The following is a 57,671-nucleotide window of genomic DNA, read 5'->3' as shown; positions in this document are numbered from 1 at the left end:
CTGATATCCTATCCAGAAACGACTTCTCAGCTCGATCCCGCCCTCTGCTTCTCTTATCATATGTGTCATTACCGCAGCTACTCCCTGCCCTGGGACAGGACCGTGGCCATTTGCACACATCATTGATGCGCAGTATTCACTTCCAACTTTTTCTATGTCATATCCCATTTTGTCAGGATATTCGAAATTAAGTATAAGATCGTCAGCGCCTCCGCCGATATCTTCCAAAATAACATGCTGCGTCCCCCAGGTTCTTTCCCTCATAGGAAGCGATGAATCAAGAACTTTCTCTCTGTTTTGATTTCTTGCATAGAAGTGATCTTCCGGGTCCCATATCCTGTATCTCAAATCTTCCATGGAGTGCCAAGCAAACCACCATTCAAACATTTCCTTCGTTACCCCAGGCATGAATGTATGATTAGCCAGATACCCGGTGCCATCTTCCATAATGCAGTACCCCGTTTCACACTCGAGATATCCAGGCTTGAAAAGATCATTTCTGTCTTCTATCTTTAATGCAAGGCCCGAATCTATGGGACCTTTTTCAAGTATGGCCAGCTTCTCTTCAGGAACTGGAGTCATTGCCAGATCATAATATTTAGAATAGCTCAGTATCTTTTCCACATCCGTTAATTCCGGTCTAAGTGACATTGTTTCTCTCCTTTATTTTCTTATTGTTTTGGTTTACTCAGCTCCGCCATACACATGTTTAGGCCAGTCTTTTCCAAGAATCATCGTACAGAAGAATCCACCTACAAGTACCAGCAGTACGCTCATTACAATCCCTGCAGTGAAAAATGCGAGCAGGTGCATCTGATTGATTACAGGTGCAAGGGAATGTCCTGATGTCATGAAGATAGTAAGGGCAAATCCCATAAACAGACTTGGTATATTCCCAACAATGCTGTCTCTCAGAAGATTTTCATGAACCGTAAGAATTGAGAAAACCATAAGTATTGTAAGCAGTATCCCTGAAACCCACATCGGCGCTCCACTTAAAGCTCCCATTAAAATTCCGTTCAGCGCGGCCCACGCTAATCCACATGCAAACGATAAGATAATTGAAGGTATCTTTTTGAAATCTGCACCAGTAGCAAAGAACAGGATAAGTGCAGTAAACAGTATCCAGACATAACTGCCATACCCCATGATGAAGACCGGCTGCATTGCCAGTGCCAGCACAACAGATCCACCTGCCGCCTGAATTAATAAAGCTTTTCTTTTAATTGACATGATTTTTTCTCCTTTTATGTATTAGATATCGCAGATCAATATCTTGTTTACATTTTATCAAACATTCCGATTTATTAGAAATATCCAGAAGGAATATCAGTTATTCTAAAAAGGAATAACGTTTGCCTGACCCGGTGAGCGCTCATATATCTTTTCGCACAAAAAAAAGCGGCTCTTTTTTAAGAGTGCCGCTCTAATATCAAAATATCAGTTTTATTGATTTTGTATATTTATTTATGAATTTTCAATCTCCCTGCTGAGCACGCTGTTTGTAAACAGCGAAACAGAAGGATTAACATTGTCTTTCTTCCAGGCCATGACGACGTCGACCTGGTCATTTTCGATTTCAAAATGCTTTAAGCTCGAATTATGCCTTCTTATGTTAGAATCCAGTATGGAAATCCCAATTCCAGATTCTACGCATAAAAGCAGAGATCCAATATTTGGCAGCTGCCTGACTATATTAGGGGCAAACCCATGTTCTCTGCAAAGGGAAATCACTCCATCAAATCCCCTGGGAGATTCATCTCTTGATATGAATACGAAATCTTCATTTCTTATATCCTTAAAAGTCAGGTTTTCTTTATCTGACAGAGGATTTGTTGTTGACATCACTATGCTGGTGCGCGATTTGAAAATAGTGTCATAAACTATATCAAGCGAATCATCAATTTCAAAGGAAAGAGTAAATATGACATCAAGGCTTCCGCTCATGAGCTTTTCTCTCAATGCCTTAAAGCTGTGTCTTTCAAAAACCATGCTGATTCCCCTGTGATTTTCCTTGAATGATTTTATAAAAGGAGGAAGAAAATTGTCTGTATCCATTGTGTCAAGGCATCCGATTGTTATGGAACCCTGTTCTCCCAGATTCTTCTGTGATGATTTTTCTATAGCCTCATGAATCGTTTCAAGTACATTTCCCATTTCTTTGTATAATACTGCGCCTGCAGGAGTAAGCCGCACCCCTCTGGTGGATCTGTTAAAAAGCTGAACGCCGATTTCTTTTTCAAGCAGGGCGATTTGCTTGCTCAGTGAAGGCTGCGCGACGTACATGCTTTTAGCAGCATCTGTAAAATTAAGACTCCTTGCCACTGCAATAAAATATTCAATCTGAAGAAGAGTTATCCCTTTATTCAATATTCCATCCCCCATAATATCTCTAATAATATAAGTTTAATTATTATCAATAATACGGGTAATCTGAAAAGTTGTCAACATTAACCAATCTGAAGCAGTTCTTTTAACAAATCTAAAGCAGTTCTTTCCCACAGGCCGATCTTGCAGCTACACGTCCAAAGTGAAGCGCATGGCCGAGACTGTATCCACATGAAGGAACTCCATGTCCGAAATTCCCTGTATTCGCTACCTCTCCAGAAGCGAATAGCCCCGGGATAACTCTTCCATCTCTATCAAGAACCTTTGCTGCAATATCTATCTCAAGTCCACCAAAAGTAATAGATGCAGCTGGTTTTAAAAATACAGCGTAATATTCAGGTCCTTTTAATGCATGAAGTTCACTAGATGGTTTTTCGAAATCTTCATCAAATCCAGTTTCACATAAATAATTGTAGCGATCTACAGTTGAATTTAAGATTTCCGGGGCAACATCCATTTTTTCAGCCAGTTCTTCTATGTTTCCAGCTTTTGGTGTATCTGACAATGTCAAAGCATAATTTAAAAGCGGATATGGTTCTTCCCCGCATGTAATATACCATGCGCCAGGGCTTCCGGTTTTTGCAAGTTCTGCACCAACCAGGCTGTGGAACTGATATTCATTGCAGAAACGCTTTCCGTCACGGGTAACTATAAGTCCAGATTCTTCATTTACACCTGCGCCACTTCGATCATGCAGAAGCATAGTCTGAAGATAAGGATGATGATAGTTGCGTGCACCTATTGCTTCTGCTGCTAGTGCTCCGTCTCCCTGGCTTGATTCAGGACAGTTGTAGTAATAATTTTTCATCCAGGGATATCGCGCTTCTACAACTTCCCTGTTGGCAGCAAAGCCGCCAGTACATAAAATAACCCCTTTACGCGCCATTATTTTTACCGTGCTTCCATCTAGTGTGTCCACAGCTGTTGCCCCGGACACTCTGCCTTCTTTCACTATCAGTTCTGTAAGCGATGTGTCAAGCAGGACAGTCCCGCCTCTTTCCTTAAACAAATTGTTAAGCGGAACGATAAAACTGCCGCCCCATCCCATGGTCTGTCCTTCGCCACCAATACTGTTGTGAATTCTCCATGGAAGCTGAGACGAATGAGGAGCTTCTAAGTCTTGTATTTCAAAGCCCTGTTCTACCAGCCATTCCAAATTTTCTGCGGAATGATAACAGAAATAATTTATTTTGTCATCATCCAGAAAATTTCCAGCGGCGTTTTTTAAAAAGTTAAAAAGCATCTGAGGAGTATCTAATATACCCTGTTTCTTTTGTACTTCAGATCCCGCAGCAATAATTTTACCACCACAAATAGCAGAAGATCCTCCCACAATCCCCTGCTTTTCAACAAGTATTACATCAGCACCGCAGCATTGTGCCTCTAATGCGGCAGAAAATCCTGCGATTCCGCTTCCAAATATTACCACGTCCGTTTCAAGAATTCGGTCTTCCTTCTTTGACGCAATGGGAACCGATTTGTTCTTGAGTGCCTCCAAATCGCCTCCTGCTTCTTTAACGCAGGTACTAATGGCTTTTACAATGGCTTTACAAACTGTTTCTGCACCTACAACCATAGGAACCGCTAAAGACTGATATTGAATTATCTTTGGTATGTAATTTTCAAAAGGGGAGCTTTCAAGGCCGTATGCCTGACCAAAAATTTCTTTGTGTTTAATGATTTCTATGCCTGTAATTTCTGTTTCCGAGAAAGTAACTTCTATGATTATTTTACCGCGTACTCCGTAGCCTTTTCCAGTATATGTACCAGGATTAAATGTTGCCATCAAAATATCGACTCCTTTCAAAACAAGATAAATATATTATTTATCAAAAGTTATAAAAATGCCCCTTAAACAATTGAATAAGGGGCATGATCTTTTTTATTAAAATACTCTTACATCTTGTCGAATTCTTCAAAAAACTTATAGCATGGATCTTCATGGTTATCACGTTCACCATTATAATTTGGAAAATCACGACTTGGTACGATAATAAAAGTATTATCCCCACATACAACGCGTTCAACTATCAACCATTTGCCATCTCGGCATTCCCATTTATCAATGTCTCTGCATCTTGCCTCAACAGTAAAAGGTTTTTCTTTGCCTGGGAACTTGCAGGCTGCATACATGTAGGTTTCACTTACAGCCTTGTCACCTTTGACCTTGATGAGCATGTTGGTCATCATGTGATGGGTAGAAATCATTTGTCTGTGTTGATTCATCATATCGTCGAAAAACTCACGACCTGATCCCTTAAACGTACCATAGTCTACCTTGCTATCCTCGGCAAAAACGGAATAACCCAGTTTGTTGTCTATTCTGTCAAGAGCACGGCAATAGGTGTAGATTTGGTCCCTGATAGCTTCTTTAGCTAGTAAAGTTTTCAATTCTTCTGACATAAGTTACCACTCCTTTGAAATATATAATAATTATAATTAATTACCTTGTTATAATTTTAGCATTATAAACAATAGTTCAATGGATAAATTCTTTGAAGTTTATAACATTACATAGTTTCTTTTGAATGCAAAATATGTCTATATAGAGGACAAACCACGTTACAATACTATCAAACATTTCACTTTACTATTTAACAGGATATTTAAAGTAAATCTTTGATGCATTTTCAAGTATGAAATCCGAATCAATTGTAATATCATTTGTGCTTGTCTCTTCTTTTTCAGTCTTGTCTTCCCATACTGTTTTCAAATATTGCACTGCCGTTCCACTTGCCTGATTTACTGGATTTTCAAATTCAAGTATCACGCCCGTGGTTTCCAGATTATCAATCCCATTATCGTATACCACTACCCCTTTCGAACTATCTATTGCTTTGCTCGATGTATAAAGCGATACATTTCCAGTTGATGTAAAGTTGATAGTCCTTGTTAAAGTGCCCTCTGTCCGCGCTTTCTCGAATAAGGCCGGTACTTCCTGATTTCCAGTAGTCGTTGTCGTTATTGTTACCGTATAACTGTAAGTTCCTTTTCCATCAAGAAGCAGGGCTTTTTTGTCTGTTCCAATAACTGGAAGCTCGCTGTTTACTGTAAGCGGTATGTTAAGATTGAAATTTTTGACTTCATATTTGTATGCCGTGCTCCATTCTCCACCCAAATCATTTTTTCCACTTACAGTGTCTGTAGCCCAGTTACCACTTAGACTTACATCAATAATATTGTCCTCCGGTATTGATATCGGCTGTTGACTGAGCATACGCTCCATTGGCACTGGAAATAAGTTTTCGGTGTAATACGATTTATATTCATCTTCCACTAACAAACTCGAGATAATCTCATCAGCAGACCTCTGTGTAACAAGTGTTTTCAGCCTGCCCGCTTCTTCACTTATAACAATATCAATAGAAGGTGGAGTAACCTTGAAGTCAATGCTCTCTACTGGTTCGTCTCTGTCCATATCCGCATCAGGAGCGTAGATGTCAAGCGTTGAAGGTGAACCGGCATACATGTGTCCGTAGAGCGTAAAACTGGTGCTCAAACTACCATCATCCTTGAACTTGCCAGTCCAGTTTTCAAGCTCTGCCTTGTCGCTCAGCGTTGAGAACCTTGCCTTATGTTTGGCATAGGTCTTCTTTGGATCAGTTACGTTGAAGGAAATCACCGTATTCAAATAGTCCGAAAGCTCCTTGTACTCAGCTCTCAGCTTGTTCTCGTTCTCCATGTTTATTTTCAGTGCTATTTGCCTGAAAACTCCAGGCAGTACATCATTATAAAGTGCAGCTCTTCTTTCCTGGCTTATACTGTCTTGAAGGTCCTGATTCAGTCCCGCTCCACCTCCAGTCCATGCCATCTTTTCTCTGGCCTCGCTCACGTAGTAATCTACTCCAAGCTTATTTGCAACACTCCAGAACTCATTGCAGTGAGAAGTTACTATTTTATCTATTTCCACTTTTAAAGCTTCTTCTGTCATTTTTGGATCACTGAACATAGGATATAAAGTCCTGTACCAATGGTCTGAACCCTTAAAGCCATCTTCTCCCTTAAAATAATAAATTGAATAGGCGTCTCTATATATGTCAGCACGTCCCTCTATGGCTGTAGTTCCAAATTTATTGATTGCGTAGTCTACTATTGCAACCGAAGCCATGCTTGCCGATAAAACCGAATTACTGAGCTTGGATACAACCTTACCCATCATATATGTATATGACGTCTTGAGACTGCCAACCACAGCATCGTTTATTTTGCCGTTGTAGATATTGTTTCCTATTTGGACAACAGATAACAGTAACCCAACGCTTCCAAGATGGTCTCCAATGGTCGAAATTACATCATCCCCATATGCGAGATATCCTGCACTTTGAGCAATGTTCCCAAGAACATCTCCACCAAGCTGAAGTGCATCCCCAGCAGCTCCTGAACCTATTTCAAGGCATTGTGAAGCTGGAACTCCCCCCACGGAGTATTCCTCTATGGCGGAAAGAAAATCCTCATCTTTCGCATCGCCATGTAATCCAAGGAACTCTACTCTGGCACGCCTTCTGCCCTCACCAGATACCGAAAATACGCCATATTTTGACAAATGGTCCGTCAATATTACAACACTCGAAGAAGCTTCATCATACATGAAAGCAACTGGTTCCCACTTCATAGTCTCTTCATTAAGATAAGCCGCTCCTGGAGTCTCTCCATCTGCCAGCTCAACAGGAATCGCAAGTTGTATAACTCCGTCAACTTTAGAAACTCCATCAAGCTTGAAATCATAAACCTTAAGATTTATTTCATTTTCCTCATCCAGTGCCGGAGCATTGGAAACCTCGGAAATACTGGCATTCAAATCAGAAGAAATCATCACCGGATCAAGTCTCAGCTCAACGCCATCCTTCCCTAGCACAAGATTTTCTTCATTCAAAACAGCCTCCGCCACCAATTTCTCACTCATTGACGATCCGCCGCCACATCCTGTAATGGATAGTATCATTGAAACCACCAGAATCATTGATATTAATCTATTTCTCATCTTTCATCTCCCTTTAGCAGTCCGCCCTTAAAAAACTTATATCTCATTTTAAAATCCAATTTTACTTCAAGCCCTTTGTTTTTCTCAGGTGATGCCCCCAGCACTCAGTGATTATTCGCTGACCCGCATAGACTGAAGTCATTGAAGCATCAAGCGAAGGCGCTACTTCTACCACGTCAAATCCAATGATTGGAAGATCAAACAAACCTCTAAGCAGATCAAGAAGCTGCCTTGAAGTGAGTCCGCCAAACTTTGGAGTTCCAGTACCCGCTGAGTAAGCTGGATCTAGACAGTCAATATCTACTGTAAGATATATACTCTTTAAGTGAGACATCTTTTCTTTAACAGACTCAATTACCTTTTCTGTTCCCAGTCTTTCATACTCAGCAGCATTTATAACATTAACTTTATTTTCTCTTATGTAGATTAACTCATCAGGCTCAACAGAGCGTATTCCTATAAAAAATATATTCTCACTCTTGCCAACATTATCCATTTCAATGGCTCTTCTCTCTGTACATCCATGAGATAATTTACTCCCGCCAAGTTCATCACATAAATCAAAATGCGCATCAATATGAATGACTCCAAACTCATGATCAATAGCCTTGTTTATTCCACTTAGTACCGGTATAGTAACAGAATGGTCCCCGCCTATCATAGTAAAAAATTTACGATTTTTCACAAGCTCACTTACTTTTTTCTCTACATCAAGGTATACAGTTTCAAAATCTTCACTGTTGAAATCCCCAATATCAACAACCTTATTGCCTGACATATCTTCAAAATATTCAGTTGTGGCCGGTATAGGTATTGTAGATTCTCTGATTGCAGCCGGTGCATCTTTTGCCCCTTCTCTGTAACTCACATTTCCATCAAAAGGTATTCCAAATACTACGATGTCAGCTTCTTTTTCTTTTTCTTCACTGCTCATACCAGAGCAGAGTCCTCCCCAAAGGGTTTCATTTTTAATCATCTCGTCAGTTTTTCTCATATCATCCTCCATATTTTAAATATTCATACTATAAGAATAATGGCTAATTATATTTTCGTCAATAGAATGATTTGATTTATCCTATTTCGTGAATGGTATCTCCTATAAATATTTTGTCTGCTATTTTATCAAATACTGTTCCATATAATCGGCTGTATATAACTCCTATTATATTGCTAGATACCCTTATTATTATAGCCCCACTTAATCCGAATAACGGGACTACTGCTGCAAGTGCACCAAAGCTATTAAATGATGTTTGCCATGAATACTTTCCTGAGAATCCCACCATAATTCCGCCAAATAAACCAGCATATGTTCTATATTCTTGTGGTAAAATTAAATATACCGCCGCAAACATTAAACAACCTATGATTGAAAATATATATCTAATTTTTGAGCGATATTTAATTTTTTCTTTATCTGGTTGAAGTACCGACATGCATGCAAGTGCAATCCACATTACACGTGGCGAATTTAAAATTTCTCCCATTAAAATAACTGTAGTTACGCCTAAAACAAGTTTCAACTGCCATTTAGTACGTTCTGATTTGAAATTTATATCTTTAATTATATCACTAAAACTATTTTCAAATTCAATTTTTCTATGCTTGTAATAGAAAATTCCTGCAACTATTATTCCGCCAAGAACAAGTGCATATGACCTATTTGTGTACACATTTATATCATTAATCTTGTATCCATATAAAAGTAAATACGATAATAGCAAAGTTGATTGATTAGACAATGCTACGTTGTGACAAGATAAAACAACAATTACCATCATTGAAACAAAATTTATTATGCTGCCTGTAATCGGATTTACCATAGTCGCCAAACATGGAGAAATAATAAATATTGCAAATATGCACAACATGGCAATGGCTGATTGTCCCGTATTAAAATCAAAGTTTGAAAACCTAAATGTCATTAATATTATAACTGTTACCACACCTACAATGGCATTCTCAACGCCGAACATATTATTAAAAAAAGTTACCACGGCTATGCAAAACAAGATACATGCAAAGTTCTTAACTGTTAAAGCTTTTACATATTTTTTCTTCAGTTTTTCATCTTCAGCCGCTTTAATTAATGGTTTGAGATCGCATGTGCCTAATTGCATTGCTTCATAAAAATTCATTATTATATTTCCTCCTTGAGCTAATTTTTTTATATTAAATTCTTCTTAATATCCCACAAAAAAAAGTCCTTTTCTTCTAATTATGTTATAGAAACAAAATTAGAAGAAAAGGACTTTTACAGTTTTAAAAAATTTTAGACTATGACCGTAATTATAACAATTTAATCAATCCTTCAAGCTCATCAGAAAGCACTTTTGCAAGTTCAAAGTCATCGGCTTTTAAGGCGAATGCTATTTTTGTTTCAACTGATTTCTTCTTTTGTTCTATTTCTAAATAATCTTTGTCAAAATGATTCGAATAAATCATCTTTCTAAATTTCCTCATACTCATTTTCCTAATTTTCTTGTCCTCAATCATCAGAACATAATCCATACAATTGATGATTGAATAATAGTCATGAGAAATCATCAGTACTGCACCTTTATATTCTTTTAAGACACTTTCGAGTGCTATTTGAGAATAGGTATCCAAATGGCTTGTCGGCTCGTCAAGAAGAAGCATATTCGCTTTACCATATGAGACCTTAGCCAATTGAAGTATGTTCTTTTCTCCACCAGATAGTGACCCTATTTTTTGATTAATACCTTCTTCATTAAAACCGTAGTTTGAAAGATATGATTTAATCTCCTGCAGAGTATTAAAACCTAAATCAAAGAATTCACCAACTATCGTATTAGATTCATCCAGCATTTCTCCTTGATTTTGAGATAAATAAGCCATCTCAACATTAGCATTTATTTCAATGGACTCATTATTGTTTTTAAATATATCTCTGAGTAAAGTTGTTTTCCCGGTACCATTAGGCCCTATTAGAGCAACTTTATCGGTAGATTTAATTTCAAAGTTGACATTTTCTAAAAGTGTATCATCAAATGATACGCAATAATTATCAACTTTTATAGCAATACTATCTTCGATTTCTTTATCAAAATCTAAACTGATTTCTGGCTGCTTAATATCTACAAATGGGGCATTTATTCTATTTTGTACTAATCTCTCCTGAACCTTAACTCTAGCTTTTAGCGCTCTTCCGTTGGCAGAATCAGAGTTATCTGTTGATATTTTTCTTAATCTGTCAATTAGAATATCATTTCTCAAAACTTCTTCATCAGCCGCAAGCGACAGCTCTTGTTGTTCTATTTTTATTTGAAGCTGAGCAAAGTTGTAATCAACATATCTTCCATCAAACTCTTGAGTTACCATATTTTCAAGATGAACAATTTTGTTAAAGCAATGATCCAGCAGGTATCTGTTATGAGTAACAATTAACAAAGTTCCTTTATACGCATTAATTAATTTTCTTAGAGAATTAAGATTTTCAAAATCTAAAAACACATCCGGCTCATCCATAATTATCAAACTTGGACTGGTAAGCATCTCTTTCATGACTGTAACAAGTTTAAACTCTCCACCACTTAATTCGGATACATCCATATCCTTATGATTAATAAGGTTTGCAAGATTCAGTTTACTATTTATGTTTGTTTCAAAATCATCTCCACCAATCGCATCAAAAGCATCCAAAGCACACTGATATTTTTCTAATAAAGACTCTATATCTGAAGATGTTTCCATTTCGTTGCAGATAGAAGCTATTTCATTTTGCAGTTTAATAAATTCTTCACCTATAAACTCAAACACTGTGGTTTTTTTCGTTTTGTCGAATTGTGAAAATTGGGTTACATGACCAATTTTACGACTTGAATTCACTTCTAAATCACCGTCGAACATGTATTCTTCCGGATCCATAATTATATCTATGAGTGTACTTTTCCCGCTACCACTTGATCCTATAAATGCGCAATGCTGACCCTCTTTTAGTGTAAATGAAATCTTATTATATAAATCTTTTTGCGGATATGAATAAGATAAGTTATTAACTTTTATCATAATATTACCTTTCGTTCTAACTTAAAAAGAGCCTATATAAATAAGCTCTTCAATATAAATCTTTCCAATTGCAATAAAGCAATTGAATATCATTTAATTACGACATTATTTTTTATTCCTATCCTATATAATATCATTTTTTCTCACTATTTACAATTATTTTATGCCTGTTTATTCATAACGTTTAAAAAGAACACTGTTTTCTTTTGAAATATGAAGAAAAATATCATCCACTAGTTCATGCAGTTTCGCATAAGTTACCTTCATTGTAGGACAGGCATAATCCGGGAGTTTAAAATCTTCAGTTTCTTTTATAATCAATTTTATGATCCGACCTGCTACTTCGTGTTCTTCCTCAAGCACCTTTATCAAGGCTCTTATTGCGGCAACTTCTTCTTCAGTCTTTTCTATTTTACGCATTGCCGGAAATAGTTCTTTTTCTTCTTTAGCAAAATGTTCTTCCAACTCTGTTTTTAATTCGCTAAAATTTCTATGCAATTTTATGAGTAAATCTTTACCATGACTGTAATGCACAAGTAAAATTTTATTAATCAGCTGGTCCAGTTCTTTCCACAGAGCCCTCTCTGTTTCATGATGGATTTCCAAAATAAGATCAATAAGCTGGTTATCAGACAAATCACTTACGGGTTGCTCTCTATCTGGCCTGTTTAAAAAATCGTTATACGCAATTTGTATTTCATTTACGATGTTTTGTGATAATCCAGCTTCCTCTAATGCACTCTCAATTGAGCGGTCCCCCTTGCAACAGTAGTCTATATGTAACTCATTTAGACGCTCTGAAATAGAGGGGAAAAAAGTAACAAGTTCTCCAAGTCGCGTTTGTCCACTTATATCAATTCTATTAATCATAAAGCCTCCTTGAATGAAATGTTTTTAAAAAACCATTTCATTACTCATACCCTATTTCGAGGATTTTATTTTATTATCAGCTATATCTTTAAATATTATAAATTAGATGTAGCTTTAATAACTTGTTCCTTGATTCCATCACAGTCAGCCTTGTCCGGATGTGACGAAGCACGATCAAAATTATCAATCTGATCCTTGAATTTTAAATCTGCCTCATTTCCCGTCATCATATTTTCATATCTTTGACGGTCCTCCAAAGTAATCGCAATCTTGTTCAGGAAGTGCTTCTTTAATCGATTCTGCCAGTATTTTTGTGTTAACTGTGTGACTGCTATAAACTATTGAATGATTCATTATTTCTCCTCCTTATCATATATACAATGAACTCCTTGATGTTTCTGCATGCCACCAAGGCATTTGATATTGCAACGAATACAGTGTTTTATTGTGCTCTGATGCCCACCAGCTGTTTTGTTCACCCAATCAGGATCTGCAATAAGTTGGCGGCTCATAGCTGCACAATCTATACGACCACTTTTCAATTGAGTTTCAACAAAATCTGGAGTTGCTAATCCACCCACCCCACAAATTGGCAGTTTAGTGTATTTACGGGCCTCATCACTAAATTTTAAGAAGCAACCTTCCTCAGGAAAATATGGGTGTTTGGATGTAGGTATAGTGTCTTCAAGTTCAGAATGATTAGCCAGCGTAACATGGAAACTAGTAACCCCTGCCTTTTCCAATAAAGGAATAAAAATAGGGAGCTCCTCTACTAGTACTCCAGCATTGCCATAATGAGGATTTTCCTGCCTTACACTAAGATTGTAATCAATAGGCAAATCTGGCATTTTCTTTCGAATAGAAGCAACAGCTTCAATAGCAAAGCGTACACGTTTTTTGGAATTTCCGCCATATTTATCAGTACGGCAGTTGAAAATTTCCGAACTGAAAATTCCGCACATCCTGTCACCATGCACCCGGACCATGTCAAATCCAGCCATTTTGGCAAGAGCTGCTGCTTCACCAAAATCAGTAGTAATTTCTTTAACCTTTTTTTCAGGAATTGATGAAATATATTTCCCAACCTGATCATTTAACAGATTTCGAAGTTCTTCCATTGAAATCTTTTTGGTTAAAACTCCCGGAACATACTTGAGCATGGCTTTCATGTTGGCATCCGATTTAAATAATTGCGCGCATATTTTACACCCATGTAAATGTGCAATTTCAGCCAACTTTTTATAATGGGCAAATCCTTTTTTACTGTAAAGCGACCTTCCGAATAGAGTTTTTGATACCGTAATATCTCCAATTATAATCATGGCGCAGCCGCCCCTGGCAATTTGATCTATTTTTTTGTAATATTCATCTTTTGGAAGTCCCATTGTTGTAGGGGCAAAAATTATGCGATTTTTTAGTTGCATACCGCCTAAATTGAAAGGACTGTTAATTGTTTCATACATGTATAAAATCTCCTTTTGTTTTAACAAGTTTTTCTAATAGTGAAATTAGTTGCTGTCGATCCGCTGTGGAAATATCTTTAAATATTTTTTCGTCCCATTGCGAAAACATAAGATAACTGGACTCAAATACCTTGTTCCCGTTTTCTGTCAACTTGAGTATATATGCTCTTTTATCATTCTCGCTCTTTTTGCGTAGAACGAATCCAGTCTTGACTAATTTATCGATGGAGCGTGTGGTGTGTCCTGAATCAAAATGTAATTCCTGAGAAAGATTACTCGGTGAACAATTGGGATGCTTTCCTATATATAAAATAAAATAAAGCAAACCTTTGGTTATTACCAGATCTTGAAGTCTTTCATTACAAAATTCAGAAAAATCTTTCTGGAGACCCGCTACAAAGAAAGATAAAGTATGTTGCATTTTTCGTACCTCCTTTTACCTGACTAAGTCAATTACAATTCCTTTCTAAATATTATTGCATACAATAAAAAAGGCATTCGCATTATTGCCGAACACCTTTCAAAATTTTTATTTAAGACTTTTAATCGCTTTTTCTGCCCACTTAGAATCTTTGTATATAGGTCTGCCAACACCAATAAGATCTGCTTTCTCTTCAAAAATAAGTTTCTCCCCGGCATTTGCTTCAGTCAGTGGTGAAAAATAACCTTGGCTAATATCATCATGGACAATATTATCAGCTGCAACAGAAATCTGCCCTTCACTTGCCTTTCCACGTTGTGTAATAAAGCTATGCTCGGTTTTTCAGATTTAACTTGTCAATTTTTAAGATTTTTAGTAAATATGACATTTCTCCTCCTCTTGCTTATATTATTGCTATAACGCAGCGGTTACGGCCTTCTTGTTTTGCAGAATACAGCGCTTCATCAACTAATTTCAAAGCTTGCTCTGTCGATGTTAACTCAGCTGGGTAAACTGTGGCTATTCCGACACTCACAGTAACGCATTCGGAGATGTCAGATGCAATATGTGGAATTGCCAGTTCCTCAACAGATTTTCGGATTCTTTCTCCCAAAATTTTAGCCCCATTTTCATCTGTATCAGGCAGTACAGCAATAAATTCTTCTCCTCCGTATCTCGCAACAATATCAGGAGCTCGTCCTATAACAGTTTTTAAAGTAGTTGCGATTATTTTCAAACACTTATCTCCTTCTAAATGTCCGTAGTTATCATTGAATTTCTTAAAATAGTCAATATCCAGCATAATTAGTGATAATTTAGATTTAGAACAGGTTAGTCTGAAAAACTCAGTTTTAAGAATCTCATCTAAATGTCTCCTGTTAGCTAATCCTGTCAAACTGTCAGTAATCGAGTTTAAATTAGCTGTATTTCTCTCAATTTCAAGTTGCTTTACTAATTCTTGTATTTTTAGATCTATGAGCTTTCGTTCTGTAATATCTCGGATAATAAATACCATTCTAATAGGTATAGCATTTGCATTATAAACAAACCCACTGTTAACCTCAATGTCAAATATGCTTTTGTCCTGACGAACTCCACGATATTCATTTGGTCTTTGCTTGCTTCCCTCATACATTTTCACAATATTGAATTTTGCTCTTTCAACGTCTTCAGGTATAATAAAGTCCAGCAGCTTCATACCTATAAAGTTGTCAAAATCCAATTCATAACCAAACATTTCTTTGGCTGCTGGAGAGATTATTAAGATTCGACCCTCCAAGTCCGTGATTGTTATATCATCAGGAGAAGCATTAAGGATAGAACGATATTTTTCTTCACTTTCTATAAGCGCTTCCTCAAATTGTTTTCGCTCTGTTATATCACGAATAACACTGATAACATGGTCTTCAGAGTTAATTTTAATTATTCTTGATGAAATCATTCCGGCAAATTGACTTTTATCTTTTCGCTGAAAAACAAATTCCATATTTTCACAAATCCCTTTATTGTTAAGCTCTTTTATTAAAATTTGTCGATCCTCAAGATCATGCCAAATTTTAGTTTCTTGTATGAAAGTTCCAGTGATCTCCCCCTTAGGATAACCGCTTAACAAAGAGAATCCTTCATTTATGTCAACAATATAACCGTCACTTAGTTTAGTTATAAATTGTGCACTTAAATTCGTATTAAATATAGATTGAAATTTTTCTTTTTCTAATTGATTGTCAATATTCAGTCTCTGATTTACCATACTTATTAATCCAAAAGTCCATAAATTGCTAATTAAGATAGATATTACAAATGGAGTAATAAAAAGTAAGCCCTGACTACTATATGAATCTGCAGGAGGTGACATGAATGTTAAAAATGCGGATACCATATAATGACAACCGTAGACAAAAAAAACTAAAGCATTAAAACTTCTTGTTCCTGAGGTTAATATGTCTTTTTCCAATAAAAGCTCATAAACTATCATAAATGATACAATTGCAATAGTTACACTTATAAAAAAAGAACGCGTGGAAATACTATTATTAACATACATGTTATAATAGTAAAAAAAATTAAATACAATGAAAATTGAAACTGGTATCCATTTATTTAATTTTTTACCCAAATATTCTTTAATGCCTACGTAAAAAAATATGTAACCTAAAATTAGGAGTGGATTCCCAATTCTGGCAATAAGGTATAGATGTTTCGCTTTTATCAATGTCATAAAAGCAAAACCAAGTGACATTAGAATAGAACCCGTTAACCAATGTCCCATACCCTTGTACTCTTTGTTTACTCTATACTGTACAAAAAGAGCAATAACCTGGGTTGCCAGCGTTAAACTTAGTACCAAAATAAGAGCTCTAATGTTAATAACTATAGTATCTCCTCCCTTCAAATGTTATTTGTTTCTTAATTATTTTTTTATTCCATCAGGATCACAGATTCGCTGTACTCGCCCTACAATACCTCCTGCTAACATTACCTTAATTCCTCTGTGATGATTACTCGAATTTGTTAGCAGTCTCATTACAGTTCCCTCTGTTAATTTCCCTGTTCTTTGATCTTGTTTTTGTACTACCATAACTTTTGTACCTATTTTTATATTGCTTCTTACTGTCCCATCCATAATATCTCCAGTCTTTCTTTTCATTAACAATCATCCTGCGCAAATACAACTGTTGTTTTTCAAACTAATTGTTATCCGTGCATACTCACTTAAGTAAGTATATAGCATGAATAAGCATTTTTCAAGGTTTGCTTTTGAAAATCATAGAACAATTTATATCATCTATCAAATAATTAAGATATAATATTTTCTTCTTTTGTTCTCATAGCTTATAGTTTCTTGAACGTGATTTTATCATTCCTGATTTATTTTAAAATATTGTATTTTCCCTTCAGAGAAAGAATCCTCAAGACACTCTCATCAATTCGTGACTCACTTATTTCTCCTCTGTTTAGCGCTTCGTAAATGCTTTCAAATGCTTGTGTATAGTTTTGGGGCATGAGAACAATATCTGTCCCAGCTCTAATTGCAAGAACTGCCGCTTCACCAGATAAATATTGATTTGCAATTGCTCCCATGGACATAGAATCAGATATTATTATTCCCTTATAATCCATCTCTTTTCTAAGTTTTCCTTCTATCATCTCATAAGAAAGTGAACTTGGAAGCTTATCACTTGTTATGTTCTCAGCTGTTATATGAGAAATCATTATCATGTCCGTTTTCGCGTCAATACCTGCTTTAAAAGGAATTAATTCACACGCCTTGAGCTCTTCCCACGTTTTTTCTACGGATACAAATCCGCTATGGGTATCGTCTTTTGTATCTCCGTGTCCTGGAAAATGCTTTATGCAGCTCATTATACCGCTGCTGTGCAACCCTTCAACCCCAGCTGCTACCATATCTGCCACAAGCTCTGGGTCGTTTCCAAAAGACCTGTTTCCAATTACTATATTATCAGGATTTGTATTAACATCTGCAACTGGTGCAAAATTAAGGTTAAATCCATAATCTTTTAGGTATAAACCTATAGATACTCCTGCTTCTTTGGCCTTAAGCGGATCTGCGCTCTGACCTACTTCCTGCATGCTCTTATATTTTTTCACATCAAATCCAGGCGTATTTGCAATTCTTGCTACCATGCCGCCCTCTTCATCAATTCCCATAAACAAAGGAATCGTACTGCTTTGCTTAATGTCACTTACCAGTTCTGTCAATTGAGATGGAGACTTTATATTTCCTCCAAAAATAACAATACCTCCTGGAGGATATTTTTCAAGAACTTCAGCCATCTGATTACTGAATTCTATAACAGGATCTGCATTTGATTCAGCAATTTGTCCATTTTCAGACAAACTTAGCAGTGACTCTGGTTGAATAAACAGCATCTGTCCTATTTTCTCTCTTAAAGTCATTTGTTCAAGCAGTAACTCCGCTTTTGAAATAAACACTTCCTCCTTGTCAGAAGAGGCCTCGTCCAATTGTTCCAAGCCATTTTCATCTCCAGTATCAGCATTTTCCATAATCAATCCACACGCAGAAATCATAAATAAACTACCTATAATAAGAAATACTAAATATGTTTTTTTAATTTTCACTTTGCCTCCGGAAACAAGTCGCAAAACTCGTCCTCAATAATAAATTTTCCATTATGTTTTCCTCTTGGTTTAAAGTATACCATAGAATTTGAATATCTTTACAAGGTTATCTAGTTTCTGCATATTAGGATTTCATTTCTCTTAATACACTTTTAAACTGCATTGTAAATATTATGCTCGTTATTGTAACCGCTATGATATCCGCTACCGGCTCTGCTAAAAATACCGCAATCACCTTGTTTTCTGAAAATAAAGGCAATATATATATTAGAGGAATCAAAAGTATAATTTTACGCAAAACAGCTAAAAAAACTGATGTCTTTGCATTTCCCAGGGCTATAAAAGTCTGCTGACAACTGATTTGAATTCCAAATAGCAATGAAGCCGCCATATAAATTCTCATTGTTTTAATAGAAATACTAATTAGCTCAACATCTTTAGTAAAAATTCCAATAAATACTTGTGGAACTAACATTGCAACCAACCACAAACCCACTGAATAAATCAAGGATGCCTTAAGTAATAACAAAAATGCTTCTTTGACCCGCTTACCATTACCAGCGCCATAATTAAAACTTATAATAGGTGTAGCCCCCTGAGTAAGTCCGACTAATGGAAGCATGGAAAATTGCATAACACTTGAAAGTATAGTCATTGCACCAACCGCTAAATCTCCACCGTATTTAAGTAAGGAAGTGTTAAATGATATAACTAGAATACTTTCTGTAGATTGCATTATAAACGGTGCTAATCCAAGAACCATACAAGGTAATAAAATTTTAATATCTATTCTTAAATGTTTTTTTCTTATTTTTAATAAAGTCTTATCTCCTGTAAGGAACTTCATAACCCATACTGCAGAAACTCCCTGCGATATTATAGTAGCTAAAGCTGCACCTTTCACCCCCATATTTAACCCAAAAATTAAAACCGGATCCAAAACTATATTCAATATTGCCCCAATTAAAACTGTAATCATACTTATCTTAGCAAATCCCTGAGCAGTAATGAAAGCATTCATACCTAAAGAAATTTGTACAAATAATGTTCCAAAAGCATATATGTTCATATAATCCAGTGCATATTCTATGGTATTTCCACTGGCTCCAAATGACATTAACATTTTTTCACCAAATATAAGAACCAAAGCTGTTAATATTACCGAAATGATCACAAGTGCAGTCATACAGTTTCCCATCGTTTTTTCAGCAGTATCGTTATTTCCTTTTCCCATCATAATTGAAGATCGTGGCGCCCCGCCCATACTGACTAAAGAAGCAAAAGCAGATATAACCATAATTATTGGCATTGTAACACCTACCGCAGTCAAAGCAGTGGCTCCTACATCAGCAATGTGTCCAATATACATTCTGTCAACCAGATTGTATAAAAGATTTATAATCTGCGCTGTAATTGCAGGAACGGCCATGCCAAATATTAATTTGCCTATACTTTTCGTACCTAATTCGCTTTGATCTTTGTTTCTCATATCTTATATATCCCTCTCGTTTTTATGAAAAAAACACCCATCATTCGACGAGCGCTTATTTTTACTGATTTATTGACTTATTTAATTTTTATAAATGCTCCTTAGTTTTTACAAATATACGCGGCAGAACGTTTACCCGTATTTATAACTTGGAGATTTCCAAACTGCTCCATCAATTCATCCTTGTTTGTTAGTATAAAATTAAAATAGTCTCCACCTTCCAGCCATTCCACGATGTCACTAATTAATGAACGCTGTTCATTGTAGTCAATAAAAATAACAGTTTTCCTGGCAACTCGTTTCATCTCATTATAAAGTATCATTCTGTCTTTTGGCATAAGCCCATGAGCAACATAAGACGTTATAGCAATATCAAAACTTTTGTCTTTAAATGGGAGTCCATTAAGTACATCGCCACAAATAAAATTTATCTCCGTTTCATTTAATTTTGCTTTTCCAGCCTTTTTGGTGGCAACGCTCAACATAGCCTCAGCAGGATCAAGTCCAGTTACATTAAGACCGTATTCTTGAAGTACTTTGCCCAAGGCTCCGGTGCCGCAACCTATATCTACTACATTTTGAAAGGAGGAGATATCATATTCTGATTTTATATTTTCTAAAATGCGCCTGTAATTCCTCACTTGCCAATTATAAAACAGACTATAAAGACCAGCAATTTTATTGAATAAGAAGGGGTTTTTTCTCATATGCAGATCCTTTCCTTGTATTGTCATGTATTGTCAGTTATTATCTTTATTTTACATTAACTTATCAAAACTGTACAGTTAATTGTAGATAGGAAATTCTGATACCTTTAGCAAATTTGAAATCTCATGCTATATGCGTGGTCTAATGGTCCGCTTCCCTTACCTATATCGGCGTTTGCTCTTAATGCCCCTGTTAAATATATTTTTGCTTTTTCAATACTTTTTTCTAAATCCAATCCTGTTGCAAGATTACATGCTATAGCCGAAGATAAAGTGCAACCAGTACCATGTGTATTCAGATTCTCAATACGAATTTCATTAAACCAAGTACATCTTTCATCCTTGTATAAAAGATCGTTAGCTGTGTTTTTTAAATGGCCTCCCTTAATTAGTACGCCACCTTTTTGCATTTTATAAATAAGCCTGGCCGCCTTAATCATATCATCTTGAGATTCAACTTTAAAACCAGCCAGAGCCTCCGCCTCTCCTATATTTGGAGTAATAACAGTGGCAATAGGCAGCAGCTTCTTGACTAAGACATCAATTGCTCCATCACTCAAAAGCTTGCTTCCACTTGTTGAAATCATAACAGGATCAACAACGATGTTTGTTGCTTTATGTTCTAATAATTTTTCTACTATAACCTCAATAATTGCACCATTCGATACCATTCCAATTTTTACAGCGTCAGGACGAATATCATTAAAAATATAATCTATTTGCTGCGCTACAAACTCAGGACTCGTCTCTACAACTCCATAAACTCCAGTTGTATTTTGAGCTGTAAGCGCTGTTATTACACTCATCCCATATATCTTGTGTGCCATCATTGTTTTTAAATCAGCCTGTATACCCGCTCCTCCACTGCAATCCGAACCCGCAATTGTTAAAACTTTTTTTATCATAATATTTCCTTCCAGTCATCAAGTGATTTTAAATATATATTCGCTATTGATTTGATTTCGTTTTGTGAAATTTCATATGATTTATCATAAACCGCAATCACATTAAGATTTGCTCTTTTTGCAGTTTTAATAGCATGCAAGGCATCTTCAAAAATATATGTATTTGAAGCATCAGTTCCAAGAAATTCTTGTGCCTTAAAATATATTGTGGGAGAATCTTTACCAGACTTAAGCTTGAGCACCTCAAAATAGAAATGCTCAATAAGCTTATTAATGTCATTGATTATACCCTCAACGCTATCATTCACATTGTAGTGTGATTGAAAATGCCGTGCTCCTTCAATAAGACTCAATGTCATTAATTCATCATTTAAATTATCATCTGCCTCTATTCCTAACGTCTTCAAATAATACGAACCTATATTATCCCAAATATACATCGAATAAATAAGTACTCCATCAAAATCAAATACCGACCCTGTTATCTTCATTCAGCTTTCACCATCTTTGTTGCTAATTCTAAAAGATTAGCGGTGGATTGCTTAATATTATCTTGAGCAAAAATGGCTGAAACAACAGCTATTCCAACAATGCCACTTTTGGATAGTTTTAAGATATTATAATCATAGATTCCACCAATTGCAATAACAGGAATACTTACTGCATCACAAATTTGTTTTAGAGTTTCAAACGAAACGGTGTCTGCATCAAGTTTTGTCAAAGTGGAAAACACCGCACCAACCCCAAGGTAGTCGGCTCCACTATTTTGCGCAATTATGGCCTGTTCCACGGTTTGAGCTGAAACCCCAATGATTTTGTCTTTCCCAAGCCGTTTTTTAACATTTAAAGCATCCATGTCACTTTGCCCAACATGTACACCATCAGCGTCACATTCAATTGCTATATCTATATTATCGTTAATAACAAACGGTACATTATATTCTTTGCATAGTGATTTCATTTTTCTTGCCTCATCTAAAAAAGTACCGTCGTCTAGTTCTTTTTCACGAAGCTGGATAAAAGTCGCTCCTCCATCAAGTGAATCTTTTACTTGCTCAATAAGTGTTTGCTTCCCAATCCAGGCCCGATCAGTCACAGCATATAATAGCAGAGACTCTTTATTGTATTTCATATTTTGCACCCCGTTCTACGGCTTCACCCTCTAATTTGCTCATATAATCTATAAGATACATTCTGAAAGATGAATATCCACTGTCAGTTTTTATCATTTTATCATATGCAAGTTCTCCGCTTATTCCCATTGAGCAAACCGATGCAACTGTTGCACCCAAAACATCATCATAATTCGCACCACAATATGTAGCTATAACGGTAGTCAACATACAACCACTCCCTGTAATCTTGGTCATTACTTCGTGACCATTTTTAATTACATATGCCTTGTTTTCATCTGTTACAATGTCAAACTCCCCACTAATTGCAATTACAGCTCCCGTTTTTTTGCTTAGTTCTTTTGCAAGCTTAATAGTTTGATTTAGGTTTTTTTGAGTTATGATATCTTGCTCGCTTACATCTACGCCACTGGTATTCCCACTTCCATAATAAACTGCCTTAATCTCAGATACATTACCACGGATTACAGAAAATTTTACTTGGTCCAGTAGTTTTGCAAATCCTATATTTCTCCAGTTTGAAGCCCCAACTGCAACGGGGTCTAAAATGACAGGGTGACCCAGTTTATTTGCATGTTTTCCTGCCACAATCATAGCTTCAATTGTGTCTTTGTTAAGTGTACCCATGTTTATTGCCAAAGTGTTGCAAATGGTAGTTATGTCTTCAACTTCATTTATGTCATCTGCCATAATTGGCGAACCACCCGCTGCCAGAATTATATTTGCACAATCATTTACAGTTACATAGTTTGTAATTGCATGCACAAGTGGAGTTGTTTTTTTTGTTTTATCAATAATATTTTTTAACATGGTTGGGTCTCTCCTTTTTTAAATCTATTAATTAGTACAGATAGAAGTGAAATGATTATCATAACAGGAATGGTGTTTCCTATTGGAGTGTCAATACCCATAAATATCCGATATATTGCAAATCCCACTGCCCATAAAATCATATTACTAATATTGATTTTTTCGGATGTATGATCTTTTTTAAGTATAAATACATCAGTTATTTGAATTGCAATCATTGGAGCAAAAACTGAACTTATTAGATATAAAAATCCTTCAAACTTTGAAATAGGTGCAAATATCGCAAGCAGGGTCCCAATTATAGAAATTATTATAGCTGCCCATTTTTCATTTATTTTTTTAGAAATGCTCACACTACTTACACCTGCAGAATAAACATCTAAAAAAGTGGTTGTAACCGTAGAAAAAATTATAATCATAATACCCATTAAACCAAGTCCGGCGCTCATCATTATCTTTGCAATATCACTTTCTCCAGTTAAAATCGCAGCCCCCATTCCAATAATATACATCCAGCAGCTGGCAAAAAAGTAGACTGCAGCGCATGTAAAAGCTGTTACTTTTTTCTTTTTTGCATTACGTGTATAGTCTGAAATGAGTGGTAACCATGATAATGGCATAGCAATAGAAAGTTCAATGGCATTTCCAAAACTTAACCCATCCGAAGCAAGAGCTGTCATATCTCCACCAAAAATAACAGAGCTCAATATAATAGTTAATATAAAAAGTCCCCCCATTGCAATTATATTGACTATTTTGAGATTTTTAATACCTATGAGGCACCATAAAATAATTAATGCCCCAGTTACTATACTCCAAACCCATATACCACCTATGTTGACAATAGCATTAGCTGCTGAAGCACCGCTGACTATCATAACTGCAGTCCAACCAACAAGCTGTAATACGTTAAGGCTTGAAAAAAGAAGCGATCCTTTTTGTCCAAAGGATATTTTTACAGTTTCCATAGAACTTCTTTCAGTTTTTGCGCCGATTAACCCCGCGAAATAGAGCAATATACATCCAATAATATGCCCAATAATAATTGTGGCAATCCCTTTTTCAAACCCAAGAGGTGCAAATAATGTTCCAGTTAAAATTTCAGCAATCGATACTGCTGCCCCAAACCAGATAAGACCATTTGAGAAAACAGATGTTTTTGTTTCTTCCATAATGTCTCCTTTTTTTACGAACGGCACAAAAAAACGAGGAATACCCGTGGGTATTCCTCGCAAATAAGCAATATATCACTTCCTACGTTGGCATTATCCAAATCAGGTGTAAGGGTCGAAGTTAATTACTTCCTCTCAGCTTGCTTACAAGCTCCCCTGTTCGTTATTTAATTTCTTAAATCATATCATAGACAAATCAGTTCGTCAATAAAGCTATTTTATGTTATACGCTAAAAACAAACAAAGACAAATTATATACTGCTGATATAATCTACAAACAACTTAACCAGGTTTGGATCAAATTGAGTTCCTGAATTATCCTTTAATTCTTTTATCGCATTCTCTTTTGAATATATTGGTTTATAAGCTCTTTCATGAGTCATTACATCGTAGGCTTCTACTATAGAGAAAAGTCTTGTTATAAAAGGTATTTCTTCACCCTTTAAGCCTTGGGGGTATCCGCCTCCATCCCAGTGTTCATGGTGAGCAAGAATGCCTTTCCCAATGTGAGAAAGTTTCTTAGATGCACTGACCACCTTAAATCCCAGTTCTGGATGCCGTTTTACGCATTGCCATTCTTCTATACTTAACGGTCCTTTTCTCAAAAGCAGTTCTTTTTCCAGTCCAACTTTTCCTATATCATGCAATTCAGCTAACAAAACAAGATTTTCAATATCATTTTTGTCTAAATTCAAAGTTTTTCCCATTTGTCTGCACATTGTGACCAATCTTTCGTAATGGTCTTTGCCTTCATATTTGTTTTCATAAAGATTATTCTTAATAGAATTTATAATCATATCATAGTTTTTTTCGCTGTCAGCCCCCTTATTAGTGTACATCTCGTCTTCTGCAAATTTAAAGAGTGCGCTAAAGCTGTTATTTACATCACATGTGCTTGCAAAACCTAAGGCTACCAGAGGTTTAATAGGATCTTCTTTTGCATCAAGAGTATCCTTTTTGATATTTTCAACAATATCATTACATTCTTGTTCAGATGTAAATGGCATAAGTACTACTATTTCATCTCCGCCTATTCTGCAGGCAGAATGATTAGGCTTTATGTTGCCTTTTATTATTTCAGACACTTTAATCAACATTCGATCTCCGGTTTCATGACCAAATGTATCATTCGTAATTTTTAATCCATTTAAATCTGCGACAATAATTGAAAAAGGCAAGGGATTCTCTTCTTCTAACTCTCTTAGAAGTTCAGCCATATATACTCTGTTGTATAGCCCTGTAAGCTCATCATGATATGTCTTAAACATGAGCTCTTTAGTAGATTCTTCCAGAGCCTGAGTTTTTTCTTCTACAGCTAATTTCAGACTTGAGTTCCATACTGAAATAACAATTATAATAGTTATTAACAGTACAACAAAACCCAACACAGCTATCCAAAAATATGTATTTTGAAATATGCTTTCTCGTTGTAAAGGCATCCAATTTTGTTCAATAATTTTTCTCTCATGGTCCGTAATTTGAGCTATCCCTTTATTAAGTATTTGGTTTAAAATCGGCCAGTCATTTCTAGTTGCTATGGATAAGTTAGAATCATAAGGAGTCTCTACATTTACAATAAGATTCGAAATATTGTCTCTTTCAATAGTTGCAGACGCGCTCATTATTTCGATTATCATTGCATCAGCCTCACCAAAAGCTACCATCCGCATGCCTTCTCTTGGAGACTTCACCGTTCTATATTCAAGCTTTGGAAATCTTTCGTTCAAGATTTCTATAATATCATAACCCTCTATTACTAATATTTCCATACTGGTATTAGCTAATTTTTCAAATGTTAAGTTCTCCGAAAAATTTTTCCTGGTAATTATAACGTTAGGGTTGTCTATATAAGGAATCGTAAAATCTAAGTATTCACTCCTTTGAGGGGTTTTGGTGGCAGCTGTTATACCTGTTAATTCTCTGCTTTGAGTCCGCCTTATAAGCTCATCAAAATTGTCAAACTCCACCATCTCAATTCGAATGCCAAGCTTTTGTTCTAGCAATTTAAAATAGTCAGCTGAAATACCTACATATTTTTTATTATTTAAAAACTCCACTGGAGGATAATCTGTTGTATATCCAATTCTAATCTCATCTTTATGCTCATCGAGCCACTCCTTTTCTTCAACCGTAAGAAAAATTTCCTCAGCTTTTGTATCTTGCTCATGGAGTAAACAAAATATTGTTATAATACCAATGAAAATCAATAAAAACAACATTGATATATTATATTTCTTAGATTTAAAAATGATTAGTCCCCCCTTTTTGTATGATATTTGAGATTCATAGATTTTCTTCTACATTATAAACGTTTTTTACATATTATACAATCTTTGCAGAGTAAAAAGCAGTTTTTTTTATCTACATATAGTTTCCTGTGTTTAAGCTATACCCTCTAAGCATTGAGTTGATATCGTTATACAAAAAACACCCATCATACGATAAGTGTTTTTTGTACTGATTTATTTAATTGTTTGAATTTTCAGATCTACCGAGCCAAGCTTCCAGTATCAAACCATACAAAATACCAGCTACAAAACTTACAGGATCTTGAAATCCCGTAGAGCTGTAAAAAGCAAAGGAAACCGCAAGCCCTAGCAGTGCCCCACGAAGAAGTGACTTGTTTCTGGTCGTTATCTCCCACGGAGCTCCCACGGCTAGACCGATAATAACACGGTTATACCATAGTGAGAAAACAAAAACTGGTGAAGCGGTGAATCCGGAGCGAACATACGCTCCTGCAACACAAACCAATCCCAGTAAAGCTCCACCAATGAGAGCTACTTTTATTCTACTTTTCATGACTACTCCTTAATCTTTAAACAGCTGTAACTCCACCCTTTTTTTAATTTAGAAATCCCTTTAATATAGTCTCTTCTGCTTCTTCTTCTGTCAGTCCTAAAGTCATAAGCTTTATCAATTGTTCAGAGGAAATTCTTCCGATTGCTGCCTCATGAATAAGTTGGGCATCAGAGTGAAAAGCAGAAACTTCCGGAACCGAAGACACACGACCATTGTCCATAATAATTGAGTCACATTGTATATGTCCGCGACACTTAGCATACCCTCTCATAGACAAGTGAAAAACTTGATTAGAATAGTCTTGAACTACGGAGCGAGAAATTATTTGAGCCGTGGAATTTTCGCCTCTTAATTCAACTATTATATTGGATTCTGCGTCTTGTTTATCAGTTGTAAGAAGCCTCTCAGTTACAATAAGTCTGGCATTTTTACCCAAAACCACCGTTGTGTCTCTTTTGGTTTTGTCTACCCCCTTAATCTGAATCATTTCAAGTTCGACAATTCCACCCTCTTCTACATTTATAATAGTCTTGGGATTTAAAACCCTTTCTCCACTTCCATCGCCTTCACCGTAGTGCTTTTCAACATACTTCATTTTTGCACCTTTTCGTACAAAAAACTCATGGATTCCATCATGCTGAGCCGTATTGCATCCCGAATTATGAATACCACAGCCGGCTACGATTAAAACATCAGAATCAGCACCCACCTCAAAAGTGTTATACACCAAATCATTCATATCTTCAGATAGAATAACTGGGATATGAACACTTTCCCCTTTTGTTCCCGGCTTAATTATAACATCAATACCTGGTTTATCCACTTTTGTTATAATATCTATATTTGCGGTGGTATTTCGACCTGCTCCCTCACCATTTTTTCTAATATTGTATGCCCCTATGGGTATTTCATGTAAATCGGCAACTTCTTCTAAAATCTTCTTATCTATTACACTCAATGGCATTTGATTTCCCCCTTATTTCACAAGTTTTACGACAACGGCAATTACTATCTAGTATTTTGATTTCATCTAAAATTTTTTCCTTATCAGTAATTTCGCTAATTTTACCATCTGCTACCATAATAACTTGATCCGCCAATCTTAGAATTCTCTCCTGATGGGATATAATAATAATAGTCGTATCATATTTTTCGTTTAAATTCTCAAACGTTTGTGTCAGTTTTTTAAAACTCCATAAATCAATACCTGCCTCAGGCTCGTCAAATAGCACAACCTTTAATTTTCTAGCGAGTACACTTGCAATCTCCAATCGCTTTAACTCTCCACCAGAAAAACTTGCATTTATCTCACGATTTAAATAATCCTGAGCGCATAGCCCTACATCAAATAAAAGATCACAAAGATTCTTTTCACTGTCATCGCCAGCTGCTAACGTAAGCATATCCCGAACTTTCATTCCCTTAAATCGAGCAGGTTGTTGCATGGCATAGCCAATGCCTAGTTTAGCTCTTTCTGTGATGCTCTTTTCACTAATATCTATACCATCCATCACGATTTTTCCCGTTGTCAATGGATATATCCCCATAATTGTCTTAGCAATAGAAGACTTTCCTCCTCCATTAGGCCCTGTCATCACATAGATCATTTTCTTATCCAAGTTTAGATTTATGTGATTTAAAACTTGCACTTTGCCATTTTCTCCTTCTAAATTAACACCTACATCGATTAATTCCAACATGTATCTTACCACCTTTATTTTTAAAATAACTACTGTAAGTTAATTTATCCACAATTCCATCTAACTCTATTTCGGTATTATCACTGATTATAATATACCCAGTACAAACATTATTGTAACAACATATAGAGTCCAATTCATTTAGTCACAATATTTCTTTATTCTACAAATTCCTCAGTTAGTGGATAATTTTCATTACTTATTAAACCCAAAGTCAGGAAAATACCAAGTATACATAAGCCAATTACATAATAGAACACAAAATAATAATTTTGGTGAATGTCTAATAATAATCCTGAGGTAGAAACACCTGCAATTGCGCCAATACCATATGCCGTAAATACCAAACCATAATTTTGACTATAATTGTTTATCCCATATAATCTCAATGTTGAAGCTGGAGCGATTGCAAGCCATCCACCCAAATTGAACCAAAAAATTGAAAATGAGATGATGTAAATTAATTTGTTATTTTCACCCATTATTATCAATAACGTAGCCGATAAAATAATCAATGTATATGATAATAGCATTGATTTTTTAGAAGTCAATCTATCTGTAAGCCAGCCAAATACAGGTCTGCCTATTCCATTAAAAACAGCAAAAATCGTCATCAATCTAATGACTTTATTAGGCTCTATTCCTATAAATTCAACGCCTATGCTAGTCGTCATTCCTATTAACATTAGGCCAATCATTGTTCCAATGATGAAATTTATATATAGACCTTTGAAACTTTTTGTTTTTATCATTTCTTTAGTTTCGTAATTCTTCGTATTATGTCCAACTATTGAAATATTTTTCATTGCTTTAAGTTCTAACTCTGTCGGATATTTAAATGGGAAAGATAGAACTGGTAATAAAATCCCAAAACCAATCCCCAAAACAAGGAATGTAGTCATAACACCGTGAAAATCAACTAATAAGCTAGCAAGTGGAGCAGTAATCAAAGGCGAAAGTCCAAATCCAATCAATACCATTCCTACCGCCAAACCTTTTTTTTCTGGAAACCACTTTGCTACTACGGTCATTGGAACGCCATAAGCAATGCCAACCCCTGCGCCGCTAATGACCCCATACGTAATAGTTAATAAGATAATATTAGAGGCAAACGAGGATAGAATCCAGCCTATTGAAACAAGAAAACCACCTGTTAATAAAACGATTCGAGGATTAAACCGCTCCAAGTATTTACCTGTTATAAACATAAAGAGCGCATAGAAAGCCAAAGCAGTCATATAAGGCATGCCACTTTCAGCGGATCCAATGTCGAAGATTTTCTCAAGTGGAAGCCTAAACACGCTGTACGAATAGACTGTCCCGAGAAACATCATGATCATAATTCCTAGAATTACATAAGTCCACCTATTAATTACCCTGTCTTTTTTATTTATCTTCTTTATTCTTTGTATCATCAGGTGCCCAACTCTCTTCTAGTTTTTGTTTCAAATCACAAATATGATTTCCCTTGATAAAAAGCGATTCCACGACTAATTTATGATTGATTTCAGGATACTTAATGCCGAGTATTCTTGCTGCCTTTTCCATCATAACCATCCGTACAGGTTTTTATTATAATCTTTTGATCAAATTTATAAAAAGCACTTTTTAGTTCTTCAAGCGTTTGCACGGAACAAAAGTCTGGCACATTCATGCCAATGTTTTTTAGTAGGATCTTTTTAGCGTGCTTATTTTGAATCCATTTTAATGTAACTGATGACGGATAAACTGAATGGCCTTCATTTTCAATAACGCTAAGCAACGCAGTATCAATATGCTCGAATTCCTACGTTATGATATCTGCTTTTCTTGCTAATTCACGGAATTCCCAAAGATCATTATAATTCGCTACAATTTGTTCATCTGAAACCCATTCGCTTGGCTTCAAAAGCAATCATTCTGCCTAGTTGCCCACCACCTACGATACCAATTGTCGCCGGCGGATAAATCTTTTTTATTTGCTTAACGTCCATTTGTTCACCTTCCTGTTTTAAAATAAAAAAGCCAATAACAAAGCTCTAATACAGAACTTTTGTTATTGGCTCACTTTTGACTGGTTAAAAACCTTTCAACTTGTCTTCCAAAGACTTAATCTATTAAATTTTCTTCAATATTTTGTTCAACGACTATGGCAATAATCTTCTCACCCGTTTTGGTGCTCACGTCGGAATAAGTGCTTATGATGTTGACATCGATAACGGACTTAACTGCCTCTTCCAGGCCTTCACGTGCATTTTCAAACAAAGCGATTCTTACTTTTTTTATTAATTCGATACCGTCCTTCGTTTGAGCAAGGCTTTTCTCTGATATGCTGAGAAATCCTTTTAGCCTAATAATAATCAAATCCTGAAAGATCATCGTTCTGATTTTCTCTGGACCTCTTCCCATTTGTTCAATTTCAAACTTACTTATTGCTTCGCTTAATTTCGATTCAATTTGTCCTTTTGTCATGAACAGCCCCCTAAATCAATCCGTTTGATATTAATCGTCAACGGTAAATCCCAACTTTTATGCTTACATTTAAATTATAACATATTCCCACTACGCTAGCAATATTATATTGATTTATATGATATCTTTGTAAATCGCAATATTAAATAGAATAACTCACCAAGAGTTCTTTTATCGGAAGAGGCTCTATTTTCAATAGCAAGCATCATAAGACAAAGATCGGCATTCCTTAGTAAGTTTCAGATATGATTTGCAGATCTTGAAAAAGACTCCTATATCCCATCTTTTGCCATATATCCTGATGATTTCATTTTCATTCAGCATTATGTCTGTAGAAATGATTGCAAGACAGTCTTTCTTATTGTTTCGGTTCCTTACAAATACAAGTTTTGCCGGAAGCATCTCACCGTTGTATTGATAATCGCTTTTATATAAGGGGCTATTTCCCGACAGCCCCATTTTTGCATATTTTTTATTTATCTGATTTTTTTCTATTGAATATACATGAATTTCCCTCAGCATCTAAACATTTTCCACAAGAAATGCATTTAGCAACACTGTCTTCTTCTAAAATCCATCTGTTTATTAGATGGGGCTCTCGTAAAAATGGTCGTGATAAGGAAAAATATTCAATTTTTGTATTTTCTAATATATTAGTCATTAAGTCCAGTGACCTGTTTCCTCCAACTAAAATGACTGGTATATTTAATTCTTCAGCTATTTCTGCAGCATATTTTCTAAAATATGATTCTTTTTTTAAATATCTAAGATTCCGTTCTCTTAGTCTTACATCTTCGGTTTTCGCTCCAACAACTCCACTGATTTCTATAGCATCTATACCAAGTTCTTCCAGTCTTTTGCATACATACTTGCATTCTTCAAAAGAAAAACCATCATCTATAAAATCAGAACAATTTATTTTAATTAAAATCGGAAAATTTGTTCCTACTTTTTCTCTTACCGCTTCTAGGGTTTCAAAGATAATCCTCGCTCTGTTTTCTATATTGCCACCATATTCATCAGTTCGTTTATTATAGTGTGGATTTAAAAACTGACTATATATATATCCATGAGCAGCATGTAATTGTACCCCGTCAAATCCCGACATTTTAGCCCTGAGCGAGGCATCTGCAAAACTGTTAATGAGATTTTTTATATCTTCTTTTGTAGCTTCTTGGGGAGTCACTCCGTATATACTATGTTCTACAGATGATGGGCCTAATATTGTTCTTTCTCCAACATTAAAGTTTGTTTGAGAACCGCCATAAGCAATTTGCAATATAATATTTGTATCAAGCTCGTGCAACTTATCTGTAAATACTTTGTTTTCTTCAATAAAAGAATCATCATAGATTCCCATCATTTTAGGATTAGGCTGTTCATCTTCTGTAACAAAGGCATACCCTGTTATTATTGTTCCAACCCCACCTCTAGCAAGTTCTAAATATAGATTTCTTAATTTTTCTGTCATATGACCTTTACTGTCTGCCATAGCTTCCCATGTCGCAGATCTGAAAAATCTGTTTTTCAACTTCATATTGCTTAAAGTTGTATTGTCAAATAAGCTTTTCATAGATCCTCCATAAATCAAATTGTTTGGATTTCATTTAAATCATCTTATATAAGTCACAACTTCTTTATTTCTTTTTGTTGGCCCTAAATCACTATCATTGTACTACTGTAAAATGCCATTGATTTAATAATCTCATTTTCCATATTTAACACTCCTTAGTTAATGATTAAATCACTTTTTTGCAAATATTAACTTCCGCTTTTTGAGCCATAAACTCATTCATTTTTGGAACTATATTTTTAAAATGTTCAGAAGACATATGATTATTTAGAGCTTCCATAGTTTCCCACTCTTCTACCATAATCAGTATGCCTGGATTATTAAGATCCTCATACATTTCATAATTTATACAACCATCTTCTTTTAGTGTTTCTTCTACTAATCCTTTTGCTAATTCTAAGACCCTTTTGACTTTATCTTCTTTTGCAAAGTTTTTTGCTATAACTTTTATCATCTAATTACGCTCCTTTAATAATATTGTTTTTTTATTATACTGTATGTTATTATTATACTGCAACAATATCAAATCACAAGTACGCACTTTTTTATCACATAGTATGCAAAATGATACTATGTGATATTAAAAATATGGAGGTCACAAGATGTCAGATTTAAAGGATAAGTATAGTTGTTCAATTGAACTTACGATGGATTTAATTGGTGGTAAATGGAAAATAAGAATTCTTTGGTATTTAAACACAGGTACAAAAAGATTTTCTGAACTTAAAAAACTAATTCCTGATATTACGCCTAAAATGCTTACCACTCAACTGCGAGAAATGGAACGCAATAATTTGATAACTAGAAAAGTCTATCCAGTAGTGCCGCCAAAGGTTGAATACTCTATTACTGAATATGGCAAAGGGTTGCAAAGTACTCTTGAAGAAATGTGTAAATGGGGTAGCAAGTACGCTCTTGATCACGATATTGATTTATAGTTTATCTATGTTTTTTATAAAACTCGATCCTTTTTGAATGACCATGGTCATTTTTGACATGATAAAGTCATAACTACCTTCATCATGAGGTTTTATACAGCCAGAACAGTCTTTTATGCCATTTGTTACTTTAAAATTACCACTACACTGGTTCCCCAACATATAAAGTGGACAATAGCAGAAAAGACAGTTAAATTTTTCTGCCTCCATTCCTTTGTGACAAGGAAAAAATTCGCATTGTTTATGTTGATTAAACTTATAATTTTCAGTTTCATATGTCCTCATAATAATATCTCCTTTATTATTCTCTATATAATACAAAAAAGGTTCCCCCAAATCTAAATTTGAGGGAATATTTTTGTATTATAACTTATTTATTTAGTGATCCTGATCTTTTAGTATTTTTAAACCCCTTGTTAGGACCTGCATTCAATTTGTTTGGTTTACCAGATGCTGAACCTTGTTCTAAACCTTTTTTCTTTTTATCTTCTATCAATTTTTTCATTTGTTCCATGTTTGTATTTGACATATCGTAACACTCCTTTAATTTTAAACTATTTCTTAAATCAATTTTACATTATCTCATGGAAAATGTACAGTTAATTTTTCTATGAAATAGTTGTAAAATAGTATTCTCCTTGAAATTACTTAATTTTATAACTTTCTAATGGAAGTTTCTCTTTTTCAAGTAAACTTGAAAGGGATGGTTGTTTTTTTTCCTCGTTAATCATGGTTTTCTGGCGTTGGTACATAAGATTGTCGATATATTTGAAAGCATTTAGTCCAATATCAAAATGTGAATTTAGTGATAATTATTTTGGAAATACTCTTAACTGTATAGATACCCCATTAGGATCGTAAACATAAAAATAACGTGTATTGTCACCAGGCTCTTGAATACTTGAAGGATTAAGACCTTTGTCTATTGCAAGTTTATGCATTTCATCCAGCTTATCTGTTTCAAAACAAATAAATATACCTTTTCCTTGAAATTTAGATCCTTGTGGCATATAAATAAGTTCAATCTCTGTTTCTCCACTTTTATTTCTTAGAAATGCAACTTCTCCTGGTTCTGATTTAAAACGTCTCGCAACCGATAATTCTGTAATCATTTCATAGAATTTAATTGATTCTTCCAAATCATTTACATTTAATGCTACATGCTTGATATGCATAATTCCACTCCTTTTGTTTTATATAATTTAAAAGCTGGACAGTCCTGTTTTTTCTTGAATATAATACAAGACTTGTTTTATAACAGATTTTTCTTTGTAAGCTTCAAAATCCAAGGTATATTCAGCGTCTTCGTTGCTCCATATTCTATCAAAATACTCTACTACTTTAACTGCCTGGGGACTATCTTTTAGAAATACAACTTTCAAGTTTGTCTCTAAGTTATAATTTTCAATATTTCTACGGGTCAGATTTGCGGACCCTCCTATTACGATTGTCTCTTCTTCTTTTAAGAACATAGTCATTTTACTGTGAAACTGTTCCCCATGGGTACTATACCAACGTATTGCAATCTCCCCATTTGAATCATCAACTAAGTTATATGCAACTGGTCTGTTTGGAACTCCATTTTTTTCAATTCCAAAGGCATCCTTATTTGCATCTAAAATAATTTTTATCTCCACACCTCTGTCACTGGCATTTAATAATTTTTCTACTACCTCATGATTCGATAGATAAAACATTACCATATGAATCTTGTCACCTTTCTTGGTGTTTTCAATTTCTTCAATTAATGCTTCTTTGATTTTCCCTTCTGTAATAACTTGTGCTTTGTCTGAACCTTCTACCGAGCTGTTAACACTAAACTCAAAAGGCTCTCCCCCAGAAAATTTCACTACTGTATTTTCTGTTTCTAACAGGTCATTGATTATTTCTCCTTTAACCACCAAAGCAACATTTGAATGATTACTACTTGCATCATGGGCATTAAAAGAAGTAACTAAAGCTTCGTTTTCTGTTATTACTACCTTCCTGTGATTTGCTTTCATGTTTAAAAGCCTTAAATATGAAGGCATTGTTGCTTTTGGTGAATCTGGACTAAAAGGATTTGGCAGCCAGCCTTTTTTATTTGTATTTAAATTTGTAAAAAATGTTCGCCATACGCCTGCATATAGGGGGTTTGGATCTCGTAATTGTTCTAGATCAGTAATGAGCACTTGAATACCATTGTCCTTTAATCTTTCCAACTGCTCAGAAGGGTAAGAACCATAGAAGGTATTAATTTCATCAGTAATAAATACAACTTCTATGTCCGGAAATTTTCTCTTTTGATCAATTAAAGTGTCTGTTAACTGATCAGAAACATTTTTATAACTATTTTTTCTGTCGTAGTCATCGTTAAACAAAAACATATCTATTACAATGAAATCCTGTGCTTCTTTTATCATATCTTTTATTTTAGAAAAGATATTTTGCTCATGAATAATGGAATCATTTTGCTTGTATGTTAAGTCATAAATAAATTCAACTTTACTGTTTCTCATTTCGCCTTGTATTGAAGTTCCATCAGGTGCCAGGGTTTTAAACCCCTTATAAACAATCACAGTTAATAATATTACTGTAATCAGTAATATTATTATTTTCCATGACTTGTCTTTTTTAGATTTTTCCATATAATCTCCCCTATTTTACCTTCTAAATAACATTCTGTCTTAGGACAATTATATCATGTTTTATCATGAATTATCAAAAATACTCATAAAATGCCCCCAAGGTTAATTGTATCTACCGTTTGGGGGCACTTCATTTTAAAATAAATTATTTAACAGTTTCGAATCCCGCATCAACCCAGGCACTGTAGTTACCCTCTAGTCTGTACACATTCATAAATCCTGCATCTATAAGTTTTTGGGCACCTTCCATTGAAGCAGCATCAGTATGGCAATAAACCAAATAACTCTTATCCATATCTAACATAGGTATTGCTTCATCCAATGATCCATCTCCCAAAGGATAGTTGATTGCATTAGGTAAATGTCCATCTGCATATGCTGGTGAAACATCAATTATTACAATCTCTGGCATTGAATCAATTAAATCTTTTGCATCCGCAACAGATATGTCCATATATGCTTTTTCCTCAGCTGGTTCAACTGGTTCAGTTACTTCAGGGGTTTCAGGAGTTTCAGGAGCCTCAGGTGTGGAGGATGCACAACCCGCCATAACAAAAACTAAAACTGAAATCATAGTTATTAAAAAAATCGATTTTTTCATTTAATTTACCTCCTTGTATAATAATACTCACACTGATAATTTCGGACTAATTGAATATGTATATATTTTATACCCTATTCACTCTTTCCAAACCAATTACTGCTTAATATTACTTATTAGCTCTGTGAACCTCTCATCACTAAAGTGACGAGCTTCTGTATTGCTACATCATTTTCCTACTTCTTAGACATCGCAACCTACTATCTCCACAGGCGTTAATTCGGATCATCCCGACCCTATTTATAACTATTAACTACATTAACAAACCTATCTCTCTCAGCCCTTCATTAAGTATGTTTTTAGCAGCGTTTCCATAAAAATTTGTATCCGAGTTGTCTTGTGAACTCACCCCAAGCGACATCGCTAATCGACTTAGCTAATCTTGAGTTTTGAACCATTCCTTTAATAAACAAGTCTTCTGTGACTACCACTTGGTTATCGTTGATAATCTTTGAAGATAATTTATGTTGGAAATCAGTTCTAAGATTGACTATTCTCTCATGTAACTTTGCAACTTTCTTGCTATGTTTCTTAAAATTATTGCTACCTTTAACTTTCTTGGCGTGCTGTCTTTGAAGTTTTGCAAGTTTATCTTCGTATTGTTTTAGATATTTAGGATTATCAATATGGATTCCATTTGTATCAATTGCAAATTCCTTAACTCCCAAGTCAATACCAACGCTACTATCATTTATAGGTAATTCGCTATGTTCGCATTCGACATTGAAACTTACAAAATATTTTCCGCTTGGAACTTTACTTACAGTTGCAAACAATATCCTGCCATCAAATTTTCTGTGAAGTTTAGCTTTGATTTTGCCAACTTTAGGAAGCTGAACCAATCCATCATTGAACAATACCTTGATATTATTATTTGTAAAATTCGTTGTGTAAGAATAGTAATTTGTTCGTTTACTCTTAAACTTCGGAAATCCCTGATTTTTGTTTCCTTTTTTAATTTCTCTAAAGAAGTTCTGATAAGCAGAATCGAGATTAAAAATAGCGTTAGTTAAGGCGAATTTGTCTACTTCTTTCAGCCACTCAAACTCTTTCTTCATTTCTCTGTTACAGAAGTTGTTGCAATCAGTCTTGGACATGGATTTACTGTCGTTCTTATGCTCTTCGATTCTCATAGCAAGAATATGATTATAAACAAATCTGCATGATCCAAATGTTTTCGCAAGCATTACTTCTTGCTCTGGATTTGGATAGATTCTGTATTTGAATCCTTTTATGACTGTTTTCATAGATAATTCACCTCGCTTTCTATTTAGTCCTTTGATTCTGAATGTTTTCACTATTTTATCATGTATTTGTATTTCTCAGCCTTGTTCATGTATATCAATCTTAGTGCGTACAGTATAAACAGAAAACACCAGGAGAATGCTTCGGCATAAGCGATAGTCATATTATTAAATCTTGACTCCATAGTGTAAGTCAGGATGATTCTAACACAAAGAGAAAGAAGTGCGATTGCACTTGAATATAAAACTTCACCTTTTCCTTCTATATAACCACGCATTGCCATAGACAAACCAAATATTAAATAAAACCATCCTAATATATAGAAAAACCTTCCGCCAATTTGGGCTGATTGAGAACTTACTCCAAATACCTCTATAAGATTTTCACCTAAGGTCACTACAATTATTGTAAGAATAATAGAAACAATTGCACTGAGTTTTAGACCTATGAATAAACTTCTTTTTGCTTCTTTATTTTGCCCCACACCTATATTTTGGGAAGTAATAATCGCAATTCCAGTACCCAGATTAATAACTGGTAACAATAATAAAGTGTCGATGCGATATGCAGTTGTAATTGCAGCTACTGTAACCGTTCCAAACCCATTCATGAAATTTTGTAAAATCAAATTTCCAAAGGACATAATAATTGATTGAATAGTAATTGGTAAGGATAGAGAACATCCTTTTTTAAATAAGCTCATATCAAATGTTTTTTTACTCTTCACTCTTAGTATTTCATATTTTTCCCTGGAATAATAAATCATAAAAATAGCCATCATTACTTGAGAAATAACTGATGCAATAGCTGCCCCTTCAGCCCTCCAACGAAATACTCCTACAAATACAATATCTAAAAACACATTAGTAATCGCCGAAACTAACACAGCATAAAATGACATCTTACTGTCACCTATCCCTCGTAAAACAGCAGCATAAACATTATATGCTGTGATAAAAGGAACTCCAACCAAGACAATCTGTAGATAATTTTTTGATATTTCAAATATATCTGAAGGGGTTTTCAAGAGCAACAATATGCCATCAGCAAAATATATTGTTATTATAGTTATTACAGTAAGAAAAACTACTAAAAGCAAATTAAATGTTGAGAGTATTCTCTTTTGTATATTATTATCCTCATCTTTAAAATGTCGAGCTGATAAAATAGATATTCCTGAAGCAAAACCTGTTATTCCCATTATAAAAAGGTTGGTAATGACAGTTGTTGCACCAATCGCTGCCAGGGCTGCTTCTCCTTCAATATTTCCAACAATAAAAGCATCCGCCCAATTGTATAATTGCTGTAATAACCCACTCAAAATCAAAGGTAAACTAAATGAAATTAATGTTTTTGCAAGTTTAGAGTCTGTAGTTTTATTTTCCATTTTCCCTCATTTTTCTCCCTATATAAAAATGCCACCCTCAATGGGTGGCAATCTCAAATTTATCATAATATCATTGATATGTCAATTGCTGCGTACTATATGACAGTGTAATTAACGAACCTTATCTTGGGTCCCATTGCTTGATTTCCTGAAAGTTTTTAACATAAAGATGTTTTTCCACCTCTATAAGTATAAGAGAAGTAGTTGAGGCTTTAACAAAAGCATTAAGATTTGGATGTTTTTTTATCAACTGCTCTGACCACTTTACAATATCACTTTGATCAGATAAAACCCTGCCTTTTCCTATAATCGTCAATGCACTAATTTGGTTTATGCTGTCTTGCTGAAGGGAGCGGTCATCTACTAAAACTGAAACATTTTCCTCAGCTGTGATAAAGTCAAATTTACCTGTGTTAACCGGTGTAGCAAATACAATATACTTTAGATCATAACTAACAGAAAAACTTATGAGCGAAGCGTGCGTAATACCCTTTCCCTGAGTCGCTAAAACTGCAAAAGGTTGACTTTCACAAAGTTTTCTAATGTCATCTACGAGTTCTATTGATTCTTCTCCTTTGAGAGAATTTTTCTTTACATCTAAAAATAGCGGTTCATCTTGTTTAGGCATATCATTCTCCTTATATGTGTATTATGTAAATCTATAATATCACATAATCAATACCCATATACAAAAATAAAAAAAGATCTTTCACTGCATACAAGTCTGCAATGAAAGATCTTTTTTTGCCTTACTTTATTTATATACCTTTACTCTATCTTCTAAAGGTTTAAACTCTTTTTCTCCTGGTTGTGATGTTGGTTTCCCAAATGGCATTTGTGCTCTTATTTCCCAACCTTGCGGTATATTCCATTCTTTTTTTACTTCTTCTTCTATAAGCTCATTATAGTGTTGAAGTGATGCACCATAACCTTCTAATTCCAGAGATGTCCAAACATTAAATTGATGCATTCCACTTGATTCTTTTGACCATATTGGAAAATTGTCTTTATATGTTGCAAATTCTTTTTGTAAATATTGGACTATATCCTGGTCTTCGAAGAATAACACTGTACCATAGCCTGCATTAAAAGAATTTATTTTTTCTTCAGTTGGGGCAAATTTATCCGCCGGTACTATTTTTCTAAGCGCTTCTTTTGTTATATCCCATAATTTTTCATGCTGCTTGTCTAATAATACTACTACTCTGGCCGTTTGCGAGTTAAATGCTGATGGTGTATGTTTAACGGCATGTTCTATTATCTCTTTTATTTTTTCATCTGATACTATTTCCTCTTTGCTTATTCCGTAATGTGTTCTTCTTGTTTCTATTGCTTCATAAAAATTCTTTTTCATTTTCTTTTCCTCCGTTGGTAGTTTATTTATTTTTGTTCTTTTTCCATTTCTATAATTAATACATGAGATGTATCAATTGACTTAATCGTAATATCTTCTTCTACTATTTCAAGTGCATCTCTATCATTCAATACAATATCATTAATCTCTGAACTGCCTTCTATTTGTATTAAATATGCCTGTCTTCCTTCTCCTACTTTAAAATCTATTTCTTTATCTTTCTCTAATTCTAATACATGAATATTTGCATCCTGATTGATTTTTATTGGTGCATCACCATTGATACCCGATACTATTTGAAGCCATTTATTTTTTCTGTCTTCCCATTTAAATCTATAATCTCCATAATTTGGAGTAAGTCCTGCTTTGTCTGGAAGTATCCATATCTGCAAAAATCTTGATGTGGATTTTCCAAAATTGTGTTCAGTATGAGAAATCCCTGTTCCCGCGCTCATATATTGTACATGACCTCTAGTAATAGTATTTTTGTTTCCCATGCTGTCTCCGTGATTAAGTTCTCCATCTACAACATATGATATTATTTCCATGTCTCTGTGAGGATGTAATTCAAATCCTGTATTAGATTTAACTAAATCATCATTTACTACTCTTAAAACCCCAAAATTTATATTGTCTATATTGTAGTAATTTGCAAAAGAAAAATGAAATAGACTTTTTAACCATCCTAAATCAGATCTGCCCATATTTTTATTATCTAATTTTCTTAACATAAACTTCTCCTTTCAACTTATCTATAATTTTTTATTATTGTTATTTTTTAAAACTTAGTTACTTTTTATTACTTGGTATGTTTGTATTATTACATATAGTTTTTTATAAGTCAAGCCTAATTATAATTATTATTAAAAAAATCCTCTACATTAAAATAAAGGATTTTTTCTTACTATTTAATTGTTATACCCATTTCTCCGCCCATTTTTGAATTTCATCCATAACAGCACTGAGTTCTTTTCCTTTTTCTGTCAATTCATATTCTATTCTTACTGGAGTTTCTGGATAAACTGTACGTGTTACTATTCCATGGTTTTCTAATTCTTTAAATCGCTCCGTAAGCATTCTTGCGCTCATATTTGGTATAGCCGCAGATATATCAGAGAAGCGCTTTTGTCCATTTAGTAAAGTTCTTATTATTAATCCAGTCCACCGTTTGCCTAATAATTCAAATGCGTCTTCAAATTTTGGGCATAAATGATATTTTTCCATAATTTTCACCACCTACCGGTATTATACCATAGTTAGTACGATAAAGTAAGTATGTTGTTTAAATATACTCACCTGTCGAAAAATATATTGACAAATTAAACTACAAGGAGTAAACTAGTTTTATATAGTTGACGTGTCAACGGTTGATATATCAACTATTTAGATATTATGGAGGATCTGAATGGAAATTAACGAATTAAGTAATATGCTGCACAGATTGAGGAGCATTGAACAACAGCTCACACAGCAGTTTGAAAAAAAAACAGGATTCAGTCTTACGCGCTATGAGATCCTTACCTTTTTAAATAATCATAACTTCTGTAATCAAATGGATATACAGCAATTTATGCAAATTGACAGAGCCGCCATAACAAGACATCTTAAAATCCTGGAAACAAAAGGATATGTAAATAGAAAAAGAAATGAAGCAAATGCCAGAGAAGTCATTGTTTCTCTTACAGACTATGGTAAATCAACACTTGAAAAGTGCCAAATGAATCATTGCAGCGAGTCATGCAATCTTCCTATAAACATTGACAAAGACCATATGAAGGCACTTATGGAACTGATGGATATTATACAAAACCAGATATAAAAGGAGAAAACTAAAATGAGAAATAACAATTTTGAAGATATTGCTTTTAACAGAAAGTCCGTTAAAGTCTTTGATGAGAACGTTAAAATAAGCCGTGAGGAAATGCTAGAGATGATTAATGAAGCCATCAAAGCCCCCTCTTCTGTAAATTTACAGCCATGGAGATTTGTTGTAGTTGAGTCTAAAGAGGCCAAAGACACTTTAAGACCACTTATCAGATTTAATGTAAGACAAAACGATACATCTTCTGCTATGATCCTTATTTTTGGAGATATGAAATGCTATGAAAATGCCGAAACTATATACGGAGAAGCTGTCGAAAAAGGTATGATGCCTCAGAACGTAAAAGATGACATTATGAACATGTTCATTCCTTTTTATGAAAGAGCCTCAAAAAAAGAAATGAACGACATTGTAAAAATAGATTCAAGCCTTGCTGCCATGCAGCTTATGCTAGTAGCAAGACGTCATGGATATGATACCAATGCTATAGGAGGATTTGAAGAAGATCAACTTGCACAAGCTTTTAACCTTGATCCTGAAAGGTATGTCCCAGTAATGATTCTTGCCATTGGTAAGAGTAACTATGAAATACATGATACTACAAGAATTGATGCTGCTGAGATAAGCAGCTTCAAATAAAATTATTTTTTCGAAATAAAGAGGAAGAAGTACACACTTTTTCACAAAATATAAAAACCTGGGAATCGTTCATATTACATCGATTCCCAGGTTTTTTATATCGTTAAATAAGCTCCGCAACATGAATAACACCGTTTATTTCCTGATTGGATGCGGCAAAACCACTTTAATGAAAGCTTTCATTGTTCTTGTAAGATATAAAGGGCTGCACAAGCATTCCCGGAAACAAAGAATATTTTTCTTCCGGCATGGGTACAGTACCTATATGAATCTTTTCCTGAGGAAATTTTCCCATGGCGCAAAAGGTGCCAAATACCTTGTCCCACCAAGGAACGGAGAATCCGTAATTTGACATAGTTTCTTCCATAATCTTTGAGTGATGAATGGTATGCAGTGCCGGTGTTATAAGAACCTTGTTCAAAATAACTTCCAAGGGTTTTGGAATATGCAGATTGCTGTGATTAAACATGGAAAGTCCGTTCAATACCACTTCAAAGATTATAACAGCTACAGGTGATATTCCGAGAACAAGTATGGAACTTATTTTAATGAAATTCGACAATATTATCTCAATGGGATGAAACCTGAGTCCCGAAGTCGTGTCTAGCATGGGGTCAATATGATGCATGGAATGAAGCCTCCACAATACAGGAACCTTGTGAAAAATACGGTGTTGGAAATATATTACAATATCAAGTAAAAAGAATCCTGCAACGACCTCCAACACTCCAATGTCAAATTGATGCATCAGGCCTAGATTCAGGTCATTTGCATATACTGCGGCTTCAATTGGTATAATGGGCATCAAAATAAGGATGAAATTATTGAAGGCAACCAGTACAACATTGGATACCATATATTTCCATCTATCCTTCTTAAATTTTCTGCTGGGTATTATCAATTGCAATGTCATACAAAATATAAACACACCAACGAAACTTATACTGCGTATCAAAGAAATATTCAATTATTCCACCTCATTAATTCCAAAAATATATTACTTCTTTTTACCTATTAACTTGCCCGCGAGGGATAGGAGTATCAAAGCAGCTATACCGGTTCCCACATAGCTTATTGTCTTGGCGACATCCCCTTCAGCAACGCCAATTGCACTGCCAAGAAATACATAACCAATAGTTGCCGGCAGCATGCATATCCACGATATGAATACATAGGTTTTGAAATGCACATCAGTTAATCCGTATACATAATTCTGCGCATTAAAGGGAAAAAGAGGCACCAGTCTTGTAATTGCAACCATCTTCCATCCTTGGTCCCTTATTCCATCATCTAGTTTTTTGAACATATCACTGTTTCCAAATTTCTCAAGAACTAAGTCCCTTCCTATAAATCTTCCTACGAGAAATGCTAAGGAAGCTCCAATTGTCGAGGCCAATGAAACCCAAATCGTTCCCAAAACAGGACCGAAAGTGATACCCGCAAGAATGGTAAGTGGCAGACCTGGAACAAACAGCACTGTTGCGACGATGTATAATGTAATGTATGCAATAGACGCCCATATTCCTAAACCATCAATGAAATCCCTCATTTCATCAATCCCGCAAAAAGAGTTTTTTCACAATATTTTTCTGCCAAGGTTTGAAGCCCTCTTTCATGGCTTCAAGGGCGATGGTCTTGTAAATTTCAAGTTCTGTGGGATATGGAAATATCATGGATATGAAACTGGTGACTTTCATCTTTCTCACAATGGCCATATTGGCCAGACCTATCATTTCACCCGCTTTTTCTCCCACCAGAGTTGCACCAACAACAACCCCTCTAGCATCTACGAGGATTTTCAAAAATCCCTGTGCGTCCGACTCAGCCTTGGCTCTGTCATTTTCAATAATGGGTGCCATATATTTTTTGTATTTTTTCTCTTCTTGTATAAGTTGATTTTCTATATATCCTACATGGGCAACTTCCGGTTTAGTATATGTAACCCAAGAAACAGCACGATAATTAACTTTCTTTTTAATAGGGAAGATTGCGTTTTGAATGACAATGCCCGCCTGGTAGCTTGCCATATGGGTAAAGGCAAAGGGACCGGCAACATCACCGCAGGCATATACATTGGGTATGGTAGTTTGAAGCTTTTCATTTGTAGCAATATGTCCGCTTTCAGACAGTCTTATTCCTACCTTTTCTAGACCAATATTTTTGGTATTTGGTTCCCTTCCAAGGGCAACTATAAGCTTGTCTGCTACTATGGTAGTAAGGTTTCCATCTTTTTCAATGTCAACTTCGATTTCCCTACTGTTATTCTCACGTATTTCAACAATCCTTGCACCAAGTTCCATATTGATTCCGTCAAGGATAAACCTTTGAAGCATCAATGGGCTGACCTCGGGCTCATCTTTCTTGAACAATTGCGCGGATCTGTTGATCATGGTAACCTTTGACCCTAAGTGTGAAAAGCCCTGTCCCAGTTCGCATGCTATTGGACCAGCTCCTAGAATCACAAGCCTTTCAGGTAGTTTTTCAAGGTCAAAGACGGTTTTGTTGGTAAGATATGCTACATCATTCAGTCCCTTTATGTGTGGCACCGATGTACTTGAACCTGTTGCAAGCACAATGATTTTTGATGAATATACTTTTCCATCAATCTCTACATGATGAGGGTCTTGAAGCTTTCCATATCCTTTTATTACCGTTACCCCAAGAGATTCATATCTTTCTATGGAGTCATGGGGTTCTATGGACTTTATCACTGATGACACCCTTTTCATGACTTTGTTCAGATCTGTAGTATTTAGAGTAGCGTCAATGCCGAATATATCTCCTTTTGAAATATAGTCAGCAACATGGGCACTTTTTAGAAAACTTTTACTGGGAACACAACCCCAATTCAAACAGTCTCCTCCCATCTTTTCGCTTTCAACGAGGGCAACCTTAGCACCTAGCCCTGCAGCACCCGAAGCAACAACCAGACCTGCACTGCCAGCACCGATAATGAGTATATGAAAATCAAATTTCATCGCGAACTTCCCCTTTCGTTAACTGTTTAATTCTTCTACTACATAAATCAGCATTTAACTCTGTTTCCCTGTACCCATACTTCTTTTATATTCGATGACTCTGACAGTAAAAGAACTTTATGAAGTATATCTTCTTCGCTTTTTTCTGGATAAAATTTAGGAATATTCTTTTCAATATCCACTATTTGAACATCAAATGAATATCCTTTTTCAAGTTTACCTATAGGTAAGCCTAAAGCTATTCCCCCACTAACGGTAGCACTATATAAAGCATTGTTAAGTGTTATTGCAGAATTTTTTCTACCTCTGTTTTTACCATTTATTGAAGGATCCACTCCATCTTCTAGCATCCTTGAAGATATAATTGACTGTCTTATAGCTTGATACATACTCGGACTGTATCCTCCTGATATATCAGTGGCCATCCCTATATTTACTCCCCTACTGCTAAAATCTTTAAAAGGCAGTACTGAATTTGCAAAATAAGCATTTGATAGTGGACAATGCCCTATGGTAGTTTTTTTATCGGCTAATAATTTCACATCATCCGGCTCTAAAAATGGTGCATGCGCAACTACTGTTTTGCTGGTTATTAATCCAAATTTATCTAAAGCCTGCGCATCTGTTATACCAAATCTCTCTTTTGCAAAGTTGTGTGCCCAATCACTTTCACTGCAATGAGTTTGAATATGAGCATCGTATTTTTTGGCCAGCTTTCCTAATCCTTCTAATGTTTCATCTGTACAACTGGGAATAAATCTAGGTGTTACAACAGGGTATACTTTTTGTTTATATAAATCTTGTATTTCTAATACTTCTTTTATAAATGCTTCCGTTTCATTTATTGCTTCTTTTGGAGAGTTATCTCTACAGAACTCTGGAGTACTTTCTGGATTATCCATAGCCACCTTACCAACTAAACCACGTTGACCTAGTTCTCCACATATTTTTGCTAACAGTACAGATGGTTCTCTGTCTACAGTCGCAAAGTATAAAGCTGTAGTTGTTCCATATTTAAGTGTAGAACTTACAACATCACGATAAACTTCGTTGGCAAAATCCAAATTTCTATACCTTGATTCTAAAGGGAAAGTGTATTCACCAAGCCATATTTCCAGCGGCCTATCTAAAGCAAGTCCCGCCTGTGGCCATTGAGAAGCATGAATGTGTAAATCTACAAATCCTGGAAGCATTACTTCAGTATCAGATAGTACTTTCAACTTCCCTTTTTCTAAGTACTTAAGTCTAATCAAACTATAGTCTTCATCACCTTCTTCATACACTCCATCTATATAACCTTTGTCATTTACACAAAATATTCCATTTTTAATATATCTTACTTTATCAAAATCTACACTGTAAAAAGCACTCCCTTGAACAGCCATTTCGTTAATCATATATGAATTCCTCTCTAATTTCTTCCTATGCCAAATTTCTTATCACATAGGATTAGTGTAACCTATCCATTTTAGAGAATCAATGAAATCTTTCTAGAAAAATCTGTAGATATTTATTTTTTGAATTTTACACAAGATTGTCCAGCTTTGTTAATGCGCTTTATTAAAGGGTATTACTTAGTTAACATGTGAATATTTTTAAAACACAAACTATGGAGGGCAATAGTATGAAAATAGGTATGATTGGACTCGGGAAGATGGGATACAATTTGGCTTTAAATTTAAAAGATAATGGATATGAAGTAATAGCATATAATCGTTCTTCAGAAGCAACTGACTTAATCAAAAAAGAAGGAATTGTTGGAACTACAGATTTATACGAATTCATAGGACTATTACCTAAACCTAGGATTATTTGGATAATGGTTCCAGCAGGTGAAGCTGTAGATGAAATGATAGAGAAGTTAATTAAATTTGTAGATAAAGATGATATCCTTATAGATGGTGGCAATTCTCATTATAAAGATACACTTAAAAGATATGAACTTTTAAAGAATAAAGACATTAATTATGTTGATATTGGGACAAGCGGAGGAATTTCTGGTGCTAGAAATGGTGCATGCACAATGATTGGGGCAGAGGAAGAAATATTTAAAATAATCGAACCAATCGTAAAAGCAATATCAGTTGAAAATGGATATTTGCATGTCGGTAAAAATGGCGCAGGACACTATGTAAAAATGGTTCACAATGGTATAGAATATGGCATGATGCAAGCCATAGGTGAGGGTTTTCAGCTGCTTGAGTCATCTCAATTTGATTTAAATTATGAAGATGTTGCCAAAGTATGGAATAATGGTTCTGTAATTAGAAGCTGGTTAATGGAGCTTAGTGAAAATCTATTTGCTAAGGATCCACACTTGAATAAACTAAAAGGAGTTGTAGATTCTTCAGGTGTGGGACTTTGGACCTTACAAGAGGCAATAGAACTAGGGATTCCAACTCCTGTCCTTGCTATGTCGCTTTTTACCCGGTTTAGCTCCAAAGATGACAATTTATTTTCAAACAGAGTAGTAGCAGGGCTTAGGAATGAATTTGGAGGACATAATGTCACAAAGTAATAAGGAGGGCTTGTTATGTTAAATGATAATACGAGCATAAGAGATGAGGATACATCCTGTATATTTGTCATTCTTGGCGGGACAGGAGATTTAACGAAAAAAAAATTAATTCCTGCTATTTATAAATTATTTTCAGATAAGAAAATTTCCAAAAATTTTGCATTGGTGTCAGTCGGGAGAAAAAATTTATCTCACCAAGAATATAGAGATCAAATGGAGCAAAATACTATAAAATATGGTGAACACCAATTTAATAAAGTAAAATGGGATGAATTTGCTGATAATGTTTATTATAATGCTTTCGATATGGTTGATGATAATGTTGGTTACCGTGATTTGGATACATTCTTAAAGTCATTGGATAATTTAAAACAGACCAAAGGAAACAGGATTTATTATCTTGCTGTAGGTCCCAATATGTTTATTCCAATTTCGAAAAATCTCAAGAATAATGGAATGCTGGAAAATCAGACTTCCTGGCAGAGAATAATTATTGAAAAACCATTTGGCTACAGTTTAGATACAGCGTTGGAATTACAAAATTCTTTATTGGAGTTGATTCCTGAAGAAAAAATCTTTAGAATTGATCATTATTTGGGTAAAGAAATGTTACAAAATATAATAGCTATTCGGTTTAGTAACTCTATTTTTGAATCTTTGTGGAATCACAAATACATTGACAACATCCAGATTAATTCATCAGAAACAATCGGCGTAGAGCATCGGGGATCCTACTATGAAAAATCTGGAGTTTTACGAGATATGCTTCAGAGTCATATCTTGCAAATGTTATCATTGATATGTATGGAACCGCCAATAAATCTAGATGCGGATTCTATAAGAGATGAAAAGGTTAAGGTTTTAAAATCATTACAACTTTTTGATAAAGTGTCAGCTAAAGAAAATATTGTTTTAGGCCAATATGGTAATGGTGAAGATAATATACCCGGATATAGAGATGAAGAAAATGTAGATAAAAATTCTATAGTTCCTACCTATATATCACTTAAAGCAGGAATTAAAAATTATCGTTGGGGAGGAGTTCCTATATACATTCGTGCTGGGAAAAGACTAGATAAGAAAAGTTCTGAAATAATTATCCAATTTAAAAAACTTCCTGGTATTAATATTTATGATGAATACAAATATACCGAACCTGACTATTTGATTGTTAAGATACAACCAGAAGAAGGAATAAAATTTCAAATAAATATTAAAAAACCTGATGATGGTAACTTTATAGAAAAAGTGGAGATGAATTATTGCCAAACCTGTAGATATGATTTTAATTCACCTAAGGCATATGAAAAACTTATTCTAGAAATTATTAAGAATTCTTCTGCTCTGTTTACAAGATGGGATGAGGTTGAAGCCGCATGGAAATATGTTGATAGCATAGAAAACTCTATTTCAAAGAATAGTACAGATTTTCCAAATTATAAGGCAGGATCAATAGGGCCTGAAGATGCTAGTATATTAATGGGTGAAACAAAAATTTATAGAGATATTGAAGGTGATAAGTTATGAAAATATTCGATGTTTCTATGTTAATTGAAGAGAATATGACTGTCTATAAAGACAGAGAAGAAAAAAAGCCAAGTTTAAAACTAGAGAAAAAAATTTCAAAAGATGGTATAAATGAATCAACTATCAGTATGAATCTTCACACTGGAACACATATTGATTCCCCCTATCATATGCAAAGCGATGGAAAAACAATAGAAAGCTTAGATTTAAGTAATTTGATCACAAAATGCTATGTATTTGATTTAACAAATGTAACAAGTGGAATTAATAAATCCGATTTAATAAACCTTAATATTAAAGAAGGCAGTTTTGTATTACTAAAAACAAAAAATTCTTTTTCTGAAGTTTTTCTAATGGATTTTGTTTATTTGACAAAGAGCGGAGCAGAGTATTTAGCAGAAAAGAAAATAGTTGGTTTAGGAATAGATGCATTGGGAATAGAAAGAGATCAACCCAAACATGATACTCACAACATATTGTTTGACAATGAGATAATAATAATTGAAGGATTAAGACTAAAAGAAATAGATGAGGGCGAATACTTTATGATAGCTTTACCCATTAAGATAAAAGGAGCAGATGGAGCCCCAGCAAGAGTAGTTCTCATCCAAGAAATAAGCATTGAAGATGGTATAGTATTATCTAAATAAACTTATATGGAGGTATGTGATATGGAACAACAAGTTTTAATAATTAGAAAGATTGAAAAAATTACACATAATGTATTGCGTTTTACCTTAAACAATACAAATAAAATTAAGTTTATGCCTGGACAAGCAGCTGAATTGGCTGTTGATAAAGATGGATGGCGTGACAAAAGAAATCCTTTTACATTTACATCATTACCATTTGAAGATCATTTGGAATTTACAATTAAGATTTATCCTGATCATAACGGGGTAACCAATGAATTATCAAAACTTGAAGTAGGAGATAAAATTATTTTAAAATCTGTATTTGGAGCGATACAGTTTGAAGGGAAAGGTACTTTTATTGCAGGAGGAGCAGGAGTTACACCGTTTATTTCCATAATTCGTGATTTACATCAAAAAGGAAATTTAAAAGGCAATCGACTAATATTTGCTAATAGTACACAAATAGATATTATCAATAAAAATGAATTTGAATCAATATTAGGTGATAATTTTCTAAATATTTTATCACGTGAAGAGGTAGATCCTTATTCACATGGCCGTATTGATACTGCATATTTGAAAGATAATATTACTTCTCCGGAAGATTATTTCTATATATGTGGACCAGAGCCAATGATGGATACTGTAGAAGATTCACTAAAAGAATTGGGTGTTGAGGAAGACAAGATAGTAAAGGAAGTATTTAACTAGTAATTAGAGGCTGTCAATGTAAAATTGCAGCCTCATTTTAGATTATTATTCTTTTTCAGGCACCCATGAAATAATATACTTTGTATTTGGAGGTATTTGAATTTTTTGTTGCGATCGTTTTTCAAATCTACCAGACAAACCTCGTTCCAAAGAAGCTTGATGGAAATGACTTATCCCGATTCCTAAATCAATCCTCTTGATTGATTTTTCATATTCCTTTGTTTTAGCGCTATGTGTCTCATAAAAATGAAATACATCCCCTTCTTTTACTATTCTCCATGGTTGAGCATTGATAGCCGAAGGAGCTAATCGAAGCATTTCTAGAGGTATTGCATATATGCCCGCTTCTTTTTGTGTCAGAGGCGTTGAAAAATCATTTTTAAAAAATAGCATATGCCAAGGATTTCTTTGATCAGATTTCACGAGTTTTCTCATTACTGCTTCTATAAATCTTTTCTTTTCAAGTGGATAGCCCACTGGTGAAATAGCTGGAAACAATTCATCGTCTTTGATCTCCATACCAGATAAAAATTGCTTACGATTAAATGTTCCAGCTAGCCATACCGTACCAAGTCCCATGTGCGTTGCGTATAAAATTAAATTTTCAAATTCGTATCCTACCGCTTCAAGTCCAAACTCAGTATCAGAAACTGATACTCCAATAAAAGAAGTAGCTCCTTTTATAACGCCATATGTTCCAAGTTTTTCTCCATTTCCATCTGTTGCTTTTTCGATAAAATGAAAGTTCACTTTTTCACCAAACGGATTGGATAAATTATCAGCAAATTGCATTAGCTTTTCCTTATCTGTTGCAGAAAGATTTCTTTCTTCATAAGTTCTAACGCTGCTTCTTTTCTTAATTGTTTCTTCTACAGGAATATTAATTTTCATTGTTTTTTAATCTCCTAATCAGATCCTTCACTTTAGCTTCTATTAAATTTCGTGTTTCTCTAAAGTCTTCTATCGTCCCTCCTGATGGATCATCAAGACCCCAATCCTCTTGATGCCTGGAAGGAAGAAAAGGACAAACAACTCCACAACCCATAGTTATTAATACATCTACCTCTTCAGGTATTTCTGTTAAGAGTTTAGGATAATGACCATCCATAGATATTCCTATTTCTTCCATAACCTCTACCGCTAGTGGCTTTACTTCTATATATTCTTCCGTTCCTGCTGAGTAGCTTTCTAATACATCACTACCTAAATGTCTAGCTAAACCTTCTGCCATTTGTGATCTACATGAGTTGTGAACACATATAAATGCTACTTTAAACTTCATATTATCTCCTCTCATCATACAAACATATTCAATTACATTCATTCATATTATAAAAATATAAGTCGATTTTAATTATCTTTTACAGGTTTTGGAAACCAATTTTTTGTATTATTGGCTATTTTAACTAATTGAAGCATAACTGGAACTTCAACTAAAACTCCAACCACAGTCGCAAGTGCTGCTCCAGAACCTAATCCAAAGACTGATATTGCTACTGCCACTGCGAGCTCAAAAAAGTTTGATGCTCCTATCATTCCCGCCGGCGCAGCTATATTATGTGGCAACTTCCAGGCTTTTGCCCATAAATAAGCAACAAAAAATATTAAGAAAGTCTGAATTATTAGTGGAACTGCAATTAATACTATGTTAAGTGGATTATCAACAATAATTTGTCCTTGGAAAGAAAAAATAATTATTAAAGTTAATAATAATCCAATTATTGTTACATTACTAAATTTAGGAATGAACTTCTTTTCAAAGTATTCTAATCCTTTGTTTTTTGTTATTACAGTTCTTGAAATAACACCAGCTGCCAAAGGTATAACTACAAATAAAACAACTGATAGAAATAGGGTCCCCCAAGGTATTGATATATTGCTCATACCCAATAAAAATGCAACTATAGGAACAAATCCCACTAAAATAATAAGATCATTTGTTGCTACTTGCACAAGAGTATATGCCGGGTTTCCTTTAGTTAAATGACTCCAAACAAATACCATAGCTGTACACGGCGCAGCTCCTAAAAGAACAGCTCCTGCAAGATATTCTTTTGCAAGATCTGGAGATATGAAATTTTTAAACACTACATTAAAGAAAAACAATGCTATTGCATACATTGTAAATGGCTTAATTAACCAATTTGTTACCCATGTAACTACAAGTCCTTTAGGATTTTCTCCTACTTTTTTAATACTGTTAAAATCCACCTTTAGCATCATTGGATAAATCATGAGCCATATTAAAATTGCTACAGGTACCGAAACATTTGCATATTCAAAATTTCCTAAAAAATCAGGTATTTGAGGAATATACACTCCAATAAGAACCCCAATTACCATACATATTCCTACCCACAAAGTTAAATACTTTTCAAAAAAACTTATCCCTACGGCTTTTTCTTTCTTTGACACAACTTTTCACCTCTCTAAATTATTATTCTTTATACGATTTACTTAAGACTAATTTTATTTAATTCGCCTATATTATCACAACTAATCCCACTTTCTTTATATAATGATAACTTTTTGAGATCACTTGTAAATTTAGGGTTTTTATCCATTTTCTCTATCAGATAATTATACAGCAACAAATTATCCGCGATAAATTTAGGATTTATCTGATAATATGTCCACTGAGATTTCTTTTCAAAAACAACAATATTTTCATTTCTAAGCTTAGTCAAGTGTCTTGATACATTGGATTGAGTTGTAGCTAAAATAGATTCTATCTCACAAACACATAAGTCTTGCTTTGTGAGTAAGTTAAATATTCTGAGCCTATTTTCATCTCCTAGTGTTTTGAACAAATTATCCATTATTTACACTCCTTCACATTACTATATTCGATTATACTCATATAATATGTCTTAAAAAAATATTTGTCAATGATTTTTCAGCAATAATTCTGTAATAAAATATACATCTTTTATAGATCGAGCAGGAGCTAGATAAGTATTTGCCTATCTAGCTCCTGCCTGATTAAGGATTACATCTTTTGTAAGATTCACTATTTTTCATATATACTCTCCCATATTGTATACTATCCTAATAACTCTATTTTAAATAAATACCATCTATAATCCTAACTTATTTTTTAAGTAACAAAAAATCCCCCGTTACGCCATCACATTTTTCTTCAATATAATATTATATCACACTTAAGATTAATAATGCTTCATTCTAATCTCTCCAGTATTACGTTTTTAAACAATAAGATTAAGCATATTATCGCTAATAGATTAAACATAGGAAAAACAAGAATCTCTACCAAACTCATATCAACGCCATTTAGAGCCATATTTATAATCATAGCCGATATACATGTCAGCATTGTAAATCCTTTAATGATTATTACGGATGATAGTAAATAACCTAAGGGTTTTCGTTTTATTAGGAGCATCCCTGAAAGAACTGCAGTTGGAACAACTATTCCAACTCAAAAGACATAAAACACAAAATAAAAGCATATAGACTTAAAGTCATTAGGACAACATAAACTATGAAGAACGGGTTATACATCCACAGAAATGTGTAGGAGATATAAGTATACAAAAAATATCCTAGCGTTCCTGTCAACATAAGTTTTCCTCTTAATGAACCTTTATTTGTGAAATAAAGCGAAATCATCAGAATCGGAATTCCTATAATAGCAGTTATAAAATCAGAGGCTTTACCTTGAGCTACCATTGCTATTGAATCATTCCTATACAAACCGCTACCATATATTTTCACGATTTCACCATTTATCGATTTAAATTCATGTTGTCCACTTCCACCGCTTATAAACAACCCTGCAATGCAAGCTCCCATAGCCAATACACCAATGCAAATTACAAGAGTATTAATCCAAGGTTTAAATTTACTCATAATCTAAATCCTCACTTTCGTTGACTATTGATAATTTCTGCAAGCTTTTTAATGTTGCCTGGAATTGGCATAGGCTCGGATTTACCTTCCTTATCTGCCGCCTTTTTCATTAACCCAGTGATCATTTTATCAGTTAAATTCATTTTTCCAGTTCTAAGTTCTCCACCAAAACATTCCTTTGCAACTGCTTTTGTTAATAACTCCTCTGGAAAAGCCGTCTTCACATACTTCATGAAATTTTCAGGTAGTCCGCAACATAAAAATAATGCCAGCCTTTTAGTTAGAAGCATCTCCATATTCTCTGAACAATAAAGCTTTATTTTTTTCTGGATCTGTCCCATATAAATGGAACCACCAATAATAATATTGTCGAATTCATCTATATGGGGAATCTTCTCATTACAAATATTTACAAAGGAAGCATCTCCATCAAGCTTATCCGCAATACTTTTAACGCAAGCTTCGGTATATCCATACTTACTGCAATAAATAATTATTGTTTTCATTCGCTTAATCATCCTCCTGTTCGCCCATTTCCATATTAGCTAAGTTAAACATCATTTTATAAAGCACCGTTCTTGCCTTTGACATTTCATCCTCACCAATCCCCATAAATAAATTCCCAGTAAAAATTGCAGCTTTTGCTTGTATTGTTTCAGAAAACTTGTAGCTTTGCTCAGTTAGTCTAATCCTTGTAACTCTGGCATCCCTTTTATCCTTTTCTAGACTAACCAATCCCTTTTGCTCAAGCTTTAAAGCTACTTGCTTTACATTTTGGTGAGAACTTCCCATTACCTTAGCTGCTTCTTTTATGGTAGGAGGCTTATCAAAGGAATTTTCTATAACAACTGTAAGAAACCATTGTTTAGATGTTATATCATATTCTTTAAGTTCTCTTTCTAGCAAAGTGTTCATCTTATTTGCTACTATTTGGACTGATCCAAAAATAAATTTTTGGTCTTTCAATGATTCAATTTTACTCAAAATATACCTCCTTCGTTAATTATAAGTAACACGTTACCTTTTTATATAATACATTACCTTTTTTGATGTGTCAATATCGTTTCTCAAAGGGTATTTTTTCACATGAGACCGCCCTGTATCTTCACGGTATAACAAAGAGCTGAACTTGTATATGGTCGCATCCAATATCCTCAAGGATATGCGCAAGCTCAATTATCGTCTTGATGATTATGAGTCTTGAAATTATCAAGGTCAATCATGAGGACATAATAATAAGATTTTTCATGGTCTGATTTTTCAATCATTTCCTCAAGCGTCATCATGAAGCTTATCTTGTTTGGTATTCCAGTAAGCGAATCAAAGTAAGCCAGATTCTGTTGAGCAGAGTAAGATAAAGTCTGTCCCAGTTTTTCCATATCATAATTGTTCTCAGTCTTCTGATGATTGAATATAGTAAAAATGAGCATTGCAAAAACAAAGATCATTATTATCATCTGTAAAGCGATATAAAGCGAGTATCTGCTTCTCATTATACCCAAAAACCCGCTGCCAATGCGATGAATCCAGCGGCCATACGCTAGGAATTTCAATGTCAACATGCTTATTTTTCTTTTACCCATGAAAATACGTAATTCATATTTATCTCCTTCTCGAAATTCAATTTAATTATTTTTAATTTTATTAAATTAAATTTTATACAACGAATGCGTATATGTCAATATTATGAGTAAAAAACTTATCAGGAGCACTCTGTCCCATTTCGATATTTTCCTTTCGCAGCCTGAGTATGAGCTTTCCAGTATTTTCATTGTTTATCCGTCTACCGCCCTTATTACATACTAATGCAATCTGTCTTTTTAT

Annotated in this window: 65 protein-coding genes, 1 pseudogene and 1 riboswitch (1 of these 67 running past the window's edge); of the genes and pseudogenes, 7 read left to right on the top strand and 59 right to left on the bottom strand. The window is 34.5% G+C overall.

The window, feature by feature from the left end; genetic code table 11:
- The 36 genes and pseudogenes from G558_RS0105605 to G558_RS0105435 form a co-directional block, all read right to left on the bottom strand.
- A protein-coding gene (locus tag G558_RS0105605; protein ID WP_028829301.1) for a DAPG hydrolase family protein crosses the window boundary here: on the bottom strand, positions 1-651 show its 5' portion. The gene continues 153 nt to the left of window position 1, outside the view; only the first 651 of its 804 coding nucleotides appear in the window; its start codon is at positions 649-651; its stop codon lies off the left edge, out of view.
- A gap of 33 nt (positions 652-684) precedes the next feature.
- Positions 685-1,233, bottom strand: coding sequence for a DUF1097 domain-containing protein (locus G558_RS0105600; RefSeq protein WP_028829300.1), 549 nt, complete (start codon positions 1,231-1,233; stop codon positions 685-687).
- 234 nt (positions 1,234-1,467) lie between these two features.
- The gene (locus tag G558_RS0105595) at positions 1,468-2,370 is read right to left on the bottom strand and encodes a LysR family transcriptional regulator (protein ID WP_169337713.1); all 903 of its coding nucleotides are present in this window, start codon (positions 2,368-2,370) and stop codon (positions 1,468-1,470) included.
- 112 nt (positions 2,371-2,482) lie between these two features.
- Positions 2,483-4,174: an FAD-dependent oxidoreductase gene (locus tag G558_RS0105590; RefSeq protein ID WP_028829298.1), complete on the bottom strand. Its 1,692-nt coding sequence runs from the start codon at positions 4,172-4,174 to the stop codon at positions 2,483-2,485.
- 110 nt (positions 4,175-4,284) lie between these two features.
- The gene (locus G558_RS12480; protein WP_242825208.1) at positions 4,285-4,779 is read right to left on the bottom strand and encodes a nuclear transport factor 2 family protein; all 495 of its coding nucleotides are present in this window, start codon (positions 4,777-4,779) and stop codon (positions 4,285-4,287) included.
- Between the two features lie 199 nt (positions 4,780-4,978).
- On the bottom strand, positions 4,979-7,369 hold the full coding sequence (locus G558_RS0105580; protein ID WP_028829297.1) for a hypothetical protein: 2,391 nt from the start codon (positions 7,367-7,369) through the stop codon (positions 4,979-4,981).
- Positions 7,370-7,430: 61 nt separating this feature from the next.
- Positions 7,431-8,363 (bottom strand): agmatinase, encoded by a 933-nt coding sequence (gene speB / locus G558_RS0105575; protein WP_028829296.1) that lies wholly within the window; start codon positions 8,361-8,363, stop codon positions 7,431-7,433.
- Between the two features lie 76 nt (positions 8,364-8,439).
- A complete protein-coding gene (locus G558_RS0105570; RefSeq protein ID WP_028829295.1) occupies positions 8,440-9,507 on the bottom strand; it encodes an FUSC family protein in 1,068 nt (355 codons plus the stop codon).
- A 151-nt stretch (positions 9,508-9,658) separates the two neighbouring features.
- Positions 9,659-11,398, bottom strand: a complete 1,740-nt coding sequence (locus tag G558_RS0105565) for an ABC-F family ATP-binding cassette domain-containing protein (RefSeq protein ID WP_028829294.1) — start codon at positions 11,396-11,398, stop codon at positions 9,659-9,661.
- Between the two features lie 171 nt (positions 11,399-11,569).
- The gene (locus G558_RS0105560) at positions 11,570-12,268 is read right to left on the bottom strand and encodes a DUF542 domain-containing protein (protein ID WP_028829293.1); all 699 of its coding nucleotides are present in this window, start codon (positions 12,266-12,268) and stop codon (positions 11,570-11,572) included.
- A gap of 95 nt (positions 12,269-12,363) precedes the next feature.
- Positions 12,364-12,498: a hypothetical protein gene (locus tag G558_RS14415; RefSeq protein ID WP_156888516.1), complete on the bottom strand. Its 135-nt coding sequence runs from the start codon at positions 12,496-12,498 to the stop codon at positions 12,364-12,366.
- A 4-nt stretch (positions 12,499-12,502) separates the two neighbouring features.
- A complete protein-coding gene (locus tag G558_RS13950) occupies positions 12,503-12,622 on the bottom strand; it encodes a flavodoxin family protein (protein ID WP_071604455.1) in 120 nt (39 codons plus the stop codon).
- Positions 12,622-13,731, bottom strand: a complete 1,110-nt coding sequence (gene bilR, locus G558_RS0105545) for a bilirubin reductase (protein ID WP_028829292.1) — start codon at positions 13,729-13,731, stop codon at positions 12,622-12,624. The genes G558_RS13950 and bilR overlap by 1 nt, the downstream gene beginning before the upstream one ends.
- Positions 13,724-14,152, bottom strand: coding sequence for a bilirubin utilization transcriptional regulator BilQ (bilQ, locus tag G558_RS0105540; RefSeq protein ID WP_028829291.1), 429 nt, complete (start codon positions 14,150-14,152; stop codon positions 13,724-13,726). Before bilQ ends, bilR begins: the two co-directional genes overlap by 8 nt.
- 403 nt (positions 14,153-14,555) lie before the next feature.
- Positions 14,556-16,544, bottom strand: a complete 1,989-nt coding sequence (locus tag G558_RS13340) for a diguanylate cyclase domain-containing protein (RefSeq protein WP_156888515.1) — start codon at positions 16,542-16,544, stop codon at positions 14,556-14,558.
- Positions 16,545-16,562: 18 nt separating this feature from the next.
- The gene (locus G558_RS0105530) at positions 16,563-16,799 is read right to left on the bottom strand and encodes a YwbE family protein (RefSeq protein ID WP_330363807.1); all 237 of its coding nucleotides are present in this window, start codon (positions 16,797-16,799) and stop codon (positions 16,563-16,565) included.
- A gap of 221 nt (positions 16,800-17,020) precedes the next feature.
- Positions 17,021-18,253 carry a glycoside hydrolase family 3 protein gene (locus tag G558_RS0105525; protein WP_028829289.1) on the bottom strand — a complete coding sequence of 411 codons (1,233 nt, stop codon included), beginning with the start codon at positions 18,251-18,253 and terminating at the stop codon, positions 17,021-17,023.
- A 124-nt stretch (positions 18,254-18,377) separates the two neighbouring features.
- Positions 18,378-19,742, bottom strand: a complete 1,365-nt coding sequence (locus G558_RS0105520) for an MATE family efflux transporter (protein ID WP_028829288.1) — start codon at positions 19,740-19,742, stop codon at positions 18,378-18,380.
- Positions 19,743-19,843: 101 nt separating this feature from the next.
- Positions 19,844-20,449 (bottom strand): class I SAM-dependent methyltransferase, encoded by a 606-nt coding sequence (locus tag G558_RS0105515; protein WP_028829287.1) that lies wholly within the window; start codon positions 20,447-20,449, stop codon positions 19,844-19,846.
- A gap of 107 nt (positions 20,450-20,556) precedes the next feature.
- The gene (gene thiD, locus G558_RS0105510) at positions 20,557-21,354 is read right to left on the bottom strand and encodes a bifunctional hydroxymethylpyrimidine kinase/phosphomethylpyrimidine kinase (RefSeq protein WP_028829286.1); all 798 of its coding nucleotides are present in this window, start codon (positions 21,352-21,354) and stop codon (positions 20,557-20,559) included.
- The gene (locus tag G558_RS0105505) at positions 21,351-21,845 is read right to left on the bottom strand and encodes an HAD family hydrolase (protein ID WP_028829285.1); all 495 of its coding nucleotides are present in this window, start codon (positions 21,843-21,845) and stop codon (positions 21,351-21,353) included. Before G558_RS0105505 ends, thiD begins: the two co-directional genes overlap by 4 nt.
- Complete coding sequence (gene thiE, locus G558_RS0105500; protein WP_028829284.1) at positions 21,842-22,486, bottom strand: thiamine phosphate synthase; 645 nt, start codon at positions 22,484-22,486, stop codon at positions 21,842-21,844. The genes G558_RS0105505 and thiE overlap by 4 nt, the downstream gene beginning before the upstream one ends.
- Positions 22,473-23,297, bottom strand: a complete 825-nt coding sequence (thiM, locus tag G558_RS0105495; RefSeq protein ID WP_028829283.1) for a hydroxyethylthiazole kinase — start codon at positions 23,295-23,297, stop codon at positions 22,473-22,475. Before thiM ends, thiE begins: the two co-directional genes overlap by 14 nt.
- Positions 23,291-24,469 (bottom strand): putative hydroxymethylpyrimidine transporter CytX, encoded by a 1,179-nt coding sequence (cytX, locus tag G558_RS0105490; RefSeq protein ID WP_028829282.1) that lies wholly within the window; start codon positions 24,467-24,469, stop codon positions 23,291-23,293. The genes thiM and cytX overlap by 7 nt, the downstream gene beginning before the upstream one ends.
- 62 nt (positions 24,470-24,531) lie before the next feature.
- Positions 24,532-24,637: riboswitch (TPP riboswitch) on the bottom strand.
- 83 nt (positions 24,638-24,720) lie between these two features.
- Positions 24,721-26,676, bottom strand: coding sequence for an HD domain-containing phosphohydrolase (locus G558_RS13335; RefSeq protein WP_169337712.1), 1,956 nt, complete (start codon positions 26,674-26,676; stop codon positions 24,721-24,723).
- A gap of 259 nt (positions 26,677-26,935) precedes the next feature.
- Entirely contained in the window at positions 26,936-27,271 is a 336-nt protein-coding gene (locus G558_RS0105480) for a hypothetical protein (RefSeq protein WP_028829281.1), read from the bottom strand.
- A 43-nt stretch (positions 27,272-27,314) separates the two neighbouring features.
- Positions 27,315-28,235, bottom strand: coding sequence for a SufB/SufD family protein (locus tag G558_RS0105475; protein WP_036931651.1), 921 nt, complete (start codon positions 28,233-28,235; stop codon positions 27,315-27,317).
- On the bottom strand, positions 28,213-28,971 hold the full coding sequence (locus G558_RS0105470; RefSeq protein ID WP_028829279.1) for an ABC transporter ATP-binding protein: 759 nt from the start codon (positions 28,969-28,971) through the stop codon (positions 28,213-28,215). The genes G558_RS0105475 and G558_RS0105470 overlap by 23 nt, the downstream gene beginning before the upstream one ends.
- Before the next feature lie 158 nt (positions 28,972-29,129).
- Positions 29,130-30,386 (bottom strand): L-lactate MFS transporter, encoded by a 1,257-nt coding sequence (locus tag G558_RS0105465; RefSeq protein WP_242825207.1) that lies wholly within the window; start codon positions 30,384-30,386, stop codon positions 29,130-29,132.
- Positions 30,358-30,519 (bottom strand): hypothetical protein, encoded by a 162-nt coding sequence (locus G558_RS14105; RefSeq protein WP_169337709.1) that lies wholly within the window; start codon positions 30,517-30,519, stop codon positions 30,358-30,360. Before G558_RS14105 ends, G558_RS0105465 begins: the two co-directional genes overlap by 29 nt.
- A complete protein-coding gene (locus tag G558_RS14510) occupies positions 30,488-30,625 on the bottom strand; it encodes an ATP-grasp domain-containing protein (RefSeq protein ID WP_408633488.1) in 138 nt (45 codons plus the stop codon). Before G558_RS14510 ends, G558_RS14105 begins: the two co-directional genes overlap by 32 nt.
- Before the next feature lie 205 nt (positions 30,626-30,830).
- Positions 30,831-30,944 carry a hypothetical protein gene (locus tag G558_RS14505; protein ID WP_408633487.1) on the bottom strand — a complete coding sequence of 38 codons (114 nt, stop codon included), beginning with the start codon at positions 30,942-30,944 and terminating at the stop codon, positions 30,831-30,833.
- Positions 30,945-31,059: 115 nt separating this feature from the next.
- The gene (locus G558_RS0105450) at positions 31,060-31,422 is read right to left on the bottom strand and encodes a DUF2294 domain-containing protein (RefSeq protein WP_028829277.1); all 363 of its coding nucleotides are present in this window, start codon (positions 31,420-31,422) and stop codon (positions 31,060-31,062) included.
- Between the two features lie 201 nt (positions 31,423-31,623).
- Positions 31,624-31,815, bottom strand: a pseudogene (locus G558_RS14500) (IS4 family transposase); the annotation flags it as partial.
- A gap of 79 nt (positions 31,816-31,894) precedes the next feature.
- A complete protein-coding gene (locus G558_RS0105440; RefSeq protein ID WP_028829276.1) occupies positions 31,895-32,995 on the bottom strand; it encodes an NADH:flavin oxidoreductase in 1,101 nt (366 codons plus the stop codon).
- Positions 32,996-33,161: 166 nt separating this feature from the next.
- On the bottom strand, positions 33,162-33,449 hold the full coding sequence (locus G558_RS0105435; RefSeq protein ID WP_028829275.1) for a putative quinol monooxygenase: 288 nt from the start codon (positions 33,447-33,449) through the stop codon (positions 33,162-33,164).
- 148 nt (positions 33,450-33,597) lie between these two features.
- On the opposite strand from G558_RS0105435, the gene G558_RS0105430 reads away from it, so the two are divergent.
- Positions 33,598-33,933, top strand: coding sequence for a winged helix-turn-helix transcriptional regulator (locus tag G558_RS0105430; protein ID WP_028829274.1), 336 nt, complete (start codon positions 33,598-33,600; stop codon positions 33,931-33,933).
- Here G558_RS0105430 and G558_RS0105425 read toward each other — a convergent pair.
- The 11 genes from G558_RS0105425 to G558_RS0105375 form a co-directional block, all read right to left on the bottom strand.
- A complete protein-coding gene (locus tag G558_RS0105425; RefSeq protein WP_028829273.1) occupies positions 33,928-34,218 on the bottom strand; it encodes a cysteine-rich small domain-containing protein in 291 nt (96 codons plus the stop codon). The two genes, G558_RS0105430 and G558_RS0105425, sit on opposite strands and share 6 nt — an antisense overlap.
- Positions 34,219-34,303: 85 nt before the next feature.
- A complete protein-coding gene (locus G558_RS14100) occupies positions 34,304-34,462 on the bottom strand; it encodes a hypothetical protein (protein ID WP_169337711.1) in 159 nt (52 codons plus the stop codon).
- A 283-nt stretch (positions 34,463-34,745) separates the two neighbouring features.
- A complete protein-coding gene (locus G558_RS0105415) occupies positions 34,746-35,108 on the bottom strand; it encodes a VOC family protein (protein ID WP_028829272.1) in 363 nt (120 codons plus the stop codon).
- A 27-nt stretch (positions 35,109-35,135) separates the two neighbouring features.
- The gene (locus G558_RS0105410; protein WP_028829271.1) at positions 35,136-36,560 is read right to left on the bottom strand and encodes a phospholipase D family protein; all 1,425 of its coding nucleotides are present in this window, start codon (positions 36,558-36,560) and stop codon (positions 35,136-35,138) included.
- A 145-nt stretch (positions 36,561-36,705) separates the two neighbouring features.
- On the bottom strand, positions 36,706-37,161 hold the full coding sequence (locus tag G558_RS0105405) for a rhodanese-like domain-containing protein (RefSeq protein WP_028829270.1): 456 nt from the start codon (positions 37,159-37,161) through the stop codon (positions 36,706-36,708).
- Between the two features lie 299 nt (positions 37,162-37,460).
- The gene (locus tag G558_RS12450; protein WP_051188494.1) at positions 37,461-38,408 is read right to left on the bottom strand and encodes an RNA-guided endonuclease TnpB family protein; all 948 of its coding nucleotides are present in this window, start codon (positions 38,406-38,408) and stop codon (positions 37,461-37,463) included.
- A gap of 50 nt (positions 38,409-38,458) precedes the next feature.
- Positions 38,459-39,793 (bottom strand): MATE family efflux transporter, encoded by a 1,335-nt coding sequence (locus G558_RS0105395; protein WP_028829269.1) that lies wholly within the window; start codon positions 39,791-39,793, stop codon positions 38,459-38,461.
- Between the two features lie 121 nt (positions 39,794-39,914).
- Positions 39,915-40,421, bottom strand: coding sequence for a pyridoxamine 5'-phosphate oxidase family protein (locus G558_RS0105390; RefSeq protein WP_028829268.1), 507 nt, complete (start codon positions 40,419-40,421; stop codon positions 39,915-39,917).
- A gap of 126 nt (positions 40,422-40,547) precedes the next feature.
- On the bottom strand, positions 40,548-41,147 hold the full coding sequence (locus tag G558_RS0105385) for a nitroreductase family protein (protein ID WP_028829267.1): 600 nt from the start codon (positions 41,145-41,147) through the stop codon (positions 40,548-40,550).
- A 26-nt stretch (positions 41,148-41,173) separates the two neighbouring features.
- Positions 41,174-41,878 (bottom strand): pirin family protein, encoded by a 705-nt coding sequence (locus tag G558_RS0105380; RefSeq protein ID WP_028829266.1) that lies wholly within the window; start codon positions 41,876-41,878, stop codon positions 41,174-41,176.
- Between the two features lie 184 nt (positions 41,879-42,062).
- Positions 42,063-42,371, bottom strand: coding sequence for a winged helix-turn-helix transcriptional regulator (locus tag G558_RS0105375; RefSeq protein WP_028829265.1), 309 nt, complete (start codon positions 42,369-42,371; stop codon positions 42,063-42,065).
- A gap of 181 nt (positions 42,372-42,552) precedes the next feature.
- On the opposite strand from G558_RS0105375, the gene G558_RS0105370 reads away from it, so the two are divergent.
- Both G558_RS0105370 and G558_RS0105365 read left to right on the top strand, forming a co-directional pair.
- Positions 42,553-42,966, top strand: coding sequence for a MarR family transcriptional regulator (locus G558_RS0105370; protein WP_028829264.1), 414 nt, complete (start codon positions 42,553-42,555; stop codon positions 42,964-42,966).
- A 15-nt stretch (positions 42,967-42,981) separates the two neighbouring features.
- Positions 42,982-43,608 (top strand): nitroreductase family protein, encoded by a 627-nt coding sequence (locus G558_RS0105365; protein ID WP_028829263.1) that lies wholly within the window; start codon positions 42,982-42,984, stop codon positions 43,606-43,608.
- Positions 43,609-43,774: 166 nt separating this feature from the next.
- On the opposite strand, the gene G558_RS12445 is transcribed toward G558_RS0105365, so the two are convergent.
- The 4 genes from G558_RS12445 to G558_RS0105345 are packed head-to-tail and all read right to left on the bottom strand — an operon-like array spanning position 43,775 to position 47,983.
- Positions 43,775-44,575 (bottom strand): sterol desaturase family protein, encoded by an 801-nt coding sequence (locus G558_RS12445; protein WP_036931648.1) that lies wholly within the window; start codon positions 44,573-44,575, stop codon positions 43,775-43,777.
- A gap of 30 nt (positions 44,576-44,605) precedes the next feature.
- A complete protein-coding gene (locus G558_RS12440) occupies positions 44,606-45,157 on the bottom strand; it encodes a TVP38/TMEM64 family protein (protein WP_051188493.1) in 552 nt (183 codons plus the stop codon).
- Between the two features lie 4 nt (positions 45,158-45,161).
- Positions 45,162-46,586 carry a dihydrolipoyl dehydrogenase family protein gene (locus tag G558_RS0105350; RefSeq protein WP_028829262.1) on the bottom strand — a complete coding sequence of 475 codons (1,425 nt, stop codon included), beginning with the start codon at positions 46,584-46,586 and terminating at the stop codon, positions 45,162-45,164.
- 47 nt (positions 46,587-46,633) lie between these two features.
- Positions 46,634-47,983, bottom strand: a complete 1,350-nt coding sequence (locus G558_RS0105345) for an amidohydrolase family protein (protein ID WP_028829261.1) — start codon at positions 47,981-47,983, stop codon at positions 46,634-46,636.
- Between the two features lie 212 nt (positions 47,984-48,195).
- Between G558_RS0105345 and gnd the strand changes: the two genes are divergently transcribed.
- Genes gnd through G558_RS0105325 form a run of 4 tightly spaced genes read left to right on the top strand, consistent with a single transcriptional unit; the run spans position 48,196 to position 51,977 of the window.
- The gene (gene gnd, locus G558_RS0105340) at positions 48,196-49,104 is read left to right on the top strand and encodes a phosphogluconate dehydrogenase (NAD(+)-dependent, decarboxylating) (RefSeq protein WP_278233966.1); all 909 of its coding nucleotides are present in this window, start codon (positions 48,196-48,198) and stop codon (positions 49,102-49,104) included.
- A 15-nt stretch (positions 49,105-49,119) separates the two neighbouring features.
- Positions 49,120-50,631, top strand: a complete 1,512-nt coding sequence (gene zwf, locus G558_RS0105335; protein WP_036931646.1) for a glucose-6-phosphate dehydrogenase — start codon at positions 49,120-49,122, stop codon at positions 50,629-50,631.
- A complete protein-coding gene (locus G558_RS0105330) occupies positions 50,628-51,281 on the top strand; it encodes a cyclase family protein (RefSeq protein WP_028829258.1) in 654 nt (217 codons plus the stop codon). The genes zwf and G558_RS0105330 overlap by 4 nt, the downstream gene beginning before the upstream one ends.
- A gap of 21 nt (positions 51,282-51,302) precedes the next feature.
- On the top strand, positions 51,303-51,977 hold the full coding sequence (locus G558_RS0105325) for an FAD-binding oxidoreductase (protein WP_028829257.1): 675 nt from the start codon (positions 51,303-51,305) through the stop codon (positions 51,975-51,977).
- A gap of 45 nt (positions 51,978-52,022) precedes the next feature.
- Here G558_RS0105325 and G558_RS0105320 read toward each other — a convergent pair whose 3' ends face one another.
- The 8 genes from G558_RS0105320 to G558_RS0105285 all read right to left on the bottom strand — a co-directional run bounded on the left by G558_RS0105320 (position 52,023) and on the right by G558_RS0105285 (position 57,409).
- Complete coding sequence (locus G558_RS0105320; protein ID WP_028829256.1) at positions 52,023-52,868, bottom strand: nitroreductase family protein; 846 nt, start codon at positions 52,866-52,868, stop codon at positions 52,023-52,025.
- Positions 52,858-53,259 (bottom strand): arsenate reductase ArsC, encoded by a 402-nt coding sequence (locus G558_RS0105315; RefSeq protein ID WP_028829255.1) that lies wholly within the window; start codon positions 53,257-53,259, stop codon positions 52,858-52,860. The genes G558_RS0105320 and G558_RS0105315 overlap by 11 nt, the downstream gene beginning before the upstream one ends.
- Positions 53,260-53,327: 68 nt before the next feature.
- Positions 53,328-54,392: an ACR3 family arsenite efflux transporter gene (arsB, locus tag G558_RS0105310; protein WP_028829254.1), complete on the bottom strand. Its 1,065-nt coding sequence runs from the start codon at positions 54,390-54,392 to the stop codon at positions 53,328-53,330.
- A gap of 38 nt (positions 54,393-54,430) precedes the next feature.
- Positions 54,431-54,796, bottom strand: coding sequence for an ArsR/SmtB family transcription factor (locus G558_RS0105305; protein ID WP_028829253.1), 366 nt, complete (start codon positions 54,794-54,796; stop codon positions 54,431-54,433).
- Between the two features lie 610 nt (positions 54,797-55,406).
- Entirely contained in the window at positions 55,407-55,847 is a 441-nt protein-coding gene (locus G558_RS14270; RefSeq protein WP_051188492.1) for a hypothetical protein, read from the bottom strand.
- Between the two features lie 11 nt (positions 55,848-55,858).
- A complete protein-coding gene (locus G558_RS0105295; protein ID WP_028829252.1) occupies positions 55,859-56,353 on the bottom strand; it encodes a flavodoxin domain-containing protein in 495 nt (164 codons plus the stop codon).
- Positions 56,354-56,357: 4 nt separating this feature from the next.
- A complete protein-coding gene (locus G558_RS0105290; protein WP_028829251.1) occupies positions 56,358-56,831 on the bottom strand; it encodes a MarR family winged helix-turn-helix transcriptional regulator in 474 nt (157 codons plus the stop codon).
- 188 nt (positions 56,832-57,019) lie between these two features.
- Positions 57,020-57,409, bottom strand: coding sequence for a GGDEF domain-containing protein (locus G558_RS0105285; protein ID WP_169337710.1), 390 nt, complete (start codon positions 57,407-57,409; stop codon positions 57,020-57,022).
- Positions 57,410-57,671: the final 262 nt, after the last annotated feature.

Origin of the sequence: Proteocatella sphenisci DSM 23131 (genome assembly GCF_000423525.1) — a bacterium.
GTDB classification, from domain to species: Bacteria; Bacillota; Clostridia; order Peptostreptococcales; family Filifactoraceae; genus Proteocatella; species Proteocatella sphenisci.
This window is presented reverse-complemented; position numbering and strand designations above follow the sequence as displayed.

Bases quoted from the DNA above. Each gene is read 5' to 3' on its own strand.
- G558_RS0105440 (WP_028829276.1), bottom strand. From the start codon at position 32,995: ATGAAAAGCTTATTTGACAATACAACTTTAAGCAATATGAAGTTGAAA.
- G558_RS0105520 (WP_028829288.1), bottom strand. From the start codon at position 19,742: ATGAGAAACAAAGATCAAAGCGAATTAGGTACGAAAAGTATAGGCAAA.
- bilR (WP_028829292.1), bottom strand. From the start codon at position 13,731: ATGTATGAAACAATTAACAGTCCTTTCAATTTAGGCGGTATGCAACTA.
- G558_RS0105430 (WP_028829274.1), top strand. From the start codon at position 33,598: ATGTCAGATTTAAAGGATAAGTATAGTTGTTCAATTGAACTTACGATG.
- G558_RS0105410 (WP_028829271.1), bottom strand. From the start codon at position 36,560: ATGGAAAAATCTAAAAAAGACAAGTCATGGAAAATAATAATATTACTG.
- G558_RS0105305 (WP_028829253.1), bottom strand. From the start codon at position 54,796: ATGGATAATTTGTTCAAAACACTAGGAGATGAAAATAGGCTCAGAATA.
- zwf (WP_036931646.1), top strand. From the start codon at position 49,120: ATGTTAAATGATAATACGAGCATAAGAGATGAGGATACATCCTGTATA.
- G558_RS0105390 (WP_028829268.1), bottom strand. From the start codon at position 40,421: ATGCCTAAACAAGATGAACCGCTATTTTTAGATGTAAAGAAAAATTCT.
- G558_RS14100 (WP_169337711.1), bottom strand. From the start codon at position 34,462: ATGTCAAATACAAACATGGAACAAATGAAAAAATTGATAGAAGATAAA.
- G558_RS0105425 (WP_028829273.1), bottom strand. From the start codon at position 34,218: ATGAGGACATATGAAACTGAAAATTATAAGTTTAATCAACATAAACAA.
- G558_RS14505 (WP_408633487.1), bottom strand. From the start codon at position 30,944: ATGGACGTTAAGCAAATAAAAAAGATTTATCCGCCGGCGACAATTGGT.
- G558_RS0105450 (WP_028829277.1), bottom strand. From the start codon at position 31,422: ATGACAAAAGGACAAATTGAATCGAAATTAAGCGAAGCAATAAGTAAG.
- G558_RS0105380 (WP_028829266.1), bottom strand. From the start codon at position 41,878: ATGTTAAGAAAATTAGATAATAAAAATATGGGCAGATCTGATTTAGGA.
- G558_RS0105330 (WP_028829258.1), top strand. From the start codon at position 50,628: ATGAAAATATTCGATGTTTCTATGTTAATTGAAGAGAATATGACTGTC.
- gnd (WP_278233966.1), top strand. From the start codon at position 48,196: ATGGAGGGCAATAGTATGAAAATAGGTATGATTGGACTCGGGAAGATG.
- G558_RS0105435 (WP_028829275.1), bottom strand. From the start codon at position 33,449: ATGATAAAAGTTATAGCAAAAAACTTTGCAAAAGAAGATAAAGTCAAA.
- thiM (WP_028829283.1), bottom strand. From the start codon at position 23,297: ATGTTAAAAAATATTATTGATAAAACAAAAAAAACAACTCCACTTGTG.
- G558_RS13950 (WP_071604455.1), bottom strand. From the start codon at position 12,622: ATGAATCATTCAATAGTTTATAGCAGTCACACAGTTAACACAAAAATA.
- G558_RS0105515 (WP_028829287.1), bottom strand. From the start codon at position 20,449: ATGAGAAAAAACCCCTTCTTATTCAATAAAATTGCTGGTCTTTATAGT.
- G558_RS0105375 (WP_028829265.1), bottom strand. From the start codon at position 42,371: ATGGAAAAATATCATTTATGCCCAAAATTTGAAGACGCATTTGAATTA.
- G558_RS0105320 (WP_028829256.1), bottom strand. From the start codon at position 52,868: ATGAAAATTAATATTCCTGTAGAAGAAACAATTAAGAAAAGAAGCAGC.
- G558_RS0105570 (WP_028829295.1), bottom strand. From the start codon at position 9,507: ATGAATTTTTATGAAGCAATGCAATTAGGCACATGCGATCTCAAACCA.
- G558_RS14415 (WP_156888516.1), bottom strand. From the start codon at position 12,498: ATGATGACGGGAAATGAGGCAGATTTAAAATTCAAGGATCAGATTGAT.
- thiD (WP_028829286.1), bottom strand. From the start codon at position 21,354: ATGATAAAAAAAGTTTTAACAATTGCGGGTTCGGATTGCAGTGGAGGA.
- G558_RS0105405 (WP_028829270.1), bottom strand. From the start codon at position 37,161: ATGAAAAAATCGATTTTTTTAATAACTATGATTTCAGTTTTAGTTTTT.
- G558_RS0105480 (WP_028829281.1), bottom strand. From the start codon at position 27,271: ATGAAAAGTAGAATAAAAGTAGCTCTCATTGGTGGAGCTTTACTGGGA.
- speB (WP_028829296.1), bottom strand. From the start codon at position 8,363: ATGAGAAAAACTGACGAGATGATTAAAAATGAAACCCTTTGGGGAGGA.
- G558_RS0105385 (WP_028829267.1), bottom strand. From the start codon at position 41,147: ATGAAAAAGAATTTTTATGAAGCAATAGAAACAAGAAGAACACATTAC.
- G558_RS0105580 (WP_028829297.1), bottom strand. From the start codon at position 7,369: ATGAGAAATAGATTAATATCAATGATTCTGGTGGTTTCAATGATACTA.
- G558_RS0105475 (WP_036931651.1), bottom strand. From the start codon at position 28,235: ATGCCATTGAGTGTAATAGATAAGAAGATTTTAGAAGAAGTTGCCGAT.
- G558_RS0105365 (WP_028829263.1), top strand. From the start codon at position 42,982: ATGAGAAATAACAATTTTGAAGATATTGCTTTTAACAGAAAGTCCGTT.
- G558_RS0105530 (WP_330363807.1), bottom strand. From the start codon at position 16,799: ATGAAAAGAAAGACTGGAGATATTATGGATGGGACAGTAAGAAGCAAT.
- G558_RS14105 (WP_169337709.1), bottom strand. From the start codon at position 30,519: ATGGAAAAGGCAGCAAGAATACTCGGCATTAAGTATCCTGAAATCAAT.
- G558_RS0105350 (WP_028829262.1), bottom strand. From the start codon at position 46,586: ATGAAATTTGATTTTCATATACTCATTATCGGTGCTGGCAGTGCAGGT.
- G558_RS0105315 (WP_028829255.1), bottom strand. From the start codon at position 53,259: ATGAAGTTTAAAGTAGCATTTATATGTGTTCACAACTCATGTAGATCA.
- G558_RS0105370 (WP_028829264.1), top strand. From the start codon at position 42,553: ATGGAAATTAACGAATTAAGTAATATGCTGCACAGATTGAGGAGCATT.
- G558_RS0105345 (WP_028829261.1), bottom strand. From the start codon at position 47,983: ATGATTAACGAAATGGCTGTTCAAGGGAGTGCTTTTTACAGTGTAGAT.
- G558_RS0105295 (WP_028829252.1), bottom strand. From the start codon at position 56,353: ATGAAAACAATAATTATTTATTGCAGTAAGTATGGATATACCGAAGCT.
- G558_RS0105325 (WP_028829257.1), top strand. From the start codon at position 51,303: ATGGAACAACAAGTTTTAATAATTAGAAAGATTGAAAAAATTACACAT.
- G558_RS14510 (WP_408633488.1), bottom strand. From the start codon at position 30,625: ATGAATGTGCCAGACTTTTGTTCCGTGCAAACGCTTGAAGAACTAAAA.
- G558_RS0105465 (WP_242825207.1), bottom strand. From the start codon at position 30,386: ATGATACAAAGAATAAAGAAGATAAATAAAAAAGACAGGGTAATTAAT.
- G558_RS0105470 (WP_028829279.1), bottom strand. From the start codon at position 28,971: ATGTTGGAATTAATCGATGTAGGTGTTAATTTAGAAGGAGAAAATGGC.
- G558_RS12450 (WP_051188494.1), bottom strand. From the start codon at position 38,408: ATGAAAACAGTCATAAAAGGATTCAAATACAGAATCTATCCAAATCCA.
- G558_RS0105600 (WP_028829300.1), bottom strand. From the start codon at position 1,233: ATGTCAATTAAAAGAAAAGCTTTATTAATTCAGGCGGCAGGTGGATCT.
- G558_RS0105560 (WP_028829293.1), bottom strand. From the start codon at position 12,268: ATGATTAATAGAATTGATATAAGTGGACAAACGCGACTTGGAGAACTT.
- G558_RS0105505 (WP_028829285.1), bottom strand. From the start codon at position 21,845: ATGAAGATAACAGGGTCGGTATTTGATTTTGATGGAGTACTTATTTAT.
- G558_RS12440 (WP_051188493.1), bottom strand. From the start codon at position 45,157: ATGAGGGATTTCATTGATGGTTTAGGAATATGGGCGTCTATTGCATAC.
- G558_RS0105565 (WP_028829294.1), bottom strand. From the start codon at position 11,398: ATGATAAAAGTTAATAACTTATCTTATTCATATCCGCAAAAAGATTTA.
- G558_RS14270 (WP_051188492.1), bottom strand. From the start codon at position 55,847: ATGAGTAAATTTAAACCTTGGATTAATACTCTTGTAATTTGCATTGGT.
- G558_RS0105590 (WP_028829298.1), bottom strand. From the start codon at position 4,174: ATGGCAACATTTAATCCTGGTACATATACTGGAAAAGGCTACGGAGTA.
- G558_RS0105285 (WP_169337710.1), bottom strand. From the start codon at position 57,409: ATGTTGACATTGAAATTCCTAGCGTATGGCCGCTGGATTCATCGCATT.
- thiE (WP_028829284.1), bottom strand. From the start codon at position 22,486: ATGAAATACAATAAAGAGTCTCTGCTATTATATGCTGTGACTGATCGG.
- bilQ (WP_028829291.1), bottom strand. From the start codon at position 14,152: ATGCAACATACTTTATCTTTCTTTGTAGCGGGTCTCCAGAAAGATTTT.
- G558_RS0105415 (WP_028829272.1), bottom strand. From the start codon at position 35,108: ATGCATATCAAGCATGTAGCATTAAATGTAAATGATTTGGAAGAATCA.
- cytX (WP_028829282.1), bottom strand. From the start codon at position 24,469: ATGGAAGAAACAAAAACATCTGTTTTCTCAAATGGTCTTATCTGGTTT.
- G558_RS0105395 (WP_028829269.1), bottom strand. From the start codon at position 39,793: ATGGAAAATAAAACTACAGACTCTAAACTTGCAAAAACATTAATTTCA.